This is a genomic window from Stutzerimonas chloritidismutans AW-1, assembly GCF_000495915.1.
GTDB lineage: Bacteria > Pseudomonadota > Gammaproteobacteria > Pseudomonadales > Pseudomonadaceae > Stutzerimonas > Stutzerimonas chloritidismutans.
On sequence record NZ_AOFQ01000027.1, the window covers coordinates 1 to 53,835 of the forward strand.

Below are 53,835 nucleotides of genomic sequence, written 5' to 3' on the forward strand. Positions count from 1 at the left end.
CCGAGCCACTGGACATGCGCGCCGGCACTGAAACAGCCCTGGCGCGGGTTGTTCAGGTGTTCGGTGCGGCGCAGCCGCACACGGCTTACCTGTTCACCAACAAGCGCGCTAACCGGATGAAAGTGCTGGTGCACGACGGCTTCGGTGTCTGGCTCGCGGCCCGCCGCCTTAACGAGGGCGGCTTCGTTTGGCCCGGTCGCGAGCAGGGCACGCAGCGCGAGCTGAACCCCGAGCAGTTGCAAGCGCTGGTGGTCGGCCTGCCTTGGAAACGGCTGGGGCAGGACGCCGCGATCAGCCTGCTGTAACACCCGCATCGGCTATCAACCATCGCTGCGCGGCAATTCACCGAACGCCTTATCGTCAGGTAAGGACGGGGCCGTCACAATCGGCCACATGCCCTCGACGACCTTCGACCATCTGACCCCCGAGCAACTGCGCGAACTGGCCGCGCAGTTGGCCGAGCGTGTCGTCCACCTTGATCAGCAGGTATCCGGTCTCAGCCAGCAGGTTCACTTCCACAAGACCCGCAACGAGCAGTTGGCCCACGAGATCGCGATCCTCAAGCGTCACAAGTTCGCCAAGCGAAGTGAGCAACTGAGCCCCGATCAGATCAGCCTGCTTGATGAACTGCTCGACACCGATATCGCCGCTATCGAGGCAGAACTGAAAGCCGTAAATCCCCCAGCGGCCCAGGGCGAACCCCGCCAGCAGCCCAAGCGTGCGCCGCTACCGGCCCAGTTTCCGCGCACCCTGATCCATCACGAGCCGGACAACACCCAGTGTGCCTGCGGCTGCCAGCTCAAGCGGATCGGCGAGGACGTCAGCGAAAAGCTCGACTACACGCCGGGCACCTTCACGGTGGAACGGCACATCCGTGGCAAGTGGGTCTGCGACCAGTGTGAGACGCTGATCCAGGCACCGGTGCCAGCTCAGGTGATCGACAAGGGCATCCCCACTGCCGGCCTGCTGGCTCATGTCATGGTGGCCAAATACGCCGACCATCTGCCGCTGTACCGGCAAGAGAAGATCTTTGGCCGTGCGGGTCTACCTATCGCGCGCTCGACATTGGCACAGTGGGTCGGACAAACCGGCGTGCAGCTCCAGCCGCTGGTCGACGCCTTGCGCGAAGCGGTACTGGCGCAAGGTGTGATTCACGCCGACGAAACCCCGGTGCAGATGCTGGCCCCAGGCGAGAAGAAAACCCATCGGGCTTACGTTTGGGCTTACTGCACCACGCCCTTCGCCGACCTGAAGGCGGTGGTCTACGACTTCAGCCCGAGCCGCGCTGGCGAACACGCACGTAACTTCCTCGGCTCCTGGGGCGGCAAGCTGGTCTGTGATGATTTTGCGGGCTACAAGGCCAGCTTCGAGCAAGGCATCACCGAAATCGGCTGCATGGCCCACGCCCGGCGCAAGTTCTTCGACCTGCACGTAGCTAACAAAAGCCAGTTGGCCGAGCAGGCGCTGCACTCGATCGCCGGCCTCTATGAAATCGAACGGCAGGCGCGTGACTTGAGTGCTGAGGATCGGTGGCGGATACGGCAGGAAAAGTCCTCGCCGATCCTCAACGCGCTGCATAAATGGATGCTGGCCCAGCGCGACCTGGTGCCTGATGGATCAGCGACCGCCAAGGCACTCGACTACAGCCTTAAACGCTGGAAAGCGCTGACGCGCTACCTGGATGACGGCGCCGTGCCCATCGACAACAATCGGGTCGAGAACCAGATCCGGCCTTGGGCGCTTGGACGCTCGAACTGGCTGTTTGCCGGCTCGCTACGCAGCGGCAAACGGGCGGCGGCGATCATGAGCCTGATCCAGTCGGCGCGCCTTAACGGTCACGACCCGTATGCCTATCTGAGAGATGTGCTGATGCGCCTGCCGACGCAACGGGCGAGCGAGATCGGCCAACTGCTCCCACATCAGTGGATGCCTGCCTGAGGCAAGCAAATAACGACAGCGGTGTATCACCCCAAACAGCCTACCCGTAATAGTCTCGCACTGATTTTTATGCGTGCAGCGTGTGATACAGAGCAGGCGTGCAGCATGTGATACAGCCTACCCGTGCACCGTGTGATACAGCTTGGGAAGGTGACTTGGCTAGACGCTTACCCCCATGTGCGACTTCTTGAGGGACCTCGGGAACGCGCAATCCCTTCAGGGTCTCGGCAACGGCCCAGATACGCTCGCAATTGGCCAGACGAGTCGCATGCCAGTCAGGCATACGGCGCAGCTGAATTCGACCGATGACGGCCTGCATTTCCATCATCCGCCAGTTGGTACCGAAACTCTCATGCAGCCAACGAAAGCCCGGCGCATGCTCGCGCTCATAGACAGCCTCCCAGCTCTTGCCGTGATCCTTGATCGACCACATCTTCGACCACAACTCCCGGTCATTCGTGGTGACCATCCCACCCTCACCGCCGGTAGTCATGATCTTGTCCTGACAGAACGACCAGGCTCCTACGTGACCAATCGAGCCAACCGAGCGCTCTTTGTAGCGCGCGCCATGGGCCTGGGCACAGTCCTCGATGACCTTGAGGTCATGCTCGTTTGCCAGCGCCATGATTGGGTCCATGTCACATGGCCAACCGGCTAGATGAACGCAGATCACTGCCTTGGTACGCGGGGTCAATACAGCGCGGATGGTTTCAGCTGTTATGTTTTGCGAGTCACGGTCTACTTCAGCAAATACCGGGACAGCCCCGGCATTGACGATACTCGACACCGAAGCCAGGAATGTGCGCGGCGTGACAACCACTTCATCACCTGCGCCAATGCCCAATGCCTGCAGCGCCACATCCAGCGCTACCGTGCCATTAGCCAGAGCAATGGCATGTTCGGTACCAGCCCATACCGCAAACTCTTTCTCAAATTCACGACATTCTTGCCCCGTCCAATAATTGACCTTGTTGGAAAGAATGACATCGCGAACGGCGTTGGCCTCTTCCTCGCTGAAGCTTGGCCAAGGGGAAAATGGGGTATTCAGCACGTCAATATCCCTTATAAAAAATTACATCATAAGGACGCTTATCGCCCTGCACTGCAAACCACATACGCCTCAAGTCACTTTGCTCTTCGGTATGTATATTTCCGCCTCGCCGCTAATTACTACCTTCCGACCAACAGTACACACCGTTTCAAACAGTACCTTGCGCTGTCCCCGATCTACAGACATAACAGTAACCGTCGCCGTGACCGTGTCATCGATGTAAACAGGCCGCTTGAACTTTAGACTTTGCGAAACATATACACAGCCAGGGCCTGGGAGCCGCATGCCGAACAACGCCGAAAAAAATCCCGCAGACATTAGCCCATGGGCTATACGCTTACCAAATCGGGATGACGCAGCATATTCGTTATTCACATGCACGGGATTGTGATCCCCGGACAAACCCGCATAGGCTTTTATATCGGCATCCGAGATCGTCTGGGAGTAACTGACCGTCATCCCAGGTTGGATATCCTCAAACGGGATTGAGCCCAATGCGCGATCATTCATCCTCCTAGCCTCCCAATCCCTTACGAGCCAGCGGTTTAGCAGGGTTTCCTACTACAACAGCGCCATCAGCCACATCCTTGGTCACCACCGCGCCCATGCCCACTACCGCGCCTTTCCCGATACGTAGCGGCTTCCCCGGCCGGCCCTGCTTGATAATCGCTCCCGTGCCAATATAGGCGTAATCCCCGGCGGCCGCGAAAACTGAGTGCAACACCTGACCTTTCCGGTACGGTGCTGCCCCTATGTCCTATTCCGAACTCAGCGTCGAAGAGCGCGCCATCATTCAACTCAGTCAAGCTCAAGGCTTCAGCCTGCGCGGCATTGCTCGCCTGATTGACAGGTCGCCCTCGACCATCAGCCGAGAGCTGAAGCGCAATCGAGGCAGTAGTGGTGCTTACTCGGCCCGCTGCGCCCAGCAACAGATGAATATTCGGCGCCAGGTTTGTCGCCCCAAGCGCAAGCTTGTGCCGGGCAGCGAGCGCTTCGAACTGGTGGCCCACATGCTGCGTAAGCGTTTGTCTCCCGAGCAGATTGCCGGCAAGCTGCGCAGCATGACCATACCCAACCTCAGAGATGCCTACGTCTGTCGTGAGACGATCTATAACGCGATCTATGCCTTGCCGGTCGGCGAGTTGCGCAAGGAGCTGATCGTCTGCCTGCGCCAAGGCAAGACGACGCGCCGGCCGCGCTCTGGTGGCGTGGATCGGCGCGGCCAGATCCCTGAGATGGTCAGCATTCATGTTCGCCCGCCAGAGATCGAAGACCGGCTGATGCCGGGGCATTGGGAGGGCGACCTGATCAAGGGTAAGGCCAACGCCTCGTCGGTAGGCACGTTGGTGGAGCGCACCAGTGGCTACCTGATGCTGATGAAGATGAACGACGCAACGGCGACCTCGGCGATGGAGGGCTTCAGTGCAGCGCTCAACAGCATGCCGCTGGCGATGCGCAAGAGCATGACCTACGACCAGGGCCGGGAGATGGCGCGGCATGCTGAAATCACCCAGCAGACAGGGGTCGCTATTTACTTCTGCGACCCGCACAGCCCCTGGCAGCGCGGTAGCAACGAAAACATCAACGGCCTGATCCGCCAGTACCTGCCCAAGGGGACTGACTTGTCGGTACACAGTCAAGAGCAATTGAATGCCATCGCCTTGGAGCTGAATATGCGCCCCCGTAAACGCTTCGATTTCAAGTGCCCGATCGAAGTCATGGGCGAGGTGATGCAGGAAGCCATGGCTATGCGGCATCATGCTCCAGCTTCAAATCAATAACCGTGTTGCACTCAGCTTCTGCAACCGCCCCCTATCAACACATTACCGTTACACTTAACGCCTGGCGCGAAGGTAACGTAGTTCCCAATAACACAGTCATGAGCAACATAACTGTAGATATTGGCATGAAACGATATTCCGATGTTTACGTTTGACGTTATGGTAGTAAATGGACAGAGAATCATACCTTGGCCAACTGCTACATCATTCATCACTACAACGTTAGCCGCAGCCACATCGAAGACCTCAATTCCGTCACCCAAGCAGCGATGCGTTAACTTCTCGCGCACTTGAGCATCAGCGATGGCGATTGTGACGAACTTGCGCTCCGCATCCAATTCGAGAAACTCCCCATAGCTCATCACCTGATGACCGTTCAGAGTTGAGACCGAAGCATTATCATCAACGAACACCAATCGGTGATCTCCAACGGACGCTCTCACAAGAGGCATTACTTCCCGACCAAAGCCACTTGCGCCAAAAACTGCGTAGATACTTTTATTCATTCTATGTGATCCACGGAACCTTCGAACTTACTCATGGTTGCTTCTCCCTGGGCGCTGATCCCTTCGCGAATGAAGACTTTCTTCACTGTCAGGAAAATGATTTTCAGATCCAGCCAGAAGGAACGGTTGTCCACGTACCAGATATCCAGCTTGAACTTTTCTTCCCAACTCAATGCGTTACGGCCGTTCACCTGCGCCCAACCGGTGACACCGGGCCGCAATTCATGGCGCCGAGACTGCTCAGCGCTGTAGAGAGGAAGATACTCCATCAACAGTGGGCGCGGACCGACCAGGCTCATGTCGCCTTTAAGCACATTCCACAGCTCCGGCAATTCATCAAGGCTACTAGCACGCAGAAAGCTACCAAACGGAGTCATACGCTCGGAGTCGGGCAGCGAATTGCCTTGGGCATCCACGGCATCGCGCATGGTGCGGAACTTGATCATCTCGAACGGCTGACCATCAAGGCCCGGCCGCACTTGGCGAAACAACACCGGCGAGCCGAGCTTGCGGCGAATTTTCCAGGCTACAACGGCAATAACTATGGATAGCAGCAACAAACCAAGAGCAGAAGCAACGATATCAAAAAGACGCTTGATCACTGCTTCACTCCTTCCAGCCAATCGACGAATCGATTAGCTAACTGCTCGCGATTGAACTCACGCTCCGCCAACTCACGAGCACGCACACCCATGGCCTTGAGTACAGCCCGGTCGTTAGCAGCCTGTTCTAGGGCATCAGCAAAGGCTTGCGGGTCTTCCGCCTCGACGGCGAAACCACACTGGTTGTCCCGTATCATCGCAGCCAACCAACCTGGATAATTGTTAAGTACCGGCAAACCAGCTGCGATATAGTCAAAAAACTTGTTAGGTGACGTCCCATAATAAAAGGCTGAAATATTTGCCAAGGTTTGCAAGCCTACATCAGCTCCAGCCATCAAGCCAGAAAGGCGAGCCTTGTTAACGGGATCATGAAAAACGATATTATCCAAGTTCTCTCGGATAGCCCGATCCTGTAGAGCAGGTTTTAGCTTACCCTGGCCAATAAGCATTAACTTTATATCTGACCGGTCACGCTTTTTCAGTTCAGCCGCAACATCTAAGAGCGCATCCAGTCCGTTGGCAACGCCATGAGTTCCAGCGAACACCGCGAGCAGATCATCGGATTTCACCTGCCACGGCCGCCAAGGTTCAACCTCTCCAGCGAAGATATCCAAATCACAGCCATTGGGTATCAATGCAATACGCTCACGCGGTACGCCGAGCCTAGCAATCCCATCGACAATACCTGGCGACAATCCCACCAGACGGTGAGCCGAGCGATAACTGACCCATTCCAGAACCGACATGGCTCCCAGTACCAATGGGTTACGAATCACCCCCATAGCTCTGGGAAGCTCCGGCCATAAATCGCGAACTTCAAAAACAAAAGGTTTCCCACGAAACCAGCGAGCAAAGATGCCTGGAATACCAGCCGTCAGGGGAGTGGTAGTAGCGAAAGCCAAGTCATAGCGTGCGGTCAGTGCTACGCCGATACTGCGCAGAGCGAACTTTACAAAAGTCATGGAGCGCTTAAAAAAGCCATCGCTGTTGGAATAAGCCAAGTCGTACTCAATGATATCGATACCGTCCACTTCGCCACGACGCATCCCGTTAACGAACGGCACGGCTATTCCAGTTTCTCCACCACCGTAACTGCCACAGACCATGGTCACCTGGTGGCCCCGCGCGACAAGGCGACGAGCCATTTCATAGGAGCGTATACCCGTTGATCCTTTCGGGGTCGAAAAGTGTTGGTGAAAATAAAGGACTTTCATGAGGCCCAACGATACTCCGTGATAAACGAGCCCGGCTGGTGTATCTCCACCTCCAGCACAGGCACTTGGCTTTTTTCCAGGTAATAGCGCGATTCCCAGCCACCAACCAGCTCAAACCGCACGATAGGTACCGAGGCATGCACTTGCATGACATGCTCGCCGTTACTCAAAGCATTACCCTCGATGAGCCACTGACCAGGCTCCAGACGCCAGCGCAGCACAGCCTTGTGTCGAAAGCCACCGACCTGATCGTTCACCACCAGTGAGTCATCATGCAGGCGAACGCCACGCCGATGACTCGCTCTGTGCCCATCCCGATAACCCGCGGCAAAACTGATGGCCCCTACCTGTTCACCGATAGGCTCCAGGTATGAGGTTTTCAGCCAGTCACCAAACAGGAAACGGCTCAGACGGGGCATTTGATCGCGATCATCGAACTGTACGGTGTTATGGCTGGCAGTGCCGGGGAAATAGCTCAACCACTGTGCTTCAGTGTTGTAGCTATAGGTACCTGCATCGCGGAGCAGATTACGTCCCCCAAGCCACAAATCCAGATGCAGTGCATCCGCCTGGCTAGGACGAAAGCGGAACCTTGGATATCGCAGCATTGCCATGACCGCCCCACGCCGCAGCACAGCAAAACCACCGTTGTCGAACTGGCAGCTGCCCGGCTGTTCCGCCAGCACTTGTGGTAACTCGACCCCAAGCCAACGCAAAGGAAGATTCCATACCCCTTCTGTCTCGTAGGCACGAGCATTCGCAAACAAAGCCATAGCGAGCTGTACTGAGGGACGGAAGTCACGGTAATCGGTATCGGTTAGCTGCAGAAGGCGTGCGCCATCATTGGCGCCAAGATTGGGACCGTCACCGTTCTCGGCATTGACCATCGCATACAGCCAACGGGCAGCCGCCAGAGATCGCGCGTACCAGCGTGGAGAAAAACGTGACGAGGCCTGACGCTGGCGCCATATCTCAACCATGCAAAATGTATCAAGCATGACGCGGTGATAATTCAACGAATACTGACTGAAACTGCCGTCTTCACCGACCAAGCGCGCAGCCCGATTCTCCAGCCATTTACGACCTAGCTGTTGCCAACGCTCGCCTTCTCGAACCCCATGTGTAGCCAACCAGTTGCCACCGATGAAGAGCGCCGCAGCCTCGGAGGTACCGTGATTATTGTCCTGGGCTATGGCGTACCGCAGAGTTGGTGCGATGCGTTGCAGATGCAGGCGTATAAGCTCCAGCAATGACGGTGTCGTGGAACCGCTTTGCTCCAGTAGCAACGCAGCCATTGCCAGATGCATCACACGAATTGAGGCTTCCTGTCCGCATTTCCAGTTAGGCCCCTTATAAGGGGCATTCTGTACACACCAATCGGCCAACCATGCGTTCAAACGATCAAACGATGCTGTATCACCTGCCCTTGCACGTTGAGCGAAGGCCAATACCCAATCGAATCTTGAGGCCTCCCAAAATGGTTTGATATCGCCTACAACCGGATCGAAGTCAGGAATCTGCCACCAATTAGCTTGTGGCTTAGCGATCCGGGCACCGCTCAATGGATTGATATGCCAGTTGGGAGCACTCGCAGCTATGGTGAAAGGCCAATAACCAAACAACAGCGCCGTTTGTTGCCACTGCTGTGAAACTGGTAAATCAAGAGGCTCTTGCTTGGCAGGCTGGAAGAATACCCCTTGGATAATTCCACCAGCCAGGCGCCGTACCGGGTTCAAACCCGCCCTGACGCCTAGACGATAGGACGCTACGCGTGCAAGATTGGGTATGCCCAACGCGAGAGCAGTCCGCGCCTTTCTTAAAGTCGTCATTCGAAGAAAACCTGGGCTTTAGCCCCGCAAGAATATGTCCACTGCGGGAATAGTTACTGGTCACGCAACAACTCGGCGACCTCAATAGTGGTACGCGCAACCTCAAAGATCTCATCCGCCGGGATCGCCGCCTTACCCTGCTCGATGCCCTTTAGGAAGGCAGCCGCACACGCACCCTGCCCTTTGTCCTGCTTCCACAGGTTGAGCTTGGAAAAGCCCGGCCAGCCATATGCCTTGAGCTTGCGGAAGTTATCCAGCTGAAGCACACGGCCGGCAACAAACACCTCGACGCGCTCTTTCGGGAAACTGGCGGCACCGTTAGCCAGATACAAAATGGTACCGAAGGAGCCATCCTCGAAGGCGAGAGTAATCGAAGCCTTGTCTTCGGTGATGGCTATGCCGGGAGCATCCCCCATTCGTCGCGCCTGTATCGAAACGATTTTACTGCCCGCCAGGAAACGCATCAGATCGATAAAGTGACAGGCCTCACCAATGATTCGCCCGCCCCCGACCGCGTTGTCCTGAGTCCAATGATCAGCCGGAATGGCGCCAGCATTCATGGTCATGATGAAAGATTTCGGTTCCTGCAGCGGCGCAAGCAACGCTTTCATCTTCTGTATCTGCGGCGAGAAACGGCGATTGAAACCAACCATCAGTTGCGGACCACCACCGTCAGCATGAGCTGCAGCGTAGGCCGCCTCCACCTCGCCCAGCCCGGCGAAGTCAATAGCCAACGGTTTTTCAACAAAGACGTTCTTGCCAGCCTGCAACGCCTGGGCGACGAAACGGGCATGGCTGTCATGGCGAGTGACGATGGCTACGGTATTGATGGCCGGGTCGGCGAGCATCGCGCCCGTATCGGTAGTAGCTTCGGCAAAACCCGCCTTCTGGCCGTGTATCACGCCGTTGATACCGCCGGCGGTAGCGATTGTATGGAATTGGGCACCGGCTGCTTTGAAGGCCGGAATCAGCATTCGTGAGGCATAGTTACCCGCACCGATAAAGCCCATCACGGGTCGTTGTGCATCGAAGGTGGGAGCCGCCGTTAGTGCCACTTTTCGAACGGAGCGTTCGGCTACATCAGAGGTGTACTGAAGAAGAATACCGAGGCCGGCCTTATCTTCAGTCAAGGTCTGGTAGGCTTGCGGCGCGTCCTCAAAAGCGAAGCGATGAGTGATCAGCGGTTTCACATCAAGCTGACCGCTAGCCAACATATCCAGCACCGCTTCAAAGTTCCGTTGTTCAGTCCAACGGACGAAACCCAGCGGATAATCCTGTCCCTTATCCTCATAGTTCGGATCATAGCGACCAGGACCATAGGAACAGGAAACCTGGAAGGTCAGCTCCTTCTCATAGAAGTCGGCCCGATTCAACTCTAATCCAGTGACGCCTACTAAGATAATCCGCCCACGCTTACGGCTCATCCGTGCGGCCTGAGTTACCGGGTCGCTGGTCTTGGTTGAAGCGGTGATTATCACCCCATCAACACCTTGACCGCGGCTGAAAGCCATGCCGGCAGTCACTGGGTCCTCACCTTTGCCGGGATTGCATGTATCGGCGCCGAACTGGCGAGCCAGTTCAAGTTTGGATTCGTCGAAATCAATGGCCAATACGCGGCAACCGTGAGCACGCAACAGCTGCACGGTTAGCAGACCAATCAGGCCCACACCGGTAACAACGAAAGCCTCGCCCAGAGTCGGCTGGGCCAAACGGATGCCCTGCAAGCCGATACTGGCTACTACGACAAAAGACGCAGACTCGTCGTCTACCTCATCAGGAATACGTGCACAAAGGTTCTTCGGAACCTTTACCACATCAGCATGGGGACCGTTGGACACAACGCGATCACCAGCCTTGAAGCCCACGACACCCGCGCCAACCTCGGACACGACTCCAACACTGCAGTATCCCAGCGGTAAAGGCTGAGCCAGTTTGGACTGTACTGCCTCTAAGGTTGTCATCAGGCCATCGGTGGCAACCTTTTCCAGAACCATCTTCACCTTATCTGGCTGCTGGCGAGCCTTTTCCAGCATTGATGCCTTCCCGAATCCGACCAACATACGCTCGGTACCTGCGGAGATTAGTGAGATACGGGTATTAATTATCAGGCTTTCACGGGACATCTGTGGTGCTGGCGCCTCAGTCACCGTAGTAGCGCCTTTCGCCATATCTTGAAGAACTTGTTTCATATGCTATCCACTCGATACGCTCGCATCAACGATGCCGACTTAAAGAAAATATACTTCATATAGAAAATAAAAAGCATAAAGAAAACAAAGAAGTAAATCATAGCCAGCCCCTTTAACACCCCCGCAGACTCAACCCTATGGAATACTAAAGTCAAGGATGACAATGCAATAGGAAAAATGAAATATTTCAAAACAGACCTCAAACGTCTATACATCTTTGAAAAAGCCGCAAATGAAAACCCTATGAAAAAATAGAATAAGAACCCTGCCCTGCCGAAATTCAGAAACAGCTCACCCATAAAAGAGAACCCTACTCCACCACCAATTTGGTAAAGCTCTGGAAAATAAATTCTAGCAAACCACTCAGAAAGCGTTTCCCCACGGTCAATTAAAGAACCTGGCAATAAGAAAAGAGGAGCCTTCAAAAAAGATGCACCAAGAGCAGTTGCAGCAAGATCTTGATCTATCAAAATCGCCATATTTTTAAACTGACTTGCAAACTCCCCACCAGAAATATCAAACCGCTCCAATACGGATGAAAGCTCAAATTCGGAGAAGCTTGAAAAGGACAAAAAGTGACGAAAATACCCATACATCAAACCAAATAAAAACAAAGACACTAACAATAAAACTATTTTACCGTTAGTAATCTTACCGAATTCAGCCGCAATAAATATCCAAACAAAAAGAGGCACCATCATTGGCATACGCTTTCCTATAAAAATAAAAAAAAGCGAAACAAAAACAATAAAAATAATTGAAAATTTAAATTTATCCGTGAGAAAAAAAACGACAATTGATAGCGCAGAAAAAGCAGAGAACGAAACTATAGCAAGCTCACTAAATAAGGTTTCACTCTCTATTCTACCTGCGTAACTTAATTGAAAATATCCAATCAAGCCACCCGCATCTTTTGACAAAAAAATTAGCAGAATTAAAAAAGATAAGAAGGTAAAAAAATGAACGCTTTGAAATCTCAAACGGGGGACAGAAAAGCCTCCCACCTTTTCAATGCAAAGACTTGGCCAGAACAAGGTATAGAAAAATAAAACTCCTGAAAAAAACAAAGCAGCAGTTACTAATCCAAACCCAAAACCCAAAACTTCAGTCTCTGAAAAAACTTTTCCCGACAAAATCCCGGAAGCGGGTGTAAAAATAAAATACATACAATGAAAAACAAGAAAAAGAAAAGGGAAAGTGAAAAAGTTATTATTTTTACGAGTTTCAATCCAGCACAAGATCAAGATCAAGATCAATGCAAAAAAGCAATATAGAAGGATCATAGAAAACCTTTCAGAGCAACCCAAACTTGATTAACCGAGATACTAGACATACATATAGGATTACCACAACCTTGAATATAACCATACCCATAGCAAGGTCTACATTGGATATCATGGGTAACTGGAGTAAATTTTTTTGCAAAAGGGCCTGTGAGTGCTGGATCAGTTGGACCATATATGCCCAGCACTGGAGTTTGCACCGCTGCTGCCATATGAGAAACACCATTGCAATTTGCAACAACACAGCTTGAATAATTTAAAAATAGTAAGGTCTCCAAAATGGAAAGCTGTCCCGTAATATCAAAAAACCCTTCCGCATCGCCAACAATCTCTTTTATCTTCAAACCCAATTTTTCTTCGCCAGGGCCGCCAACAACCGCAACCTGAAAATTATTCTTAAGCAATATATTTGCCAATTGAGCGTAATTTTCGATTGGCCAGCGTTTATGCTTTTCGATGACTCCTGAGCCTGGAGCAAGGCACACCAACGGCCTATCTTTGACACCAAGCTTAGAAAGCAGCGCTGCTTGACTTTTTACACTGACCTGGAAAACCGGCAATTGTAATGGTGTCAATAAACATAACGGCAACGACCAAAAACTCAGAGCTTGCTCAAGCACACTTACGTTCTTCTCAACTTTATGAATCCCCTCAAGGAAAGCAACATTAGAATGATTCAAAAAAGCAAGCGGACCGCCCAGCCCAACTCTATTCTTTGCGCCTGAAGCCCAAGCAAGCATATTATAACGGAACTTATTACTCGAAAATGTTGGAACTACATGTGTCGGCTTTAACTTACGAATACTACAAATTAACTTAAAATTACCCAAAAGCCCTTTTCTTGAAAAATCCTGGTAACAAACAAACTCTATGTGAACGTTGTGCGGAGCAAGCAGACAACTAATAACCTGCGCTTCAGAACGAGACTTAACAGTCATTGAAAGATGAAAGCCAGAGCCATGCGCAGCCATCAGCATAGGCAATGTCATCACAACATCACCTATGCCATGTGTATTCACAACATGCAACCGCTTAGGCTTCATAACGATGAATTCCTTTGACATACTGAAACAGCGCTGATACTGAAACAACGAAAATATTTATCCACAGCACCCCAAGCAGGAAGCCATGTAATGTATCTGAGGTATAACCAAAGCTAAACAACACAAAAAAAACCAAATACATTATGGCTTTCACCATAGAAGAGAGCGCGACCAAGCCATTAAACCTACTATCCATTTGCCACTTTGCATTCATCATCGAAAATAAAATCTCGACCGCACCCAAAACAATAAATATAAGCATAGAGCTATATTCGAAAGAAATCTTCGGATAGAGAAGACCTAATATGACCTCACCCCCAAAAGCCCCACAAAAAACAAAACAAACAAGAAATATATAAAGAAGAAACTCAGCTTTTTTATAGCCTCTAGGATTACTTAGAGCCCTTGGCTGCAGACTTCTTACAACTATATCAAAAAACTGAAAAACAACCTGATAGAATAACGCATAATAAATTGCCAAGACAACAACTTCAGTGTCTATCAATAACAGCCCTGCAAAAAAAACCAACCCTCCTCGAGTCACCAGCAAACTCAAATTATTAATGAAATACGGTACTGAAGAGACCAGTATTTCTGTCACTACGCTTTTAGATACACTATCAAACCCAGCAAAACCTGAAATCAGCTTCAAATGCCTGCACAGAAAAAAAGGAGCAACAGCTCCCACAAAAAACACGATAGCGTATGCATTAATAATTGCTGCAACCGAGAAGTCAAAACTTGAAGCCAAATAGACAACTAGAAACGCCGCCACATAAGTAGTAGCCTCAATAACTTTACGCAGATGAAAAAATTCATAAGCAGACAACAAAGCCAGATATGGCGTAAAAAAAGTTCGCGCAAGTACCAATACGAAAAACAAAAGCAATGCCGACTGCTTTAACTCATTCAGGCCTGGATAAAAGCCGGCAACAAAGATCGAAACAAACATAAAAAAAACAGAAACTATCAAAAACACAACCTTTGAGTTAAGAACTAATGTTTTCCTTTCTAACTCAAACCCCTCAACACCAATGCCTGCTACAAACCTTCTCAGCAAATATTGGCCAGCACCGAAATCAGAAAGCGTAAAGAACATTGAGACACTAATCAAAATAGACCACGTCGCGAAATCCTCTGTCTTCATCGAGTTTGCAAGATACGTAGTTAACGCAAATGCAAAAAACGCCTTAATGACAAAGGCGCCATTACTGATAAGAATAGACCTGAGCATCATTAAATGTCGGAAAATCTATTTTCTACACAATCACACATGTAATGCCCAATTATTAAATGACATTCCTGAATATGAGCTGTTGTGGTGCTTTCAACAATAATTGGATAATCCACTTTCAATGCAATCCTTCCACCATCCCTCCCCAGCAATGCAATAGTTACGGCACCTTTTGACTTGGCCTCCTGCAATGCAAGCAACACGTTCTCACTGTTACCGGAAGTGCTGATACCCACAACAACATCCTTTTCTGTCACCAAGGCTTTTACCTGCCTGGAAAAAACTGTCTCATACTCATAATCATTGCTATGAGCCGTGAGGAGTGATGTGTCGGTAGTCAATGCTATTGAGGCGATGGGTTCACGGTTGCGTGTATAGCGCACCATCAACTCTGCTGCGTAATGTTGCGCATCGGCAGCACTGCCACCGTTCCCCAACCAATAGATAACCCCACCGTTTTTTGCTGCAGCGGCAAGCTCAGCTGTTGCCGCATCAATAACTGAAGACAGCGCAGGTAATGATGCCAGTGCTGCAGAATGCCCAGCCAGCGCCCCTTCGAAACTTAACTTCATATTCAATCCTATTTGGTAGAATTATCTTCTTTATGGAAATGTTAAGTTAGAACCATTAAAATCTTGGTAGGTTGCTCTGCCTACTAGATTCATACCGTCCACGCGCCTCGCGTATCGACGACTTTATGGCTGCTCAGGTTGCTCGCCGGAATTGCCTTGAATTCCTTGTGATCCACCAATAGAACGATAATATCTGCCTCGGTTAGCGCCTCCTCCACACTCGCAAGCTTGAGGGCCCCTTCCAACTTAGCTGGTAATTCTTCGATATTAGGCTCCACTGCCGCTACCAACCCAGGATGCGCTGCTGAAATTTGCTGACTAATGGCAACTGCCGGGCTTTCTCGCAAGTCATCAATATCTGGCTTGAATGCCAAACCAAAACAGGCAATGGTGACTTCTCTTGCAGTCTTTTCCGGATTAATTTGTAGAAATTCGGCAACAGCCTGTTTGACTTTACCTAATACCCATTGGGGTTTACCATCGTTAACTTCGCGAGCGGTTCGGATCAGACGGGCTTGTTCAGGAGTTTTGCTGACAATAAACCAGGGGTCTACAGCAATACAGTGCCCCCCTACGCCAGGACCGGGCTGAAGGATATTGACGCGCGGATGGCGATTGGCTAAACGAATCAATTCCCAGACATTGATATCTAGCTTGTCACAGATAATCGACAGTTCATTTGCGAAAGCAATATTGACGTCCCGAAAGCTGTTTTCCGTCAACTTACACATTTCAGCTGTGCGCGCATTGGTCATGACGCACTCGCCTTCCACAAAGGTTTTATAGAGTGCTGCCGCCTTGGCTGAGCACTTCGTAGTCATGCCACCGATCACCCGGTCGTTTTGTACAAGCTCACGCAGGACGTGGCCGGGTAGAACACGCTCGGGGCAATGTGCAACGCGGACATCAGACTCTTCACCGTGGGTCTGTGGAAAGGTCAGATCCGGTCGTGCCTCTGCCATCCATGCGGCCATCTGCTCGGTGGCGCCAACCGGAGAGGTGGATTCCAGAATAACCAGATCTCCCCTCTTCAATACCGGAGCGATGGCCTTACTGGCGGATTCGATATAACCAAGGTCCGGTTCATGATCGCCTTTGAACGGTGTGGGTACGGCAATCAGAAAGGCATCCGCAGGCTCGGGAACCGTAACGGCTTTCAGGTACCCCTCGGTCACGGCCGCGTGGACGATCATATCCAGATCTGGTTCGACGATATGAATTTCACCGCGGTTGATGGTATCCACCGCCTTCTTGTTTACATCGACACCAATGACCTTTTTCTTTCGAGAAGCAAAAACTGCCGCGGTAGGCAGTCCGATATAACCGAGACCGATGACCGAAATTGTTTCAAATGACATGATTATTCCACTTAGAGCAAATCAGGCAGAAATACAAAACCATCAGGTTTGTCAGGAAAGAAAGTCAGTGAGCGTCGAGCAGATACGCTGGCAGGCTTTGCCATCGCCGTACGGATTATGCGCAAAGCTCATCGACTGGTATGCGTTGTTGTCAGTCAATAGGATATCCAACTCCTCAACTATCTTTGCCACATCGGTACCGACCAGCTTGACCGTACCTGCCGATACAGCCTCCGGGCGTTCGGTGGTATCGCGCATGACCAGCACCGGTTTACCCAGCGACGGGGCCTCCTCTTGGATGCCGCCTGAATCGGTCAAGATGATATGTGCCTGGCTCATCAGGTATACGAAAGGCAAGTAATCGAGTGGCTCGATCAGGTGAATGTTATCAACCCCTGCCAGCAGGCGATTGACGGGCTCCTGCACCTGGGGATTGAGGTGCACCGGATAGACGATATTCACGTCGGGATACTGTTTGGCCGTCTCCAGCAGGGCCTGGCATATCCGCTCGAAGCCTCCGCCAAAACTTTCACGGCGGTGGCCGGTAACCAGGATCAGCTTGCGGTCCCGATTGAGGAATGCAGTAGGTGCGGCCGCTTGCTGACCCAGCGCCACATCCGTATCAAGACGCTCGATCACTTCCAGCAATGCATCGATGACCGTATTGCCGGTGACATGAATTGACTTGGGGTCGACCCCTTCACGCAAGAGATTGGCCTTCGAATTCTCGGTAGGTGCGAAATGCAGCGTCGCCAAGGCACCCGTCAGCTTTCTATTGGCCTCTTCCGGCCAAGGTGAATAGAGATTGCCCGTACGCAGCCCCGCTTCCACATGCGCGACCGGAATTTGCTGGTAGTAAGCAGCGAGACTCGCGGCAAATGTGGTGGCGGTATCGCCGTGGACCAGAACGACGTCCGGTTTGCAGTTCGCCAGCACCTCTTTCATTCCCGTCAGAATGGCGGTCGTTACCGCTGTGAGATCCTGCCCTGGCTTCATCACACTCAAGTCGAAGTCTGGCTTCAGTTCAAACAGGTCAAGCACTTGGTCCAGCATCTGCCTGTGCTGGCCGGTAACGCATACCTTGGAGTCAAAGCGTTCGTCAGCTGCCAGGGAAAGCGCCAAAGGGGCCATCTTGATGGCCTCGGGCCGCGTTCCAAATACGCAGAGGGTCTTGATTGTCATTTCTGCTCCAAATAAAACGAGCTAACGCTCTACAACTTCAATTCGAAAGGTGTGGGCGCATGCTGCCTTAGCACTTCGGCCAACACATCTTTTGCTTCTTTCTCGCCATGCACCACCCGTATATCCCTTGGCCACTCTCGCATCCCTGTTACGAACTCTACCAATCCCTTCTGATCTGCATGCGCCGAGTAGCCACCGATGCTGGTCACCTTCGCCCGGATATCGAAACGCTCGCCGTCCAAATCGACATAGCCCCCTTTGGGGCCGTGCTGCTGAATGAGGTGACCGGGCGTGCCCTGGGCTTGGTAACCAACGAATAGAACATCGTGCCTGGGGTCGTGCAGCATGGCTTTGAGGTAATTGACAATACGCCCGCCGGAACACATGCCACTGCCTGCAATGACAATGGCAGGGCGCGCGGTCTGGGTGAGGTGGTTGACTACGGCAATATGGTCGGCGTGGCTATCGATCATGATCAGGTTGTCGAAGGCCAGCGGGTTGCGGCCGGCTTCGACGCGCTCGCGCGCCTCCTGATTCCAGTAGGGCTGCAGGCTTCGGTAGGCCTCGGTGAAGCGTGTGGCTAAGGGGGAATCGAGGATGATTGGGAGTTGCGGCCAGTTTGTTTCAAGGCCGTATTCGGAGCTGTCGCTATTGCCCCTCACCCTAGCCCTCTCCCCGGAGGAGAGAGGGGACTGGATATTCGCGGCGCTAACACTGCTGGCCGTCGCCTTAGCGTTTTCGGCTGGGGGGATGGGGGGCTGGCTGTGCGGGTTGCTCCCACTATTTGAAAACTCGCTACCATCCTCTTCAGCGTTGAGAAGTGGCTTATCTGTATGGGCCTGCAGTTTGCTGTGAATAATCTCTTCCAGCTCGTATAGCAGTTCCTGGGTGCGGCCGATGCTGAAGGCGGGGATCAGGACGGTGCCTTGATCCTGCAGGGCGTGCTCGATGACGGCTTCCAGACGCTGACGGCGGCTGGCGCGGTCTTCATGCAAGCGGTCGCCATACGTGCTTTCAAGCACGAGGATATCGGCTCGCTCGGGTGATTCGGGCGACATTAGTAGAGGCGCATGCGCTGCCCCAAGGTCCCCGGAGAAAACTATGCGCGTGCTTTCGCCATTGGCGGGGTACGTCAGGGCAATTTCCACATAGGCTGAGCCGAGAATATGACCAGCTCGCTGGAGCCGTACACGGGCGATGAGCTCTTCGGTTTCCAGCAGCGTTGACCATCGCTGGTACGGCAACGGCCGTAACCGCTGCTCGACCAGCTTGAGGTAGCGCTCGACGGTTTTTTGATCACGGCTGAAGCCTAGCTTGAAGGCATCCTCAAGAACGATAGGCAGTAGTTTGGCCGAAGGCTCGCTGCAGTAAATCGGGCCTTTGTATCCGGCGGCAAGCAGATAGGGAATTCGCCCCACGTGGTCGATATGCACATGGGTGACGACAAGCGCCTGGACGGTCCTGAGCGAGAACTCGATATCCAGCCGTCCTGTAGCAGCACGCCCATCGCTCGAAGTCTCCTTACCCTGAAACAGGCCGCAATCGATCAGCAAGCTATGGCTGGCATCCATGTGTAGCTGATGACAGGAACCGGTTACGCCATCCTTAGCGCCGTGGTGTTCGATATCTGGATAGCGCACGGTTATTCCTTTAACGATGTCAACCAACGCACTCGCGACATGCCAGTCACGAGCCACTTAAAAAAATAAGCGGGAATACTACCGTCTTTCGGGGCCGTTGAGGTCTCAACGGCACGCCGACGGATGGATGGTCAGATCGCGGCGACCGGACGGCGAAGGTTGCGCACCAGCGCGACGAACACTCCGAGCATGCCGCCCAATACGAGCGCGAGGGCCACGATCAAAGCCTTCTTGGGCTTGATGGGCTGACGAGGCTCAACCGCACGTTGATCGATGGCAACCAGCTTGAGCGAACCAGCATCGAACTGCAGGGAGCGCAGCCTCGCTGCTTCCTCGCGCCAACCGGCCAGATCTTTCAGGAACAGGTCTTCGTTCTCTCGGCTTTTTAAGACCTCGATCTGGCGGTTGTGTTCAAGCAGCTTCAGCTCCCTGGCAATCTGTGCAATGCGCGGCTCGGTGAAGTCGTCGGAGCGACGAGCCAAGAGCGCCTTACGCTCGGCTTCCAACGCTTCGCTGCCCATAAAATACAAAGGTATCTGCTGGTTATTGACCTCGGTACGGATCACGCTGCCTTGGCCGGTGATCTCAGGCGCTCCAAGGGACGAAGGTGTGGTGGGCTTGCTTATGCCAAGCGAAGTCGCGATTCGAATCGCTTCGTTAAGCTGATTGATGCGGTTATCGCGACGCGTCCGGAGCTGCTGGCGCAGGGCTGCCAATTCATCATTCAACTCTGCACGCTTAAGCACATCAGCCTCGGTCAGTTTGGCGATCTTGATTTCCTTGCTGGCCTCATAGCTGGCACGAGCAGCAGCAATCTTCTTGTCAAGCTGACTAAGCCGGTTGCCGATAAGAGTATCCAGATCAGCCGCTATCTCCTTTTGGACGTTAGTCAGGGAGAAATTCACAAAGCTGTTGACGATCTCAACCCCATCCAGCGCTTCAGGATAGGTGAGCTGGAGGCCGACATACGGAGACGTCCCCTCAGGCTTCTTTGGATCTGGTTGCAGCAACTTGAAGGCCTCATCGTTGAAGGCTTCAAAAGTCTGCTCAAGCGTTCGCCCAGGCTGGGCCAGATCAGCGAAAAGCTGCGGATGCTGACGGAAGAAAGCTAGTCGATTCTCGTACGAGTCTAGCGTTGCCCCGACCTGAGCCAGCGCTTGTTTCGGAGACAGCTTGTAAATACCAAGATGATTCAACTCATCGAGATCTTTGATAGCGGCCGGTCGTAGCACGCTTTGAACGGTGTAATAACGAGGTGCCAGCAAAGCGTAGAGCAACCCGAAAAGCGCGCACACCCCAGCTATGCCGCCAATTAGAAGCTTTTGCTTCCATAAAGAGCGAAAGAGTTGGATGAGGTCGACTTCATCAGGCGTTGCCGAAGCAAGGACTTGCGGAGGAGTGAATCGCCCCAGGTTTTCTAGACACTCTCCAGCCTCTGGATATAGCGCTTTTCAAACTCTACCGGCGACAGCTGGTTGTTGAAACCGTGCCGGCGTTTTGGGTTGTAGAACATCTCGATGTAATCGAAAACATCAGCGCGAGCATCCTGCCTGGTGCTGTAGATCTTTCGCTTGATCCGCTCCCGCTTCAGCAGCTGGAAAAAGCTTTCCGCTACCGCATTGTCATGGCAGTTGCCCCGTCGACTCATGCTGCCAAGCAAGTTGTTGGCTTTCAGGAAGCTCTGCCAGTCGCCGCTACTGAACTGACTCCCCTGATCTGAGTGAATCATCACCTCCTGCTTTGGCTTGCGTCGCCAAACCGCCATCAGCAAGGCATCAATAGCCAAGTCGCTGGTCATCTGCGGTTTCATTGACCAACCGATTACCTGCCGCGAAAACAGGTCTAGCACCACCGCCAAATACAACCAGCCCTCATAGGTGCGGATGTAGGTTATGTCCGTGACCCAGACCTTGTTGGGCTCGGTGACATTGAATCGACGCTCAAGATGATTCGGCGAGGCCGCTGGAGGCTTGCCACCGTAGCGTCCCGGACGTCGCCGATACCCCGTCTGCGAGCGCAGTCCTTCCGAACGCATGAGTCGAGCAACGCGATGCCTACCGCACTGTTCTCCAAGTTCACGCAGGTCGTCATGAATTTTGCGGTAGCCGTACACACCGCCGCTCTCTAGCCATGAGTGCTTGATCAAACCAAGCAAACGTTGATCATCCTTGGCCCGCGCCGACTTCGGTTCAGCCAGCCAGGCGTAGTAACCGCTGGGATGTACTTTCAGAGTCAGGCACAGACGGCGAACCGAATAGTCTGCCGATAGCTGATTGATGAAGGCGTACTTCAGCCGCACTCCTTGGCAAAGTACGCGGCGGCCTTTTTTAGGATGTCTCGCTCTTCGGTCACGCGCTTGAGTTCAGCACGCAGACGACGTAGCTCAGCTTGCTGATCGTCCTCTTGCGCTCGCTGCTCTTGGGGCTTGCTGTAGCGCTTCACCCAGGCATACAGGCTGTGTGTCGACATGCCCAGACGAGCAGCTACCTCAGCCACCGGCAGACCTCGCTCGGTCACCTGTTTGACTGCTTCGATTTTGAATTCTTCGGGATAACGCGGGTTGCTCATGGCACCTCCTAATGGGCCGTATTATGAGGCCTGGAGGTGTCTACGAAACTAGGGGCGATTCAGAGTTACTGCGTTCACTTGAGGTCCGTCTCGCTGAATACGGCGACGCAGAGCGTGCGCCAGGGGCTATACCGCAAGCACACGAAAAAGTTCCGTCATGCTGCGGGCCGCCATTTTGCCAGCTAGTTCACAAAAAACAAGTGACGCGCATCAACTTAATTTGGCGATTGTGAGCGCCTATAACGTCGTGCTAGATGCCCGCCGACCTTCAGTTACGCTGCCAAGCAAAGCGTTCAGCGCCGTGCCTGGCTCTCGCAGAGGAAAGTAACGCGGCAACTTATGACGCCGATGGGGTTTGCAGCTCGCGGCCGCGATTTGCAAGGCTGCGTACCAAAGCGGCGAATACGCCAAGCATGCCGCCAAGCACAAAGCCCAACGCCAGAATCAACGCCTTCCTGGGTTTGATTGGCTTGGACGAATCCAGCGCTGGTTGATCCAGACGAACAAGCCGCAACCGATCCGTATCGAGCTTGATTCCCTTCAAGCGGGCGGCCTCTTCGCGCAACTCAGCGAGATTGCTCAGGTAGAGGTCTTCACCCTCTCGCTCTCTGAGAATTTCCACTTCGCGATTGTTTTCTAGCATTGCGAGCTCTGATTGGATCTCGGCGATTCGAGGCTCAATGAAGTCATCCGACTTGCGACTCGCGAGGGCATCACGCTCCGCGGATAGTGCTTCTGTTCCCATGAAATACAGCGGGGTTTCCCGACTGTTTACCTCCGTCCGAATAACTTGCGCGCCGCCTCTGGCCAAGTCGGACATTGCAGACGGGCTTGTTGGCTTACGAATACTCAACGACTCGGCTATGGATATCGCCTCAGTCAACTCCTGAATTCGGTTGTTCCGTCGAGTTTTGAGTTCCTCACGCAGAGCAGCGAGCTCGTCCTGAAGCTGGGCCCGCTTCAGCGCGTTCTCTTCGAGCAGGGACGCGATCTTCGCCTCCTTGGACGCTTCGTAGTTTGCACGCTGCGCCTCAATGTTCATCTCAAGGCTGGCCAGACGATTGTTGACCAGGCTTTCCACATCCTCAGCGATTTCGCGGCGCTCCAGCTCCAATACATAAGCGACAAAGCCATTGACTACCGAAGCACCGGCGACACCCTCGGGGTAAGTAAGCCTCAGCCCCACGAACGCGCTGCGGTTCTCCGTACGCTTCGGGTCAGGGAACAGCATCTCAAACGCTTCCTCATTGAACTCAGCGAATGCCTGCTCTGATTGCTCGCCCCGCTCGGTGAGATTCGGAAACAGCTCCTGATTGTTCATGAAGAATTCCAGGCGGTTGTCATAAGACGACAATCCGCCAGCCACGCGATTTATGGCCTCTTCCGGAGTGAGCTTGTAGATGCCCGTTTCATTGAGCTGGTCCAGATTGCTCTGCGGCACTGGACGAAGATAAGTTCGAACTTGAAAGTATGGCGTCGCCAGGAAGGCATACAGGGCCGCCAGCACTGTGGTGAGAAGCGTGACGCCGATGATTAGAATCTTCTGGCGCCAAAGCGCGCGGAACAGCTCGACCAGGTCGATCTCATCGTTGGGCGAAGTAGGTTGCTGCACGGTCATCCGAAATCCTTGTTATGTGTGCTCTTCACTGCGGAGCAAGCGAACCGGATTTTGTACGTACAAACCGCAAAAAGTTCAGCCGAATGATGGCTTTTAACAACTATTTAGGCTGATGCCTCGCTGCTACAGGGAGAGCTAGCCTAGCCGCTTATCAGTCCTCCTCATTCACCCGATCCCGCAACTCCTTCCCTGGCTTGAAATGCGGGACGAATTTTCCGTCAAGGCTGACGGATTGGCCGGTTTTGGGATTGCGGCCTACGCGGGGGGCGCGGTAGTGCAGGGAAAAGCTACCAAAGCCGCGGATCTCGATCCGGTCGCCAGTGGCCAGAGCCTGAGCCATTTGCTCAAGCATGGTCTTGATGGCCAGCTCGACATCCTTCGACGAAAGCAGCCCCTGCTGGGTGACGATTCGCTCGATCAACTCCGACTTGGTCATGGTTTTCCCTTCGTTTTCAAGCGGCTAGATCATTCGGGTTGCGATCGTTTGTAGCATGTTGTTCAGAGTTTGAACAGCCCGAGCGGGATTGACGAGCAAGGAGTGCTTCGTTTATCGGAGCACGACACGGAATGCAAAGGGACGGATGAGTAACCAGTCCTTGGCGTGATCGATGGAAGCAAGAGCCGAGGTGGATCTTTCTTTGGGCAATAAAAAAGGCGGGCTAATAAGCCCGCCTTTCGTTTAACCAACTACCGATCAATCCTCGCGATAGCGACGCAGCTTGAGCTGCTTGCCGCCGACGCGGGTGTCCTTGAGTTTGCCGAGCAAGCGCTCGAGACCGTCTTCCGGAAGCTCGACCAGGCTGAAGCTGTCGCGCACCTGGATGCGACCGATGGCTTCGCGAGCCAGGCCGCCTTCGTTGAGGATGGCGCCGAGCAGGTTACGGGCAGCGATGCCGTCACGCGCTCCAAGCGGCGTACGGCAGCGGGCGCGACCTTCGGCCAGCGGGACCGGAGCGCGACGCTCGCGATCACCACTACGCTCAGGACGATCCGAACGCTCGGTGCGCTCACGCGGGCTGCTGGTCGGAACCAGAGGCTGCTCTCTTTCCACCTCGGCCAGGGTCAGAGCCTGACCATTGGTGGCCTTGCGCAACAGCGCAGCGGCCAGAGCACGTGGGCTGCAACCGATGTCGGCGACCAGCTTGTCGAGCAACTCACCATGGGTGGCTTCAGCATCGGCTACCAGCGGCGCGAGGCTGTTGGTGAGCTTCTTAATGCGCGCATCCAGCACCTGCTGAGCATTGGGCAGGCGAGCCTCGGCTACCTTCTGATTGGTCACGCGTTCGATGACCTGCAGCATGCGGCGCTCACGCGGGGTAACCAGCAGCAGAGCACGACCTTCGCGACCAGCACGGCCGGTACGGCCGATACGGTGTACGTAGGATTCCGGATCGTAGGGCATGTCCACGTTGAATACGTGGGTGATGCGCGCCACGTCGAGACCACGGGCGGCGACGTCGGTGGCGACGACGATGTCCAGGCGGCCATCCTTGAGCGATTCGATAACGCGCTCACGCTGGTTCTGGGCGATGTCGCCGTTCAGCGCGGCAGCCTTGTAGCCCTTGGCTTCCAGCGCGGCGGCCAGATCCAGGGTGGCTTGCTTGGTGCGAACGAAGGCGATCAGGGCGTCGAAATCCTCGACTTCCAGCAGGCGCAGCACAGCTTGGATCTTCTGATCGGCATGGACCATCAGGTGTGCCTGCTCGATACGAGCGACGGTCTGGGTCTTGGCAGCGATCTTGATGTGCTGCGGCTCACGCAGATGCTTTTCGGCAATCGCGCGAATGGAGTGCGGCAGCGTAGCGGAGAACAGAACAGTCTGACGGCTCTCTGGCATCGCTTCGAAGATCACTTCGAGGTCGTCCATGAAGCCCAGCTTGAGCATTTCATCGGCTTCGTCGAGGACCAGGAAGCGGATGGTCGACAGCAGGCCACTGTTGCGGCTCAGGTGATCGACCAGACGGCCTGGGGTCGCGACGATGACCTGCGCGCCCTGGCGAATGGCCTTGAGCTGCGGGCCCATCGGAGCGCCACCGTAGACCGCAACAACGGTCAGGCCAGGCATCTGCTTGGAGTAGGTTTCGAATGCAGTGGCGACCTGCAGGGCCAGTTCGCGAGTCGGCGCGAGGATCAGTGCCTGCACTTCCTTACGAGCGGGATCGATCTTCGACAGGATCGGCAGCGCAAAGGCCGCGGTCTTGCCGGTACCGGTCTGCGCCTGGCCGATCATGTCGTGACCGCCAAGGATCACCGGGATCGCCTGAGATTGAATAGGGGATGGTTCTTCGTAGCCGACTGCGCTGATGGCAGCCAGAACAGCGGAGTGAATACCGAGTGCGGCAAAGCCGCCGATTTCCTGGGTCATGGGTCTTGTCTCTGATGCTCCGCAAGACCCATTGTTCCGAAGCTGCGCATGCCGTGCAAAACCCGAAGGTCACCCTGGCAGCCTGGTCGGCGGGGTTGCGAAAACGTATGAATGATGAATCGTCAAGGATAGCCCGCTCGAAGCGGACAGCAGCCGAAGCAGTGCTTCGTGTGTTGCAGTACCTGAACGCAGGCTGGGTTTCAGCCGGCGCGTACTATACCGGATTAACGTGAAGCTGTGCGGGTATTTTGCGCGGGCGGTTGGGCTACCGGGCGCACCGTTGGCCAGCAAGCCCCGCCGCGTGGCTCGCCTGCACCGAGCCAGGTGCACAGCAGCGGCACCGTGGCAGGTCTCGCCCTCGCGGCGGGCATCACTTTCAGGCAGCCTCGCTAGTGGCGGCGCTGACGCGGAAGCGGCCGACCAATTGGTGCAGCTTGCCAGCCGTATGACGAACACGTTCGGCGCTGTCCTGCAGCACGCCGAGGGTCTGCCCCATCTCATTGGAGGCCTGGTCGACGCCACGGATGGTCTGGCCGTAATGCAGGCTGCGCTCGTTCAGCCCCTTGATGATGTCGAACATGCGCTCGACGGTGTGATGCAGATGCACATTCTCCGAGGATGCCTCCTCGGTCAGGCGCAGGCTGCTGTCGACATTCTGGACGCCACCCTCCATGAACGACACCGCCTGGCGCGTTTCCGCCTGCAGGCTCTCGACCTTGTGCCGAATGTCCTCAGCCGCCTTGGCCGTACGTTGCGCCAGTGAGCGGACCTCACCCGCCACCACGGCGAAGCCGCGACCATGGTCCCCCGCCCTGGCCGCCTCGATTGCTGCGTTCAGCGCCAGCAGATTGGTCTGCGTGGTGATGTCGCTAATCAGCCCGACGATCTCATCGATCTCGCCCATGCGGCTGTCGAGCAGCTGAACGCTCTGAGCCGAGCGCTGCACCACATCACGGATCGATTCGGTACCGTTACGCACGGTGTCGAAACGCTCGCGGGCACGCTGCATCACCTCGTCCATGGCGCCCTTCATTTCCTCGGCGGTCATCGATGCCTGCTGAATTTCGCCAAGTTGCTCCTCCACCAGCAGCAACAATTGATGGATCGATTCGGCCACATCGCTGGTGGTCTGCCCCGCTTCGCTGCTGCGTTCGAGCATCAGCTCGTTGTCCTGACGAACGTTTTTCGAGACCTGAATCACCTGGCCGACCACGCCGTCCAGGCTGTCGATGAAGCTGTTGATCCAACGCCCCATGTCGCCACTCTCATCGCGCTGCATGGTGCTGCCGTCGACCCTTTGGCGCAGATTGCCCTCGCCCTCGGCCAGCGTACGAATCACCTCGGTCATCTCCTGCATGCGCGCAGCCAGCCGTCGCGGCCCGAAGGACGCGAACGCCCAGGCCCCCAGCAGGAGCAGCAAACCGTTGACCAGGTGCAGCGCGGTGGTGGGCAGACCGCTGAACTCCTGCAGCAGACTGCCGATGGCGAACAGCGTGGTCACCGTGAGCAGATACGTCTTCATCAGCCCGACGCTCAGCGAACGGCGACGATAGACCTCCTCCAGATCCGCCTCGCACATCATCCCCCATCGGTCTGGCGAGCCTTGCAGCTGAAAGGTAACGCCCTTGCCAATGACCGGAATATGGCGGTAGTCCGAGTAGCCGGGATAGGTGACGAACAGGTTGGCACCCTTGGCGATCGTCTCCCGCACACCAGGATGCAACTGGCCGGTGGCCGGATCGGTAAAACGCAATTCCAGCTCGGTATGCTGCTGCACGCGCACCGTTCCCCAGCGCGTGTGCACACCGCTTTTCAGGTTCTCGCCGTGGCTGAAGGTGGCATCTTCGAAGCGCGAGCGTGACAGCGCCGTGCCGGTCTGAACACTGCTGTCGAAGCGCGACTCCACCATGAACAGGTAGTTGTCACCCGATTCCGGGTAGACGTGGCCCGCCTCGCGCTGGATGAGGTCACCGATCACATCATTGGGCACCCGCGCGCAGATGCAGCCGAGACACTTACCGCCAACATGCACCGGCTGGTAGAACATCAGGGTGACCGCATCATGGAAGCGCGACGTACTCGCGCCCAGGCGCTGGGTCAGCGGATCACGGTAGGGCCCGTGCAGGAACGGCTCGCTCAGCCCGCGCGCCACCGCTCTGCCATCGAGATCCTGTTGCCCGACATGAACCGCGCAGGTGGATGCCAGCACGCGGCCTTGTGGGTCGATGACGAACAGCTCGGAAATATCCGGCAGCTGTGCCCGTTTCCCCTCCAGCACATCGCTAGCGACGTGGCCAACGGCTTCGCCCAGATTGGCGGCGAGGTCCGCCAGATGACCCCAGTGACTGGCGACCCAGTTCTGCAGGATGCGCACCCGTGACTGCGCAACGCCCTCGAAGACCTGCTCCACCACGGGATACACGCCACGATTCAACCAGCACGACCAGCGCATCGACAGCTTGCCGGTTGGCCCCGACCACGGAAGCCAATGGCGCTCGCTAGCGGACAGATGCATCAGATTGCTTTGAAGATGAGGCACGGGCGATTCCTTACTGCCGACAAAATATGCTGGCGTTTTGCAATTAGCAGACCAGCCATGCCGTCACGTTTGCTCATCAGCGCGGCAAGACACAGCGCTCCAGCATTGATTAACTGCTGGCTTCGTGGGACCCAGATATTGAGTGGGACGAGTGAGGCCCCGCGATAGAGCCGCGCGTCGCGCTTTTCCGTGCGGGACGGCGCCGGCCAGTACGCACCGATATGGAACAGCCACAAACCTTCACTACCGTCGACGCACCCGTTCGGTGCAGAGTTAGCTCGCGGGCCGCAGTGCCGCAATCAACGAATCCAGCGAATAGCCCAAGCGCGGTGCCAACACTTCGGCCCGCTGGCGCAGCCCGGTCATGTCCAGCTGCTGATCGAGATCCGCTGGCACCAGCAGCACCACGTTGCCCTCCTTCACGGGGCACTCCCAGTAATGCCGATGATAGAGGCCACGCAGCAGCGCCGCGCCCAACGGGCGATCGTCATCGGTGCCCCACTGATTGATGATCAGCCAGCCGCCCGGATTGAGTTTTTCCTGACAGCGCTTGAGGAACGACCAGGCCAGATGCGCGGCATCCGGGCCTGCATCGTTGTACAGGTCGACGAAGATCAGATCGGAACTCTCGGCGGTATCCAGCAACTCGGTGGCATCGCCGATGCGGATATACAGTCGCGAGTCGTTCTGCAAGCCGAGGTACTGCATTGCAAGCTCCGGCACCGCCGGCCGCAGCTCGATGACCTCGACGTCCTCCAGCGGCAGGAACTGCAGACAGGCCTGCGTCAGGTTGCCGGCACCAAGCCCTAGAAACAGTGCGGTTTCCGGTTCTGCATGACACAGCCCACCGAGCAGCATCGCGCGGGTGTAATCGTATTCAAGCCAGGCAGGATCGGCGGTGAATACGCAGCTCTGTTCGACCGCCGCGCCAAACTCGAGAAAACGGTAGTCGCCCACCTCGAGTACGCGAATCAGCCCGAAAGCGTCATGCACTTCGGCGAGCAGACGTTCCTCTTTGTCCATCAATGTGCTCCGCAGCTATCCGATCACCAGCGTGTCGGCGAACGCATCTTACGCAGCCCCATAGGCCATCGCTATCTCCGGGGCCCGGGCGCTTCAGGTAAAATCGCCGCACTTTTATCAGTTGGAACGATCATGAACGACGCCTGGAGCCCCGATAGCTGGAGAAGCAAGCCGATCCAGCAGCAGCCCGAATACCCGGATGCCGAACACCTCTCGCGCGTTGAACGCACCCTGGCCGGCTTGCCACCGTTGGTCTTCGCCGGCGAAGCACGGGAGCTGAGACGGCAGTTCGCCGAGGTGACCCAGGGCCGCGCGTTCCTGTTGCAGGGCGGCGATTGCGCCGAGAGTTTCGCCGAATTCTCGGCCACCAAGATTCGCGACACCTTCAAGGTGCTGCTGCAGATGGCGATCGTCATGACCTTCGCGGCCGGCTGCCCGGTGGTAAAGGTCGGGCGTATGGCCGGCCAGTTCGCCAAGCCCCGCTCGGCCGGTGACGAAACCGTCGATGGCATGACGCTGCCGGCTTACCGGGGCGATATCGTCAATGGCATCGACTTCAACGCGCAAAGCCGCGTGCCGGACCCGGAGCGTCTGCTGCAGGCCTACCATCAGTCCACCTCCAGCCTGAACCTGCTGCGTGCATTCGCCCAGGGCGGTTTCGCCGACCTGCACCAGGTGCACCAGTGGAACCTGGATTTCATCGCCAACTCGCTGTTGGCCGAGAAGTACCACCAGCTCGGCGCACGCATCGACGAAACGCTGAAATTCATGCGCGCATGCGGACTGGACGGCGCGCCACAGTTGCGCGAGACCAGCTTTTTCACGGCTCACGAGGCACTGTTGCTGAACTACGAGCAGGCTTTCGTCCGCCAGGACAGCCTCAGCGGCGGCTGGTACGACTGCTCCGCGCACATGCTGTGGATCGGTGACCGCACCCGTCAGCTCGACGGCGCGCATGTCGAATTCCTGCGCGGAGTGGGCAATCCCATCGGCGTGAAGGTCGGCCCGAGCATGGACAGCGAGGAGCTGATCCGCCTGATCGACATCCTCAACCCGCAGAACGACCCCGGTCGCCTGAACCTGATCGTGCGCATGGGCGCCGACAAGGTCGAAGCCGGTCTGCCGCGACTGGTGCGTGCGGTGCAGAACGAAGGTCGCCATGTGCTCTGGAGTTCCGACCCGATGCATGGCAACACCATCAAGGCGTCCAGCGGTTACAAGACGCGGGACTTCGAAAAGGTGCTCGCCGAAGTGCGTCAGTTCTTCGATGTGCATCGTGCCGAGGGCAGCTACCCCGGCGGGATTCATATCGAGATGACCGGCCAGAACGTCACCGAATGCATCGGCGGTTCGCGGCCGATCACCGAAGCCAGCCTCAGCGATCGCTATCACACCCAGTGCGACCCGCGGTTAAACGCCGATCAGTCGCTGGAAATGGCGTTCATGATCGCGGAAACCCTGAAGCAACTGCGGCCCAACTGATGGCGAGGTAGAAGCCGCAGGCTGCCGGTCACGGTGCGCGACACTTGTCGCGCACCGATCGGCAAGTGAAAGGGATCGGGTAGGAGGCGGCCTCACGGCCGCCGTCCTCCCACACCACCGTGCGTACGGTTCCGTACACGGCGGTTCAGGCCATGCGGTTAAGCCGATTGATCGTATCCAGTATCGAGACCAGTCCAAGTCTGTCCCATAGCTTCTTCGGCAGCGCCTGATTCATATGCGGCGCTCCTGAGTTCCACCACGGGCCTCGGCCATTGAAGGCCGACTTGCAGGCACGCTCCTCGCTCAATCCCAGGCGCATCAGGTTGCGCGCCCTCGTAGAGGGCTGCTTCCATTGCCGCCAGATGACACAGCGAAGTTTGTGCCTGACCCAGCCATCCAGCTCTTCCAGTGGACGCTTGCTCTGGCTGAGCTTGAAGTAGCCTGCCCAGCCTCGCAGCACCGGGTTTACCCGCTCGATGACATTCGCCATCTTGTGGCCCCGCACCCCTCGCAGCAGTTCCCTGAGACGGTCGCGCACACGGCGCAGGCTCATGGTTGCCACTCGCAGTCTAGGCAGCGAGTGCCAACTCATCCCATACCCCAGGTAGTCGCATTTCCACGACCCAGCCACGCGACTCTTGTCCCGATTCAGTCTCAGTTTCAGACGGTGATTCAGGAACCGCTCGACACTGGCCAGCACTCGTTCGCCAGCACGCGGACTACGGACATAAATGTTCGCGTCATCGGCATAGCGCACGAAGCGATGGCCTCGCCGCTCCAACTCACGGTCGAGTTCATCGAGCAGGATGTTCGACAGCAGCGGCGAAAGCGGGCCGCCTTGCGGCGCCCCCTCCTGCCGATGGCTGACAACCCCGTCCGACATGACGCCCGCTTCGAGGTAACGGCGGATGAGTCTGAGCACCTGTTTGTCTTCGACATGGCGCTCAACACAGAACATCAGGATGTCGTGGTTGACCCGATCAAAGAACTTCTCCAGATCGAGTTCCACGCAACACCTATGACCCGCCGCCACATGGGTGCGGGCCATCTCGACAGCCTGGTGAGCGCTTCTGCCCGGACGGAAGCCGTAGCTATAGTCCGAGAACAGCGGATCGAAGATCGGCGTGAGCTGTTGCAGCAGGGCTTGCTGGATCAGGCGATCCACGACACTGGGAATGCCCAGTTGCCGCATACCGCCCTGCGGTTTGGGAATTTCGACCGCCCGCACTGCCTGGGGATGGTATTCACCTGCCAGCAGCCTGACCTTCAGGATGGGCCAATACTGTTTCACGTAGCCTGCCAAGTCGGCGACCGTCATGCCATCGGCACCCGGCGCCCCCTTGTTGCTGACCACGCGCTGATACGCACGCTTGAGATTCGCCGGTGCAAGCACCCGCTCCATCAGCGTGTCCGGCTCCGCGTTCATCCACGTCACCGACGCCGCCGATACCTCTGCGCTGTCAGGCGTCATCCTCGGCCTCTGGCCGGGACTCGGGGTGACAGTCTTCTCTTGGAGAAATTTCTGCATTTCGGTTATCGACGAGACGCTGACGCCTACTGGCGGCATGACCTGTTCGGCCCTTGATGGCGTGGTTGACCGCCACTTACTACGGCCTCGGCTGACTTCTGCACGCCCATCCCGTCGCCTCTCGACAATCGGTAGCACAATGGCAAGCGTACAGATCTCCCAGGGTAATTCGCGCGACCTTCCTGCTTATGCCTGTCGGATCTACGTCGCAGCGTTCCGTGCAAGTATCGGGCTTTGGCGATTATGGCCACCTCACCCCGCTGCGCCGCCTCATCCGCTTCCTGTTCGTCAGGCCAGCATTTTGCCTCGGGCTTCCTTCAGATTCGCAGTCGCCCGCGACACCCTTGCCTTCAGCTAACACTTCCCCTTGCCGGGTGTGTAGAGGACTTTCACCTCCAAGTCGCCAGGCTCACCACCACAGTGAACCCGACAGCGCCAGTCACGGCGCTACGCGCCATGCCTGGCGCACCATAAAAAACCCGGCGCCAGGCCGGGTTTCTTTTTCGAGCAGTCTGCGTGGCCTATCAGGCCTTGACGCGGGACTTGTACTCGCCGGTGCGGGTGTCGATTTCGATCGAGTCGCCGATTTCGCAGAACGCGGAAACCTGCAGCTCGGCACCGTTCTTCAGGCGAGCGGTCTTCATGACCTTGCCGGAAGTATCGCCACGCACGGACGGCTCGGTGTAAACGATTTCGCGAACGATGGTGGTCGGCAGTTCGACGGAAATCACCTTGTCGTTGTAGAAAACGGCTTCGCAGACGTCGGTCATGCCGTCTTCGATGAAGGTCATCACACCTTCCAGGTCGTCTTTTTCGATTTCGTACTGGTTGAACTCGTCGTCCATGAACACGTACAGCGGGTCGGCGAAGTAGGAATAAGTCACTTCCTTGCGCTCGAGGATGACCGGCTCCAGCTTGTCGTCAGCCTTGTAAACGGTCTCGGTAGCCGAACCGTTGAGCAGGTTCTTCAACTTCATCTTAACCACGGCACTGTTACGGCCGGACTTGTTGAACTCGGCTTTCTGGATGACCCAGGGTGCGCCGTTGATGATGGCCACCTGGCCGGCACGGAACTCTTGTGCGGTTTTCATACGAAATATCCGAAGGGGAATTAGAGACAAAAAACAGGCCGCGTATCATAGGGTCTGTTCCCGCCTGGTCGCAAGCCACGTTGCTGCGCCAAATGGCGCCATACGGAGCGGCGTACAACAAGGCGCGGAGGTCAGGCCACGGCCTTTCCCCACCATAATTGAAGGTGCGGTCGCACGCTAAGCGTGAACAGCACCGAGCCAATCGGTGTAGAAAAACACCAGCTTTCCGGCCAGATCGCCATTGGCCACCTGCTCGTGGGTCCAGGCTTCGGCATGTTGCAGCAAGGTCGGGTATTCGCGGACCAGAGCGGTCCAGGCTTCGCCAGCCCCCTGCCCGGCGTTCCAGGCACGCCAGAATTCGCGTAGCGCTGCGTTGGCCGTGGGCGACAGCTCATGCGCGTACAGATCGAGAAAGGCATGGAGTTTGTCCCAGTGGGCATCGTCTTCCTGAGGATAGATGTGCCACACCAGCGGTCTGCCGGCCCACTGGGCGCGGATAAAGGACTCCTCCCCGCGCACTGCGTTGAAATCGCAGCTCCACAGAAGCAGGTCGTATTCGTCCTGAGTCATGAACGGCACGATGCACAGCTGCAGACTGCCGCGCCGATGCTGATTGCCCGTCTGCAGGCTCGGCACGCCAAGCCAGGCGGCAACATCGCCAAGTACTCGCCCTTCCGGGACCAGCAACTGGTTGCTGCGCGAATCGGCCGCGAGGGCGTCTAGCCAACCCGCGACCGCAGTGTTTTCGTAGGCGAACAAGGACAACAGGCGCGCGCCGGGCTGTCGCGCTATGCCGAGCGAGGCAAGAAAAGCGGTCTGTTGCGCCATATCGCTCTGAAATTCCGCACGGCGCAACATCAGATCAGCTTCACGGATCAGACCGCCGGTCCGGGCTTCGAAGCCCGGGAAGAAGAAGTACTTCTGCAAGCCGTTGGCCTGCAGTGAGGGCAGCGCATGGCAGCCGACGATCCAGTCCTCGGCACTCAGATACTCGAGGTTCAGCCAAAGGATGCGACGACCGCTGGCAGCCATGGCATTGATGTAGGGCTGCGGCAGATTGCAGGCGAACGCCTCGATGACCACATCGGCGGGCTCGGTAGCTGACCATTGGCCGGACCAGCGCCGGACCTCCACGCCCTCATGCAGCTGCTGTTCCGCCTCGGCATTGGCCGCCGGGCAAAGCCGAGCGAAGGTATCCAGGTCATCCACCCACAGCCGCACGTGCTGACCGTGTTCCGACGCCAGCTGCCGGGCCAGGCGCCAGGTGACGCCGATGTCACCGAAGTTATCCACGACTGCGCAGAAGATGTCCCACTTCGCTTTTACAGACAAAACCGTGCTCCTCGAGCCGATACCGGCACTTCGTGCCTCTGGAAACGCTGCGCAGGATACAAGGTTGGCGCCAGCAACCGGTTGCCATGCCACAACACAGGAACGGCAGACGCGCGTATACGCCCGAGCCTGCAAAGGCGTCAGCGGATTCAGATAAAAAGAAAGGAAAAACGAGAAGATCGTTATGGAGGTGAACCCTACCAGCCACACCCCGGCACACAATGTCACCGCTGCGGCTGCTCCCTTCCGGGCCTGACCGGGTTCACGGCTGATCGTTGCGAGGGGACCGGCAGGGCCCACCATAACGAAACCCGCCTGGCGGCGAGCGGCGCCATTGTACCGGCTTATCAGCAACTTACAACCACAGACTGCTGCCACGCTTACGGCAGGCCAATTGCATCCTCTTCCATGAAGCGCCAGCAACCCGACTATCAATGGATTGAACCGGCGAGCGGTATGCGCATTGCGTCGAAAGCCTCTAGCCAAAGACCAACGTCTGTCCGAGGATGGGCAGGCTCAAGCGCTATCGAACGCTTGTCATGAAACCATGCTGTGCAGCGATTTCGCTGTGCGGCTGATGGCAACAGCACACGAGGTAATCATGAGCAAGGCTCCAATCGCCGTCATCGGAACCGGGATCGCGGGGCTCTCCGCTGCGCGCGCCCTCCACGATGCCGGGCAAGTAGTACATCTGTTCGACAAGAGCCGCGGCAGCGGCGGCCGCATGGCCAGCAAACGCAGCGATGCGGGCTCGCTCGACCTGGGCGCGCAATACTTCACCGCCCGGGATCGCCGCTTTGGCGGAACCGTCCGCCAGTGGCAGAGCGAAGGCTGGGTCGATCAATGGTCGCCCAGCATGTACCAGTCCCATGACGGTCAACTGAAACCATCTGCCGACGAGCAGGTGCGCTGGGTCGGCACACCGACGATGAGTTCGATCACCCGCGGGTTGCTGGGCGACATGCCGGTCAACTTCAGTTGCCGCATCACCGAAGTGTTTCGCGGCGAGCAGTTCTGGACGCTGGTCGATGCCACAGGCGTAAGCCACGGACCATTCAGCCAGGTGGTGATTGCCGTGCCGGCGCCGCAGGCGGCTGCGCTGCTCTCCAGCGCGCCCAAGCTCGCCGCCGTCGCCGCCAGCGTAGCCATGGAACCCACCTGGGCGGTCGCGCTGGGCTTCGCGACTCCGTTGAACACCATGCTGGAAGGCTGCTTCGTTCGCGACGATGCGCTGGACTGGATTGCTCGCAACCGCAGTAAGCCCGGCCGCAACGGCGAGCTGGATACCTGGGTTTTGCACGGCACCAGCAGCTGGAGCCGGCAGCACCTCGACCTGCCCAAGGAGGCGGTGATCGAGCGCTTGCATGGCGCATTCGCCGAGCTCATCGATTGTGTGGTGCCGGCCCCGGAGTTCACCCTGGCCCATCGCTGGCTGTATGCCCGCCCGGCCCAGGCCCACGAATGGAATGCCCTGGCCGACGCCGGGTTGGGTCTTTACGCCTGCGGCGACTGGTGCCTGTCCGGCCGAGTGGAAGGCGCATGGCTCAGCGGCCAGGAAGCGGCGCGCCGGCTGCTTGAGAATCTGTAGAGCGGCTGCCAGCGGCTGATCTGACTCAGGTCAGCCGTACGCGCAAGGCCAGCTGCTATGATCGCGCGCTTTCTGCACTGGCCCCCTTCAGCGGAGTTCCGATGAATCCCTCCACCCTGATCGGCATCGTCGCGAGCATCGGACTGCTCGCCGTCGTCATGCTCTTCGCCGCCAAAGAACCCGCGCTTTTCATCGACCTGCCAAGCCTCGGCATCGTACTGGTCGGCACCCTGGCGGCGACCTTTATCAGCTATCCGTTGCGCGAAGTCACCCGAGTGTTCGGGCTGATCTGGACCGTGATGCGCAACGAGCGCCTGTACACGCGGCAGGATCTCGATGAGCTGGTGCAGATCTCGCGACTGTGGATCAGCGGTGACCTACCTGCGGTGGAAAAAGCGGTCGAGCAGGTCAGCAATCCCTTTCTGCGCACCGGCGTGCAGCTGGTGATCGACAACACCCCGGAAGAAGACATCCTGGAACTTCTGCAATGGCGCATCGCACGACTGCGCGCCCGGGAGAATGCCGAGGCACAGCTGTTCCGGGCGATGTCCAACTATGCGCCGGCGTTCGGCATGATCGGCACGCTGGTCGGGCTGATCAACCTGATGTTCATGCTCGGTAGCGGCAATATGGACCTGATCGGCCGCAGCCTCGCGGTCGCGCTGATGACGACCTTCTACGGCGTGCTGCTGGCCAACCTGATCCTCAAACCAGTGGCCGTGAAGCTCGAACGGCGTACCGAGCAACGCGTGGCGCTGATGAATCTGGTGATGCAGGGCATCTCCATGATGTGCAATCGCCGCAGCCCGGCCTACATGCGCGAAACGCTCAAGTCGTTCATCGCCCACCACGACGACGAAATTCGCGACGGCAGCCCCGCCGCACCGCGCAGCGCGCCGCAGGACGAACGCACGTGAACGGCCAGGCATCGCCGGGCAGCCGCTTCTCCCGCTGGCATATCGAGCCGCAGCGAGAGGAAGAGCAGGAAGCCTGGCTGATCACCTACCTGGACATGCTCACCCTGCTGCTGGTGATGCTGGTGATCATGCTGGCGCTGGCCGGCAAGGGCGAAGGCCAGCAGAGCGAGCCCTCGATGGTAGAAGCCACGCAGCAGTCGGCTGGCGATCAGCTGGTAGCACTGCAGCCAAGCGCTTCACCCATACCATCGATCGTGCCGCTACCGGCGCCGGCGGCTGATACGCAGCAGGACGACACGAGCGAAGCGAAGCCCGATCTGGCGCTGGGCGACGACATCGAGGTCATCGTCAACGATGGCAGCATCAGCTTTCGAATCAGCAGCGAAATTCTGTTCGGCTCAGGGCGGGCGGAGCTGGAAGACGCCGGGCTGGATGTGATCGACCGATTGGTCCCAACCCTCGCCGCAGGCGGTCATCGGATCATCGTCGAGGGCCATACCGACAATCTGCCCATCCAGACCGAGCGCTTCCCGTCCAACTGGGAGCTTTCCGCCAGCCGCGCCAGCAGCGTGGTGCGCTACCTGCAGCTGGCCGGCATCGAATCGACGCGGCTGAGCGCAACCGGCTACGCCGACACGCGACCGCTCGCCGACAACGGCGACGAACAGGGTCGCGCCAGCAACCGCCGCGTCGAGCTGATCATGCAGACCGAGGCGGACAAGCCCTGACGCTTCAGCCCAGCGCGGTATCGAGGAACATCATCACCGCGAAGCCCACCATGAGGCCCAGCGTGGCGGGCGTCTGATGGCCGTTGCGGTGGGTTTCCGGGATCACCTCGTGGGATACCACGAAGATCATTGCCCCCGCGGCCAGGCCGAGGCTGATGGGATAGGCGATGGCGAAGCCGCTGGACATGCCGATACCCACCAGCGCGCCGATCGGCTCCATCAGCCCGGATGCCGCGGCGACCAGCACCGAACCCAGCGCCGACAACCCGGTGGTGCGCAACGCCAGCGCGACGGCCAGGCCCTCGGGAATGTCCTGAATGGAGATCGCCGTGGTCAGCGGCAGGCCGACGCTCAGGTCGCCATTGGCGAAGCTCACACCGATGGCCATGCCTTCTGGGATGTTGTGCAGCGCAATGGCGAGCACAAACAGCCAGACCCTGTTCAGGCGTTCGCACTCGGGACCACAGGGGCCAGTGCTTTCATGCTCGTGCGGCGTGAAGTAATCCAGACCGAGCATGAGCAACACGCCAAGCCCCAGGCCGACCACCACCGTCAGCGCCGCAGCCGGGCCGTTGCCGAACAATTCACGCCCCGCTTCCAGCCCCGGAAGGATCAGAGAGAAAGCGCTCGCAGCGAGCATCATGCCGGCGGCAAAGCCAAGCATGCTGTCCTGGGTGCGGGTAGAAATGTCACGCAGGCCGATCGCCAGAAACGCGCCGACCGCCGTCGCTACGAAACCGGCGCTGCCGCCCAACAGCGCGTAGCGAACGTTGCCCGCCTCGCTGCTCTGCAAAGCGTTGGCGGTACCCGCCACTAGCAGTAACAGCACCGCCACTGCAGTTGCCGCAAGACCGAAGGTGATCCAGGGGTTGGCTTGCGCCTGTGCGAGCCAGGCAGCGCGCAGAGTGGCCGCCGGGCTTTGAACGGTGGACGCCATGATTTCAGAATCCTCGATGCGGGCGGCCAGTGTACTCCGCCACGCCCTGCTCCAGAGCCTATGGTCACGATAGCCGCAGACCATCGCCGACCTGCGCGCAACGCCCGCGTTGTACCCCCATGGGTATGACCGTAAGCTTGGCGGGTTCGATGGCCCGGAGGGGCCGCATTAAGGAGTGGTCCGTCGTGCCCGCTGCAAAAACCATTCGTCGCGCGCTTTTGCTGATCATCCCGGTCCTGCTGCTGGCCGGCTGGATGATCTGGCGCCAGCTTCAAGGGCCGGAACTGCCCGGTTATCGCCTGGAAACACGCCCACTGGTGCAACGCGTGGTCGCCAGTGGCGAGATGGACAGCCAGTCGCTGGCGCAGGTCGGCAGCGAAATCACCGGAGTTGTCGCCTTGCGCCATGTGCGCGAGGGCGATGCGGTAAAGGCTGGCGATCTGTTGCTGGAGCTGCGCGACGACGAGCAGCGCGCCCGCCTGCGCGAGGCGGAAGCGGCCCTGCAGCAGCTGATCGATTCCAGCCGCCCCCAGGCACAGGCCACCCTGCGCGAGGCACAGAACAACCTCGAACAGGCCGATCGCGAACTCCAGCGCCGGGAGACACTGTTCGAACGCAAGCTCCTGGCCTCCGAGGCGCTTGAGCAGGCTCGCCGCGCAACGCTGACTGCCCGTGTGGTCCGAGATCGCGCCCGCCTCGCCGCCGCGGCCGTGGGCGAAGGCGGCAGCGAGGAACAGGTCCTGCGTCAGCGCCTGGAAGCGGCGCGCGCGAACCTGGCGAAAGCCCGCATCCACGCCCAGGTCGACGGCATCGTGCAGACGCGCGAAGTCGAACCCGGCGACCTGGTACAGCCCGGCCGCACCCTGCTAACGATCGCCCGCTCCGGCAGTAGCGAAATCCTGCTGCCTCTGGACGAAAAGAATCTGGCCCCGATCGAACTGGGCCAGGCCGCCAGGATCATCGCCGATGCCTACCCGGATCGAGTGCTGCCGGCACGCGTCAGCTTCATCGCGCCGGGCGTCGATACCGCCCGTGGGACCATCGATGTCCATCTCGACCTGCTGGAGCCAGCCGACTTCCTGCGTCAGGGCATGACCGTCTCGGTGAACATCGAGACCGGCCGACGCGAGCAAGCCCTGGTATTGCCCAACGATGCGCTGCGCGCCCGCGACGGAACACGTGCCCAGGTATTGCGCGTCAATGATGGCGTGGTCGAGCGGGTCAGCGTGCGTCTGGGAATGCTCGGCACCGCGCTGAGCGAAGTCAGTGAAGGGCTGGCGGCAGGTGATCTGGTGTTGATCGGCGACGCCGAGGAAGGCCAGCGCGTACGCGTGCATGAGCAAGCGATTCCAACCGGCATTCAGGACTGACTGCATTCGCCTGGCCGACTCGCTGTGGACCGAATGGAAGATCGCCCTACGCTTCTTGCTGGACAACCGCATGCAGACGTTGCTGATCATGTTCGGTATCGCCGTCGGCTCGGCGGTGATCGTGTTCATCACGGCGCTGATCACCGGCCTGCAGGCCAATGTGGTCGAGCGCACCCTGGGCACCCAGGCCCATATCCGCATCCTGCCGCCGGACGAGGTCAACCGCATTCTGCCCGCCGCTGACCACAGCTGGCCGCTGGTGCTGGAGAGCCCGCGGGCCCAGCGCCTGCGCTCGATCATCAACTGGCAGGACGTACGCGACGTGCTCGACCAGGACGCACAGATCCTCGCGGTGTCGCCGGTGATCAGCGGCCCGGCCATCGCCCGACGCGGCGTGGCCCGCGCCTCGGTGGCGCTGCTCGGCATCGACCCGCCGCGCTATCAGCGCATCATCCCGCTGGCAGACGACCTGATCGCCGGGCAGTTCACCGTGGGCGCCGGCCACGCGGTTATCGGCAAGGAACTGGCACGCGACCTCGGCCTGGGCATCGGGGACAAGCTGCGTTTGGACGCCGGCGAAGGCCGCGAGGCAGTCGTCGATATCGCCGGTATCTTCGAGCTGGGCGTACGCGAGCTGGATGCGCGCTACGTGTACCTGGACCTGAAACAGGCGCAGACACTGCTCGACCTGCCCGGCGGCGTCACGGTGATCGATACCACGGTCGCCGAGATCTTCGAGGCCGATCAGGTCGCCGAGCGCCTCGCGCGCCTCACCGGGCTGCGCGCCGAAAGCTGGATGGAAACCAATGGGCAACTGCTCAACGCGCTCGCCTCGCAGAGCATGACCACGGAGATGATCCGTGTATTCGTCGGTATCTCCGTGGCCTTTGGCATCGCCAGCGTGCTCGCCGTGAGCGTCGTCCAGCGCACCCGCGAGATCGGCATCCTGCGCGCCATGGGCAGCCCGCGCGGGCAGATCCTGCGCGTGTTCCTGCTGCAGGGGGGGCTGCTCGGGCTGCTCGGTTCGGCCTGCGGCGGAGGCGTCGGCTGGGGCCTGGTGCAGGTTTTCAATCTATTTGGCCCGCGGCTGTTCACCATTCCGGTCGATCCGACACTGGTGCCGCTGGCCATGCTGGTAGCGACAATCACCGGCGTGCTGGCGGCGGCGATGCCGGCGCGGCGTGCGGCGCGCTACGACCCTGCGGTGGCGATTCGATATGTCTGAAACCCTGCCAGCCAGCCCGGTCAATGAGGTCCTGCGCCTGGAACAGGTACGCAAGGCCTTCAACATAGGCACACCGCTGGAAACAGAGGTGTTGCACGGTATCGACCTGCGCCTGAACCGCGGTGAGCTGGCCGCGCTGATCGGCCCGTCCGGCTCAGGTAAGAGCACGCTGCTGAACCTGATCGGCCTGCTCGATACGCCCAGCTCCGGCGAACTGTACGTGCTCGGCCAGGCGACACGCGACAGCGACGACGAAGCGCGCACGCACCTGCGCAACCAGGCAATCGGTTTCGTGTTCCAGTTTCACCACCTGATTTCGGCATTCAGCGTGCTGGAGAACGTGCTGATGCCGCTGATGATTCGCCACGGCAAGCCGTCACACGCGGATATCGACCTGGCTCGCGGCCTGCTCGACGAAGTCGGACTGGCGCAGTTCGCCGACAAGAAGCCGACGCAGATCTCCGGCGGCCAGCAGCAACGAGTTGCCATCGCCCGGGCGCTGGTGACCCGCCCGCCTCTGTTGCTGGCCGACGAGCCGACCGGCAACCTCGATACCCGCACCGCGCAAAGCGTGTTCGAGCTATTTCATCGCATCAATGCCCAGTTCGGCTGCGCAATACTGGTGGTGACCCATGATCCACGCCTTGCGGCCGATTGCGGGCGGACCATACAGCTGGTCGATGGCCATATCGTCAGTGACGCTGCCAATCCGCCCAGTCGCTGACCCGACAGCCGCTGCGCCCCTTCCATAGCGGGTCGCGGCGAATGTCCCGCCAGCAGCTAATAACTATTAAGTCTAAGCATATAACCTAAATCAGGGCTAACATCACTCCACATATATACCCCCACCGGTATCAATCTTGGAGAGGAGCGCGCCCATGAATGCCAATATCGAACCCTTCTTCGATCCCGCGACTTTCACCTACAGCTACGTGGTCAGCGATCCGCAGACACGCCAATGCGCGGTGATCGATTCGGTGCTGGACTACGATCCGGCATCCGGCCGTACCTCCCATGCTACCGCCCAGCGTCTGGTCGACTATGTATGCGAGCAGGACCTCAAGGTGCAGTGGCTGCTGGAAACCCACGTGCACGCCGACCATCTGAGCGCCGCGCCGTACCTCAGGCAGCAACTAGGTGGTCAGCTGGCGATCGGTGATCGCATCACCGTGGTGCAGGACACCTTCGGCAAGCTGTTCAACGCCGGTACCGGCTTTGCGACCGATGGCCGCCAGTTCGACCACCTGTTCCACGATGGCGATACCTTTCAGGTCGGCAACATCCAGGCGCGCGCCATCCATACCCCGGGCCACACCCCGGCCTGCATGACCTATGTCATCGGTGATGCGGCGTTCGTCGGCGACACGCTGTTCATGCCCGATTACGGCACTGCCCGTTGTGATTTCCCGGGCGGCGACGCGCGCACGCTGTACCAGTCGATCCAGAAGCTGTTCGCCCTGCCGGGCGACACACGGGTATTCATGTGCCACGACTACAAGGCGCCCGGCCGTGAAGAGTTCCTCTATGAAACGACCATCGCCGCCGAACGCGAACACAACGTGCACGTGCACGCCGGCATCAGCGAGGACCAGTTCGTCTCCATGCGCACGGCACGGGATGCCACGCTGGGCATGCCTACGCTGATCCTGCCCTCTGTGCAGATCAACATGCGCGGCGGCGAGCTGCCCGAGCCGGAAAGCAATGGCACGCGCTACCTGAAGATTCCCCTGGACGTGCTGTAGCCCCAAGCGTGGAGGACGTCGACATGCAAACAATAAAACGACTGACCCCTTTCATCTCCGTCGCTGCCCAGTTGCAACCGGCGGACATGGCGCTGCTGGCCGGCAGCGGATTTCGCTGCGTCATCAACAACCGCCCGGACAACGAGGACGAAGGCCAGCCGTCCAGCGAGGCCATGCGCACCGCCGCCGAGGCGTCCGGCCTTGAGTACCATCATCTACCGGTCGTATCCGGGCAGATCACTGATGCCGACGTCGCGGCCTTCCGAGCGCTACTGGCGCGGATCAAGGGGCCAGCACTGGCATTCTGTCGCACCGGGACACGCTCGGCCTCGCTCTGGGCACTGGCCCAGGCACATCACCTCGATCCGCAGGTGTTGCTGCAGACAGCCCAGCAAGCCAGTTACGACCTCAGCGGCCTGCTGCCACGCATGCAGGGTTACTGGCAGTCGACAACCGATCTGCCGCTGCCGGGCGCTTCGAAATTCGCCGTCACGCCGCGCTACGACGTCCTGGTGATTGGCGGCGGCGCGGCCGGCTGCGCCGTGACAGCCAGTTTGCTCAAGCGCGACCCCGAACTGCGCGTCGCAATCATCGAACCCCGTGAACAGCACTACTATCAGCCCGGCTGGACGCTGGTAGGCGCCGGCGTGTTCGACCGCGCCGCCACCGAGCGCGCGATGAGTCGCTGCATTCCGTCCAAGGCGCAATGGATCCGCGCGGCTGCCGAAGCCTTCGAGCCGGAGCACCAGCAAGTGGTGCTCGAAGACGGCAGTCGCATCGGCTATCGGGCGCTGGTGGTCTGCCCGGGCCTGAGCCTCGACTGGGACGCCATCGAAGGCGCCCGCGACAGCCTCGGCAAGTTCGGCGTGACCTCGAATTACGCCTTCGAACTGGCGCCCTACACCTGGCAACTGGTGCAGAACCTGCGCGGCGGCAAGGCGCTATTCACCCAGCCACCCATGCCGATCAAGTGCGCCGGCGCACCGCAGAAGGCGATGTACCTGTCCTGCGATCACTGGCGCCAGCAAGGCGTGCTGAAGGATATCGAGGTCGACTTCTGTTCGGCTGGCGCGGTCCTGTTCGGCGTCGCAGACTTCGTGCCCGCGCTGATGCAGTACGTCGAGCGCTACGGCGCGCGGCTGAACTTCAACCACAATCTGGTGGCTGTCGACGGACCGGCGCGCAAGGCCTGGTTCAAGGTGACCGACAGCGCCGGGCAAAGTACCACGGTGGAGCGTGAGTTCGATCTGCTGCACATGGTGCCACCGCAGCACGCACCGGACTTCATTCGCCACAGCGCCCTGGCCAACGCCGACGGCTGGTTCGAGGCCGAGCACGAGACGCTGCGACATCCGCGCTTCGGCAACGTTTTCAGCCTCGGCGATGTGTGTTCCGCGCCCAACGCCAAGACCGCAGCAGCGGTGCGCAAACAAGCACCGGTGGTCGCCGAAAACGTGCTGAGTGTGCTCAAGGGCAGCGGCCCGCGGGCGATCTACGATGGTTACGGCTCCTGCCCGCTGACCGTCGAGCACGGCAAGGTGATCCTCGCCGAGTTCGGCTATGGCGGAAAGCTGCTGCCGACGTTCCCGCTCGACCCGAAAGTGCCGCGCCGCCTGGCCTGGAAGCTGAAGACCCAATGGATGCCGTCGATCTACTTCGAGATGATGCTCAAGGGCCATGAATGGCTGGCCGAGCCGAAGCATCTGGACTTCGAACCGCGCCCGGCCGAGGCACCCGACGCTTGCGACTTCACTCAGGAGAAGAAGGGATGAAGCAGCGCTTGGCTCGCTACATGCCCATATTGGAGTGGGTCAGGCACTATGATCGCGCGGCCGCGGCCAAGGACAGCCTGGCCGCGCTGATCGTAACGCTGATGCTGATCCCGCAGAGCCTCGCCTACGCCATGCTCGCCGGCCTGCCGCCAGTGACCGGCCTGTACGCCAGCATGCTGCCGCTGATCGCCTATACCCTGTTCGGCACCAGTCGCACCCTGGCAGTCGGCCCGGTGGCAGTGGTATCGCTGATGACTGCGGCCGCCTTGGGACCGTTGTTCGCCCCGGGTAGCGCGGAATATGCGGGCGCGGCCATGCTGCTGGCGCTGCTCTCCGGCGCGGTGCTGCTGCTCATGGCCATGCTGCGCCTGGGCTTTCTGGCGAATTTCCTCAGCCATCCGGTGATTTCCGGCTTCATCAGCGCTTCGGGCATCCTCATCGCTCTCGGCCAGCTCAAGCACATCCTCGGCATCTCAACCGGAGGTGAAAACGCCGTGGAGCTGGTTTGGGGCCTGCTCGGAGCATTGTCGCAAATGCATCTGCCGACATTCATCGTCGGCACGACGAGCCTGCTATTTCTCTACCTGGTGCGCAGCCGCCTCTCCACTTGGCTGCAGCGTTTGGGTATGAGTCCGCATATCGCCGGCACGCTGAGCAAGATCGGGCCGGTCGCTGCCTTGCTGCTGGCGATAGCGGCGGTCAGCGTCTTTCAGCTCGCCGATGCCGGCGTGCGGGTAGTCGGTGCGGTGCCTGGCGGCCTACCCAGCATGAGGCTGCCGACGCTGGATATGACGCTAGCACTGCAACTGCTGCCTGCGGCGGTGCTGATCAGCCTGGTCGGCTTCGTCGAGTCGGTTTCCGTGGCGCAGACCCTGGCGGCCAAGCGCCGCGAACGCATCGAGCCTAACCAGGAACTGGTCGCGCTTGGCGGCGCCAATGTCGCCGCGGCCGTCAGTGGTGGCTTTCCGGTAACCGGCGGCTTCGCCCGCTCGGTGGTCAACTTCGATGCTGGCGCACAGACGCCGCTGGCTGGTGCGCTGACCGCAGTGGGCATCGGCCTCACCGTGCTGCTGTTCACGCCACTGGTCCGCAATCTGCCACACGCGGTACTGGCCGCGACGATCATTGTCGCTGTGCTCAGCCTGGTGGACCTCTCCGCCCTGCGCCGCACCTGGCGCTACTCCCGACAGGACGCAGCGGCCATGGCTGCCACCATGCTCGGTGTGCTGCTGATCGGCGTGGTAAGCGGCATCCTGCTCGGTGTCGGCCTATCGCTGTTGCTGTTTCTCTGGCGCACCAGCCAGCCGCATATTGCCGTGGTCGGCCAGCTGCCGGGTAGCGAACATTTTCGCAACATCGAGCGCTTCGCCGTAATACAGAGCCCGAGGGTGCTCTCGGTGCGCGTCGACGAGAGCCTGTATTTCCCCAATGCGCGCTTCCTCGAAGACCGCGTCGCCGAGCTGATCGGGCGCTACCCGCAGGCCGAGCACCTGGTGCTGATGTGCCCAGGCGTGAACCTGATCGACGCCAGCGCCCTGGAGAGTCTTGAGGCCATCACGGCCCGCCTGCACACCGCAGGCATCCAGCTCCATCTTTCCGAGGTCAAGGGGCCGGTCATGGACCGATTACAGAACACTGATTTCCTCGCTCATTTGGGCGGTCAGGTTTTCATCAGCCAGTACGAAGCGCTGCTCGCACTGGACCCGGACACCACCCACCATGCCCGTGAACGGCAGCGTGAATGTTTTGGCAACATCAAGGAGAACGCAGGATGAAGAACGCACATGACCTCGTCGAACTGGCCCGGGCCCACATACAGGAAGTCGCAGTCGCGGATGCCGACGCCGCGATCCAGGCAGCGGACGTGCTGATCGACGTGCGCGAGGCGGATGAGTTTCGTGAGGGCCATATCGCCGGCGCCCTCAACATTCCGCGGGGGCTGCTGGAGTTCAAGCTCAGCGGCACACCGGAACTCGCCGCGCGCGACATGAACATCGTGCTCTATTGCAAGACCAGCGGTCGCGCCGCACTGTCCGCAGCAGCGCTGCAGGACATGGGCTACCTGCATGTCCAGTCGATCGCCGGCGGGGTTGACTTCGACGCCTGGGTCGGCGCGAACAAGCCCGTTGTGAAGCCGAGCCTGCCCAGTTTCGAATAGCCGGATCGCAGCGCGCAGACAAAAAAAGGCCGACATCGATGTCGGCCTTTTTGCTGTGGAGCTTCGCAGACTCTCAGGACTTGGAATCGCACGCCTTGCAAGTCTTGATACCGAGCAGCGTATAGGCTGGGCAGAAACGGAAGATGCCAGTCGCCAGCGGCAACAGACCGATCCAGCCCCAGGCACCGATCACGCCGCCCAGGCTCAGACCGATAAGCACCAAGCCGACAACGATGCGCAGTGCCCGATCAATGGTTCCAACGTTGACTTTCATAAAGACCTCCCGGTCAGCAAGCGCGCCGGCGTTCCAGCGCGGAGAACAACAGCATTCCGCCAAGCATGGCGAGAACGAAAAGCACGACCTGCCAGTGCCCGCCGAGCAGCATGGCGATGGCCGGGCCCGGACAGATGCCAGCGATTCCCCAGCCCACACCGAACAGCAGACTGCCACCGATCAGCCTGCCATCCAGCTCGCGCTTGGTTGGCAGCTGCATCGGCGCATCGAGCAAAGAGCGCTCGTGTTTCCTCGCCCAGGTGAAAGGCACCAGCGCCGTAGCGATGGCACCGACCATCACCAGCGCCAACGAGGGATCCCAGGCGCCCGCCAGATCAAGGAAACCGATGACCTTGGCCGGGTTGGCCATTCCGGAAAGCAGCAGCCCCAGCCCGAATAGCAGACCAGCAGCAAATGAAGTCAACTTGCGCATGCTCAGCCTCCCAACAGATGACGTAGTACATAGACCGTGGCGAAGCCGGCGACCATGAATGCCACGGTCGCCACGATGGAGCGCGGTGACAGTCGCGAGATCCCGCAGACCCCATGCCCACTGGTGCAACCGGAGCCGTAGCGAGTACCGACGCCGACCAACATCCCGGCCACCAGCAAACCGATCCAGCCGGACTGAAACTCCATCGCTGGCAGGGTGCCAAACAGCATCCAAAGGAGCGGCGCGAGCAGGATGCCGAGCAGAAACAACAGTTTTTCGCTTCGCCCCTCGCCCCCCGTTTCCAGCAGGCTGGCAAGCAGCCCGCTGATCCCGGCGATTCGGCCATTGAGCAGGACGAACAAGCTGGCCGCGGCACCGATGAGGACACCACCAGCCAATGCCGCCCAGGGTGTGAAGTTGATCCAGTCGATGGTCATTGCTTGCCCCCTTCGCAGAACAGCTGATAAAGCGTCGTGATCACCGCCAATGCTTCAGCGCTGCTGATCCGGTAGTAGACCTGCTTACCTTCGCGGCGCGTTGCAACAAGCCCCTCCCGGCGCAATACGGCGAGCTGCTGCGACAGCGTCGGCTGCTGAATGCCCAGCAGCTGTTCCAGCTCGGAGACATTGCGCTCGCCCAGCGACAACTGGCAAAGCAGCAACAGGCGGTCAGGGTTGGCCAAAGCCTTCAGCAAAGCCCCCGCGGACGCCGCATTGGCGCGCAGTTGCTCGATATCCAGATCGGCAGTCATAGGTCAGCGATCAAACATTTAAGATGATGACAATATATTTTTTTATATATTGTTTGGCAAGCCCTGACCGAAAGAAGTTGGCCGCCAGCGGCGGCATCGCTAGCATGCCCCTACCCGTATATGAGCCGCGACCCTAATCGGAATCTTCGCAGGCTCTCCATCCAGTCATGTCGAGGTAGCCGCATGAATGACCAGACCCTCCCCGTGAAATCCGCAGAGATGCAGGCCCAGCAGCAGGCCATGCTGAAACGTTTAGCGAGAGTCGAGGGGCAGGTGCGCGGCATCCAGGCAATGATCAAGCGAGGCGAAGATTGCGAAGCCATCGCTCAACAGTTTTCCGCTGCTCGTAGCGCGCTGGACAAAGCCTACCGGCTGATGCTGACCTGCCTGATCGAAGAGGCGCTGCACGACCAGACGCAAGATACAGGCGAGACCCTGGAACGGGTGCGCAGCATCTTCACCAAATACACCTGAGGGGACGCCCACCACCTTGAGCCTCCTCCGGCAGCCCGCCGCGCGATGCAGTAGGCTGGCCTGAGGTAGCGGACGGCGCCAGCGCATGGCAAGCCACGCAGGCGCTGGGCATAAAGATCAGCAAGAGCTGAGATCTGAAAGGGATCGACTGAAACGAAAAAAGCGACCCTGAGGTCGCTTTTTTCTTTCTTCGATCACCTTGAAAAGGTCACCGAAGAGAATTTGGAGCGGGAAACGAGACTCGAACTCGCGACCCCGACCTTGGCAAGGTCGTGCTCTACCAACTGAGCTATTCCCGCATTATCTACAGCAAAAATGGCGTCCCCTAGGGGACTCGAACCCCTGTTACCGCCGTGAAAGGGCGGTGTCCTAGGCCACTAGACGAAGGGGACGTTGCCCGGAAACCACAAGCTTCATTCCGGCCTGCAGCGCTCTGTTTGGTGCTTCACGCTGCAAGTGGCGCGCATTCTATGGAGGCCCTCGGGAGTCGTCAAGCATAGTTTTTAAAAAAATTTGAAGGCCATACCTGGGCAGCACGTAGAGCTATCGGCCACATCATCAAGCCACTACACTCAAGCGAAAAACCAGCGGCTCGAGAGGTGCAGTCAAGTGTCTCCATTAATGATCACTGCGTTGATCCTGGTCGGTGTGTTCCTGCTGGTCGGCATCGTCTACACCATTCAGATCGTCGAAAAAGGCAATCTGGAAAAGGCCCGTAAACGGGCTGACCTCACTGACCGCTGCCGCCGCTGCGCGGAGCTGTCCGACGGACTCCCGGGACAGATGATGACACCCGCGCTGAAGCTATTGCTGACCCGCCTCGAACTTGCGCTGAGCGAACGCCTGCGGCCGGTGGACAAGGGCAATGACAAACTGAGCGCGCGAATGCAGACGCTGCAGGCCGAGCTGGCCAAGGGCGAAGCGATCGAGATGCGCAATGCTCCGCGGCAGATCGTGACGGAAGCACAGGCCAAGGAAAGCCGCTTCATGCTCGAAGATCTCCACGCCCAGATCGTTCGCGCCACCAAGGACGGCCTGATCGATCAGGCCGAAGCCAAACGCTGGGTGCAGGACATCCAACGCATGCTGGCTATCCTGCACATCGAGTTCTTCACCGGCTTGGGCAAACTTGCGCTGCAACAGAACCAGCCGCAACGCGCACGCCTGGCCTTCGAACGAGGCATTCAGCATATTCGCCGCCAGCCTGCACCGGCGCCTTATCAGAGCCAGCTCAAACAGCTGGAAGCCCTCCTCGCACATGCCGACGCTTTGGTGTTGAAGAACAAGGTGCCCAAGACAGACGAGCCCAACGAGCTCGCCGAAGGCATGAAGGCGTTCGATGACGAAGATCTCTGGAAGAAAAACAACGTCTATTGATAGCTCATCAGCCCTGATCTGCTACGGAGAAATCCCATGACCTTGACCGTGTATGGCGTTCCCCTCTCACCGTTCGTGCGCAAGGTGCGCCTGTGCCTCAGGCAAAAGGGGCTCGATTATCAGCTAGAGACGGTCATGCCCTTCACGCCTCCGCAATGGTACCTGGCCATCAATCCACTGGGACGCATCCCGGCGCTCAAGGACGGCGACTGCACCCTCGCTGACTCCAGCGTGATCTGCCAGTACCTCGAGGAGGCCTATCCCGATACGCCTGCCCTTTACGCTAGCAACGCGCAGGAACGCGGGCGGGTCCGCTGGCTGGAAAAGTACGCAGACTACGAGTTGGCACCTCTGGCCACCTTTACCGTTTTCCGCAACCGCATCCTTAAGCCGACCGCCGGTCAAGCCTGCAATGAAGAGGCAGTGCAGGCCGCGCTGAAGCAGAAGCTACCGCCGCATTTCGATTACCTTGAGCAGCAACTCGCCCAGCGGGAGTTCCTCGTCGGCAACCAACTGTCGATGGCGGACATCGCCGTCGCCTGCCAACTGATCAACATGGCGCACGGTGGCGAACAGCTCGACGCGCAGCGCTGGCCCGACCTCGCAGCACATCATGCACGCATGCTGGCATTGCCATCGGTCGCGGGCATCCTGCCGGACGAGCAGCGCATGAACGCCAAGCTCAAGGAAATGGGCAAGGCCGCTACCGCCTGAGTTCCGATCACGCCCGCTGTGAAGTCACGCAGCAGGCCGCCTTGACGACCTCAGCAAATACGTTCAGCCTCGCGCTTCGAGCAGACGCTTACCCACCCACTGCCGAGCGTACTGGTAGGCGCAGCGACCGTTGCGGTTGCCGCGCCCGGTTGCCCAACGAATCGCATCCTTCTCAAGGGCTTCGCTCCACGCCCAATCGAGGCTGGCCCGCCGCGCCAACGAATCGATCCAATGGCGTACCACACTGAGGTAGTGCTGCTGGGTGAAGGGGTAGAACGACAGCCACAAACCGAAGCGGTCGGACAACGCGATCTTGTCTTCCACCGCTTCGTTCGGGTGCAGTTCGCCGTCGACCATCTGCCAGTTCTCGTTGTCACTCTGACGCTCCGGGACCAGGTGCCGGCGATTAGACGTGGCGTACAACAGCACGTTCTCCGGCGCACGCTCCAGCGATCCATCCAGCACACTCTTGAGCACGCGATAGTCGCCCTCTCCCGCCTCGAACGAGAGGTCGTCACAGAACAGGACGAATGCCTGTCGTAACCCGGCCAACAGTTCGACAACGCGTGGCAGGTCCGCCAGATGGTCACGCTCGATTTCGATCAGACGCAGCCCATCCGCGGCGTATTCGGCCAGCAACGCGCGAATCAACGACGACTTGCCGGTGCCACGGGCGCCCCACAACAGCACGTGGTTGGCCGGCAATCCATCGACGAACTGGCGCGTGTTGGCGGACAGCAGATCGCGCTGGCGATCAATGCCGATCAGATCAGCCAGACTCAGATCCAAGCTGACTTCCAGCGGTGCCAGAAAGCCGCTGCGAGCATCACGCTGCCAGCGCGCCGCAAAGGTACGATCCCAATCGATGACCGCTGGCTGGGCAGGTAGCAGCGGCTCGATACGCGCCAGCAGTCCCTCGGCACGCTGCAGGAAGGCTTTCAACTCGACATCCATGATGACTCCAGAGACGAAAAGGCCCGGCTGAACCGGACCCGACAACAGGCAATCAGGCAGGCGAAACGCAACCTCACTTAAGCAGCAGTCAAAGCAATGTCTCGATTTCCGCGGCCATTGCCTCCGGCGTGGTGCGAGAGGAAAAACGCCTCACCGCCCTACCCTGGTCAGAGATGAGAAACTTGGTGAAATTCCACTTGATCGCCTTGCTACCCAACAGCCCAGGTGCGCGCTTTTTCAATTCAATGAAGAGCGGATGAGCATCCCCACCGTTCACCTCGACTTTGGCAAACAGGGGAAAGGAAACGCCGAAACGGCGTTCGCAGAATGCTGCGATTTCCTGCTCGCCGTCTGGCTCCTGCTTGCCGAACTGGTTACAGGGAAATCCGAGCACCATCAATCCGCGCTCGCCGTAACGCTGCCACAACGCTTCCAACCCCTTGTATTGCGGGGTAAAACCACACTGACTGGCCGTATTGACCACCAGCAACACCTTGGCATCGAAATCCGCGAGCCTCTTCTGCTCGCCCTCGATGGTGACGCAGGGAATGTCCAGCAATGGGTCGTGCATGCGAGGCTCCTTGCAACCGACGATGCTCAGGCTTCGCGCGGCTTCAGGTTGAGAGAGGCGGAATTGATGCAGTAGCGCAACCCGGTCGGCTGCGGGCCATCGGGAAAAACATGACCGAGGTGAGCATCGCAGCGTGCGCACCTGACCTCGATCCGGTGCATACCGTGACTGAAATCATCCAGGCTGGCGATAGCGGTATCACTGACCGGCTGGAAATAGCTGGGCCAGCCGCAGCCGGAATCGAACTTAGCATCCGCATCGAACAGTGGCGTGTCGCAGCAGGCGCAATGGTAGATGCCAGGTGTCTTCGTGTCGTTGTACTTACCCGTGAAGGGACGCTCGGTGGCGCCCAGCCGGCAGATCTGGAACTGCTCATCGGAGAGTTCCTCGCGCCAGACGTCGAGCGGTTTTTCCAGCTTGTCCATCGATACACTCCTCAGCTCAAAAAAGGTTCTTCGCGGAGTCTGGGGGAAGAGCGAGTTGACAGTCAGGGAAGCAGGTAAATTGGCAGTCGCCAAACACACCCTTCACCTGTCCCTGCTGTCGCCGTGCATCCTATTGATCTTGCTGCTTTCTGGCCAGGCTACGACGCCGTTGCCTGTCGCCCATCTACCGATAACACCCTCCTCATTGAGCTTGAACCTCAAGCCGGCTCTCTTCCTAAGTGCGGGCGTTGTGGCCAGTTCAGCCCGTTGATTCACGATCGCCGGATTCGTCTGGTGCGTGATCGTGATCTGTTCGATCAGCGCGTCCTGCTTCAACTACCAGTGCGCCGAGTCGATTGCCTGAGTTGTGGGCGGGTGACCGAGCGGATCGACTGGTTGGAGCCAGCATCTCGGCTGACCCAGCGGTTACGGATATGGCTCCCAAACTTGCTGCGGC

50 protein-coding genes, 2 tRNA genes, 1 other RNA gene and 1 pseudogene are annotated in these 53,835 nt (G+C 58.4%); 18 read left to right on the top strand and 36 right to left on the bottom strand.

Annotated elements, in window-relative coordinates; translation table 11 throughout:
- Both tnpB and tnpC read left to right on the top strand, forming a co-directional pair.
- Nucleotides 1-305: IS66 family insertion sequence element accessory protein TnpB (tnpB, locus tag F753_RS33905; RefSeq protein WP_023444973.1), on the top strand; the 305-nt coding region annotated here is incomplete at its 5' end.
- Between the two features lie 88 nt (nucleotides 306-393).
- Entirely contained in the window at nucleotides 394-1,938 is a 1,545-nt protein-coding gene (gene tnpC / locus F753_RS33910; protein ID WP_023444193.1) for an IS66 family transposase, read from the top strand.
- A gap of 67 nt (nucleotides 1,939-2,005) precedes the next feature.
- On the opposite strand, the gene F753_RS33915 is transcribed toward tnpC, so the two are convergent.
- From F753_RS33915 to F753_RS49835, 3 genes and pseudogenes are all read right to left on the bottom strand, one after another.
- Entirely contained in the window at nucleotides 2,006-2,989 is a 984-nt protein-coding gene (locus tag F753_RS33915; protein ID WP_023444974.1) for a DegT/DnrJ/EryC1/StrS family aminotransferase, read from the bottom strand.
- Between the two features lie 69 nt (nucleotides 2,990-3,058).
- Nucleotides 3,059-3,499 carry a MaoC family dehydratase gene (locus tag F753_RS33920; protein ID WP_023444975.1) on the bottom strand — a complete coding sequence of 147 codons (441 nt, stop codon included), beginning with the start codon at nucleotides 3,497-3,499 and terminating at the stop codon, nucleotides 3,059-3,061.
- A gap of 4 nt (nucleotides 3,500-3,503) precedes the next feature.
- Nucleotides 3,504-3,683 (bottom strand): annotated as a pseudogene (locus F753_RS49835) (acetyltransferase); the annotation flags it as partial.
- A gap of 58 nt (nucleotides 3,684-3,741) precedes the next feature.
- Between F753_RS49835 and F753_RS33930 the strand changes: the two are divergent.
- Nucleotides 3,742-4,770: an IS30 family transposase gene (locus F753_RS33930; protein WP_019818564.1), complete on the top strand. Its 1,029-nt coding sequence runs from the start codon at nucleotides 3,742-3,744 to the stop codon at nucleotides 4,768-4,770.
- 11 nt (nucleotides 4,771-4,781) lie between these two features.
- Here the strand turns inward: F753_RS33930 and F753_RS33935 are convergent, their stop codons facing one another.
- The 19 genes from F753_RS33935 to F753_RS34020 form a co-directional block, all read right to left on the bottom strand.
- A complete protein-coding gene (locus F753_RS33935; protein ID WP_023444977.1) occupies nucleotides 4,782-5,276 on the bottom strand; it encodes a PglD-related sugar-binding protein in 495 nt (164 codons plus the stop codon).
- Complete coding sequence (locus F753_RS33940; RefSeq protein WP_023444978.1) at nucleotides 5,273-5,878, bottom strand: sugar transferase; 606 nt, start codon at nucleotides 5,876-5,878, stop codon at nucleotides 5,273-5,275. Before F753_RS33940 ends, F753_RS33935 begins: the two co-directional genes overlap by 4 nt.
- Nucleotides 5,875-7,092 carry a glycosyltransferase family 4 protein gene (locus tag F753_RS33945; RefSeq protein ID WP_031297537.1) on the bottom strand — a complete coding sequence of 406 codons (1,218 nt, stop codon included), beginning with the start codon at nucleotides 7,090-7,092 and terminating at the stop codon, nucleotides 5,875-5,877. Before F753_RS33945 ends, F753_RS33940 begins: the two co-directional genes overlap by 4 nt.
- Complete coding sequence (locus tag F753_RS0124830; protein WP_031297539.1) at nucleotides 7,089-8,921, bottom strand: heparinase II/III family protein; 1,833 nt, start codon at nucleotides 8,919-8,921, stop codon at nucleotides 7,089-7,091. The genes F753_RS33945 and F753_RS0124830 overlap by 4 nt, the downstream gene beginning before the upstream one ends.
- Nucleotides 8,922-8,974: 53 nt before the next feature.
- The gene (locus F753_RS33950) at nucleotides 8,975-11,110 is read right to left on the bottom strand and encodes a bi-domain-containing oxidoreductase (protein ID WP_023444981.1); all 2,136 of its coding nucleotides are present in this window, start codon (nucleotides 11,108-11,110) and stop codon (nucleotides 8,975-8,977) included.
- Nucleotides 11,107-12,348, bottom strand: a complete 1,242-nt coding sequence (locus tag F753_RS49545) for an oligosaccharide repeat unit polymerase (RefSeq protein ID WP_245218635.1) — start codon at nucleotides 12,346-12,348, stop codon at nucleotides 11,107-11,109. Before F753_RS49545 ends, F753_RS33950 begins: the two co-directional genes overlap by 4 nt.
- 41 nt (nucleotides 12,349-12,389) lie before the next feature.
- Nucleotides 12,390-13,436: a glycosyltransferase family 9 protein gene (locus F753_RS49055; RefSeq protein ID WP_167332062.1), complete on the bottom strand. Its 1,047-nt coding sequence runs from the start codon at nucleotides 13,434-13,436 to the stop codon at nucleotides 12,390-12,392.
- Nucleotides 13,426-14,535 (bottom strand): hypothetical protein, encoded by a 1,110-nt coding sequence (locus F753_RS33965; protein ID WP_156924033.1) that lies wholly within the window; start codon nucleotides 14,533-14,535, stop codon nucleotides 13,426-13,428. The genes F753_RS49055 and F753_RS33965 overlap by 11 nt, the downstream gene beginning before the upstream one ends.
- A 137-nt stretch (nucleotides 14,536-14,672) precedes the next feature.
- Nucleotides 14,673-15,242, bottom strand: coding sequence for a D-sedoheptulose-7-phosphate isomerase (locus F753_RS49060; RefSeq protein ID WP_084799375.1), 570 nt, complete (start codon nucleotides 15,240-15,242; stop codon nucleotides 14,673-14,675).
- Between the two features lie 89 nt (nucleotides 15,243-15,331).
- Complete coding sequence (gene wecC, locus F753_RS33970; RefSeq protein WP_023444985.1) at nucleotides 15,332-16,600, bottom strand: UDP-N-acetyl-D-mannosamine dehydrogenase; 1,269 nt, start codon at nucleotides 16,598-16,600, stop codon at nucleotides 15,332-15,334.
- A gap of 51 nt (nucleotides 16,601-16,651) precedes the next feature.
- Nucleotides 16,652-17,782: a non-hydrolyzing UDP-N-acetylglucosamine 2-epimerase gene (gene wecB, locus F753_RS33975; RefSeq protein WP_023444986.1), complete on the bottom strand. Its 1,131-nt coding sequence runs from the start codon at nucleotides 17,780-17,782 to the stop codon at nucleotides 16,652-16,654.
- A gap of 29 nt (nucleotides 17,783-17,811) precedes the next feature.
- Entirely contained in the window at nucleotides 17,812-19,422 is a 1,611-nt protein-coding gene (locus F753_RS33980; protein WP_031297541.1) for an MBL fold metallo-hydrolase, read from the bottom strand.
- Nucleotides 19,423-19,553: 131 nt separating this feature from the next.
- Nucleotides 19,554-20,834: a Wzz/FepE/Etk N-terminal domain-containing protein gene (locus tag F753_RS33985; protein WP_031297543.1), complete on the bottom strand. Its 1,281-nt coding sequence runs from the start codon at nucleotides 20,832-20,834 to the stop codon at nucleotides 19,554-19,556.
- Nucleotides 20,835-20,839: 5 nt separating this feature from the next.
- Nucleotides 20,840-21,990 (bottom strand): IS3 family transposase gene (locus F753_RS33990; protein ID WP_085989417.1). Its coding sequence is split into 2 segments (ribosomal slippage): nucleotides 20,840-21,747 and nucleotides 21,747-21,990, totalling 1,152 coding nucleotides; the frame shifts between segments, so codons are not numbered across the junction.
- A 337-nt stretch (nucleotides 21,991-22,327) separates the two neighbouring features.
- Nucleotides 22,328-23,608, bottom strand: a complete 1,281-nt coding sequence (locus F753_RS34000) for an LPS O-antigen chain length determinant protein WzzB (RefSeq protein WP_023444989.1) — start codon at nucleotides 23,606-23,608, stop codon at nucleotides 22,328-22,330.
- A 151-nt stretch (nucleotides 23,609-23,759) separates the two neighbouring features.
- The gene (ihfB, locus tag F753_RS34005) at nucleotides 23,760-24,044 is read right to left on the bottom strand and encodes an integration host factor subunit beta (protein ID WP_015276650.1); all 285 of its coding nucleotides are present in this window, start codon (nucleotides 24,042-24,044) and stop codon (nucleotides 23,760-23,762) included.
- Between the two features lie 258 nt (nucleotides 24,045-24,302).
- Nucleotides 24,303-25,973 (bottom strand): DEAD/DEAH box helicase, encoded by a 1,671-nt coding sequence (locus tag F753_RS34010; protein ID WP_015276649.1) that lies wholly within the window; start codon nucleotides 25,971-25,973, stop codon nucleotides 24,303-24,305.
- 376 nt (nucleotides 25,974-26,349) lie between these two features.
- Nucleotides 26,350-28,512 carry a methyl-accepting chemotaxis protein gene (locus F753_RS34015; protein ID WP_156924034.1) on the bottom strand — a complete coding sequence of 721 codons (2,163 nt, stop codon included), beginning with the start codon at nucleotides 28,510-28,512 and terminating at the stop codon, nucleotides 26,350-26,352.
- A 273-nt stretch (nucleotides 28,513-28,785) separates the two neighbouring features.
- Nucleotides 28,786-29,535 carry a spermidine synthase gene (locus F753_RS34020; protein WP_023444991.1) on the bottom strand — a complete coding sequence of 250 codons (750 nt, stop codon included), beginning with the start codon at nucleotides 29,533-29,535 and terminating at the stop codon, nucleotides 28,786-28,788.
- A gap of 132 nt (nucleotides 29,536-29,667) precedes the next feature.
- Here F753_RS34020 and F753_RS34025 point away from each other — a divergent pair, with 132 nt between their 5' ends.
- Nucleotides 29,668-31,017, top strand: a complete 1,350-nt coding sequence (locus tag F753_RS34025) for a class II 3-deoxy-7-phosphoheptulonate synthase (RefSeq protein WP_023444992.1) — start codon at nucleotides 29,668-29,670, stop codon at nucleotides 31,015-31,017.
- A 145-nt stretch (nucleotides 31,018-31,162) separates the two neighbouring features.
- On the opposite strand, the gene ltrA is transcribed toward F753_RS34025, so the two are convergent.
- The 4 genes from ltrA to ffs form a co-directional block, all read right to left on the bottom strand.
- Entirely contained in the window at nucleotides 31,163-32,584 is a 1,422-nt protein-coding gene (gene ltrA, locus F753_RS34030) for a group II intron reverse transcriptase/maturase (protein WP_017517123.1), read from the bottom strand.
- A gap of 485 nt (nucleotides 32,585-33,069) precedes the next feature.
- On the bottom strand, nucleotides 33,070-33,636 hold the full coding sequence (gene efp, locus F753_RS34035) for an elongation factor P (protein WP_003280508.1): 567 nt from the start codon (nucleotides 33,634-33,636) through the stop codon (nucleotides 33,070-33,072).
- A gap of 177 nt (nucleotides 33,637-33,813) precedes the next feature.
- Entirely contained in the window at nucleotides 33,814-34,968 is a 1,155-nt protein-coding gene (gene earP, locus F753_RS34040) for an elongation factor P maturation arginine rhamnosyltransferase EarP (RefSeq protein WP_023444993.1), read from the bottom strand.
- Nucleotides 34,969-35,163: 195 nt separating this feature from the next.
- An RNA gene (ffs, locus tag F753_RS49065) (signal recognition particle sRNA small type) lies at nucleotides 35,164-35,260 on the bottom strand.
- Nucleotides 35,261-35,569: 309 nt separating this feature from the next.
- Here ffs and F753_RS34045 point away from each other — a divergent pair.
- The 3 genes from F753_RS34045 (at nucleotide 35,570) to F753_RS34055 (ending at nucleotide 38,201) form a co-directional block, all read left to right on the top strand.
- Complete coding sequence (locus tag F753_RS34045) at nucleotides 35,570-36,556, top strand: NAD(P)/FAD-dependent oxidoreductase (RefSeq protein WP_031297547.1); 987 nt, start codon at nucleotides 35,570-35,572, stop codon at nucleotides 36,554-36,556.
- 101 nt (nucleotides 36,557-36,657) lie between these two features.
- On the top strand, nucleotides 36,658-37,473 hold the full coding sequence (locus tag F753_RS34050) for a motility protein A (RefSeq protein WP_003299513.1): 816 nt from the start codon (nucleotides 36,658-36,660) through the stop codon (nucleotides 37,471-37,473).
- On the top strand, nucleotides 37,470-38,201 hold the full coding sequence (locus F753_RS34055) for an OmpA/MotB family protein (protein ID WP_023444995.1): 732 nt from the start codon (nucleotides 37,470-37,472) through the stop codon (nucleotides 38,199-38,201). The genes F753_RS34050 and F753_RS34055 overlap by 4 nt, the downstream gene beginning before the upstream one ends.
- A 4-nt stretch (nucleotides 38,202-38,205) precedes the next feature.
- On the opposite strand, the gene F753_RS34060 is transcribed toward F753_RS34055, so the two are convergent.
- On the bottom strand, nucleotides 38,206-39,138 hold the full coding sequence (locus tag F753_RS34060) for a ZIP family metal transporter (RefSeq protein WP_003299516.1): 933 nt from the start codon (nucleotides 39,136-39,138) through the stop codon (nucleotides 38,206-38,208).
- A 185-nt stretch (nucleotides 39,139-39,323) separates the two neighbouring features.
- On the opposite strand from F753_RS34060, the gene F753_RS34065 reads away from it, so the two are divergent.
- The 7 genes from F753_RS34065 (at nucleotide 39,324) to F753_RS34095 (ending at nucleotide 47,405) form a co-directional block, all read left to right on the top strand.
- On the top strand, nucleotides 39,324-40,508 hold the full coding sequence (locus tag F753_RS34065) for an efflux RND transporter periplasmic adaptor subunit (RefSeq protein ID WP_023444996.1): 1,185 nt from the start codon (nucleotides 39,324-39,326) through the stop codon (nucleotides 40,506-40,508).
- A 4-nt stretch (nucleotides 40,509-40,512) separates the two neighbouring features.
- Nucleotides 40,513-41,733: an ABC transporter permease gene (locus F753_RS34070; RefSeq protein ID WP_031297548.1), complete on the top strand. Its 1,221-nt coding sequence runs from the start codon at nucleotides 40,513-40,515 to the stop codon at nucleotides 41,731-41,733.
- Nucleotides 41,726-42,457, top strand: coding sequence for an ABC transporter ATP-binding protein (locus F753_RS34075; protein ID WP_014820810.1), 732 nt, complete (start codon nucleotides 41,726-41,728; stop codon nucleotides 42,455-42,457). The genes F753_RS34070 and F753_RS34075 overlap by 8 nt, the downstream gene beginning before the upstream one ends.
- 154 nt (nucleotides 42,458-42,611) lie before the next feature.
- Nucleotides 42,612-43,475: an MBL fold metallo-hydrolase gene (locus F753_RS34080; RefSeq protein ID WP_023444998.1), complete on the top strand. Its 864-nt coding sequence runs from the start codon at nucleotides 42,612-42,614 to the stop codon at nucleotides 43,473-43,475.
- Nucleotides 43,476-43,498: 23 nt separating this feature from the next.
- Nucleotides 43,499-45,247 (top strand): bifunctional protein tyrosine phosphatase family protein/NAD(P)/FAD-dependent oxidoreductase, encoded by a 1,749-nt coding sequence (locus F753_RS34085; RefSeq protein WP_023444999.1) that lies wholly within the window; start codon nucleotides 43,499-43,501, stop codon nucleotides 45,245-45,247.
- Nucleotides 45,244-47,022, top strand: a complete 1,779-nt coding sequence (locus F753_RS34090; protein WP_023445000.1) for a SulP family inorganic anion transporter — start codon at nucleotides 45,244-45,246, stop codon at nucleotides 47,020-47,022. The genes F753_RS34085 and F753_RS34090 overlap by 4 nt, the downstream gene beginning before the upstream one ends.
- Nucleotides 47,019-47,405: a rhodanese-like domain-containing protein gene (locus F753_RS34095; protein WP_023445001.1), complete on the top strand. Its 387-nt coding sequence runs from the start codon at nucleotides 47,019-47,021 to the stop codon at nucleotides 47,403-47,405. Before F753_RS34090 ends, F753_RS34095 begins: the two co-directional genes overlap by 4 nt.
- A gap of 73 nt (nucleotides 47,406-47,478) precedes the next feature.
- On the opposite strand, the gene F753_RS34100 is transcribed toward F753_RS34095, so the two are convergent.
- From F753_RS34100 to F753_RS34115, 4 genes are read right to left on the bottom strand one after another with little or no spacing between them, the layout of a single operon-like run.
- Nucleotides 47,479-47,679, bottom strand: coding sequence for a YgaP family membrane protein (locus tag F753_RS34100; RefSeq protein WP_003299529.1), 201 nt, complete (start codon nucleotides 47,677-47,679; stop codon nucleotides 47,479-47,481).
- Nucleotides 47,680-47,692: 13 nt separating this feature from the next.
- Nucleotides 47,693-48,112, bottom strand: a complete 420-nt coding sequence (locus F753_RS34105) for a YeeE/YedE family protein (RefSeq protein WP_014820815.1) — start codon at nucleotides 48,110-48,112, stop codon at nucleotides 47,693-47,695.
- 2 nt (nucleotides 48,113-48,114) lie between these two features.
- Nucleotides 48,115-48,549: a YeeE/YedE family protein gene (locus F753_RS34110; RefSeq protein WP_014820816.1), complete on the bottom strand. Its 435-nt coding sequence runs from the start codon at nucleotides 48,547-48,549 to the stop codon at nucleotides 48,115-48,117.
- Nucleotides 48,546-48,863, bottom strand: coding sequence for an ArsR/SmtB family transcription factor (locus F753_RS34115; RefSeq protein WP_003299535.1), 318 nt, complete (start codon nucleotides 48,861-48,863; stop codon nucleotides 48,546-48,548). Before F753_RS34115 ends, F753_RS34110 begins: the two co-directional genes overlap by 4 nt.
- A gap of 183 nt (nucleotides 48,864-49,046) precedes the next feature.
- On the opposite strand from F753_RS34115, the gene F753_RS34120 reads away from it, so the two are divergent.
- Nucleotides 49,047-49,337: a metal-sensing transcriptional repressor gene (locus F753_RS34120; RefSeq protein ID WP_023445002.1), complete on the top strand. Its 291-nt coding sequence runs from the start codon at nucleotides 49,047-49,049 to the stop codon at nucleotides 49,335-49,337.
- Nucleotides 49,338-49,560: 223 nt separating this feature from the next.
- Here F753_RS34120 and F753_RS34125 read toward each other — a convergent pair.
- Nucleotides 49,561-49,636, bottom strand: a tRNA-Gly gene (locus F753_RS34125).
- A 17-nt stretch (nucleotides 49,637-49,653) separates the two neighbouring features.
- Nucleotides 49,654-49,729, bottom strand: a tRNA-Glu gene (locus tag F753_RS34130).
- Between the two features lie 217 nt (nucleotides 49,730-49,946).
- On the opposite strand from F753_RS34130, the gene F753_RS34135 reads away from it, so the two are divergent.
- Together F753_RS34135 and F753_RS34140 are read left to right on the top strand one after the other, a co-directional pair.
- The gene (locus F753_RS34135; protein WP_245218637.1) at nucleotides 49,947-50,714 is read left to right on the top strand and encodes a hypothetical protein; all 768 of its coding nucleotides are present in this window, start codon (nucleotides 49,947-49,949) and stop codon (nucleotides 50,712-50,714) included.
- A gap of 36 nt (nucleotides 50,715-50,750) precedes the next feature.
- Nucleotides 50,751-51,428, top strand: coding sequence for a glutathione S-transferase family protein (locus F753_RS34140; protein ID WP_023445004.1), 678 nt, complete (start codon nucleotides 50,751-50,753; stop codon nucleotides 51,426-51,428).
- Between the two features lie 63 nt (nucleotides 51,429-51,491).
- Here F753_RS34140 and F753_RS34145 read toward each other — a convergent pair whose 3' ends face one another.
- The 3 genes from F753_RS34145 to msrB form a co-directional block, all read right to left on the bottom strand.
- Nucleotides 51,492-52,382 (bottom strand): ATP-binding protein, encoded by an 891-nt coding sequence (locus F753_RS34145; RefSeq protein ID WP_023445005.1) that lies wholly within the window; start codon nucleotides 52,380-52,382, stop codon nucleotides 51,492-51,494.
- Between the two features lie 88 nt (nucleotides 52,383-52,470).
- Nucleotides 52,471-52,953, bottom strand: coding sequence for a glutathione peroxidase (locus F753_RS34150; protein ID WP_023445006.1), 483 nt, complete (start codon nucleotides 52,951-52,953; stop codon nucleotides 52,471-52,473).
- A 26-nt stretch (nucleotides 52,954-52,979) separates the two neighbouring features.
- Nucleotides 52,980-53,378 (bottom strand): peptide-methionine (R)-S-oxide reductase MsrB, encoded by a 399-nt coding sequence (gene msrB / locus F753_RS34155; RefSeq protein ID WP_003299543.1) that lies wholly within the window; start codon nucleotides 53,376-53,378, stop codon nucleotides 52,980-52,982.
- 123 nt (nucleotides 53,379-53,501) lie between these two features.
- Between msrB and F753_RS50180 the strand changes: the two genes are divergently transcribed.
- The coding region (locus F753_RS50180) for a transposase family protein (RefSeq protein WP_167332063.1) at nucleotides 53,502-53,835 on the top strand (334 nt) is incomplete at its 3' end.

Coding starts and splice junctions, on each gene's coding strand:
- tnpC (WP_023444193.1), top strand. CDS start 394: ATGCCCTCGACGACCTTCGACCATCTGACCCCCGAGCAACTGCGCGAA.
- F753_RS33920 (WP_023444975.1), bottom strand. CDS start 3,499: ATGAATGATCGCGCATTGGGCTCAATCCCGTTTGAGGATATCCAACCT.
- F753_RS33930 (WP_019818564.1), top strand. CDS start 3,742: ATGTCCTATTCCGAACTCAGCGTCGAAGAGCGCGCCATCATTCAACTC.
- F753_RS33935 (WP_023444977.1), bottom strand. CDS start 5,276: ATGAATAAAAGTATCTACGCAGTTTTTGGCGCAAGTGGCTTTGGTCGG.
- F753_RS33945 (WP_031297537.1), bottom strand. CDS start 7,092: ATGAAAGTCCTTTATTTTCACCAACACTTTTCGACCCCGAAAGGATCA.
- F753_RS0124830 (WP_031297539.1), bottom strand. CDS start 8,921: ATGACGACTTTAAGAAAGGCGCGGACTGCTCTCGCGTTGGGCATACCC.
- F753_RS33950 (WP_023444981.1), bottom strand. CDS start 11,110: ATGAAACAAGTTCTTCAAGATATGGCGAAAGGCGCTACTACGGTGACT.
- F753_RS49055 (WP_167332062.1), bottom strand. CDS start 13,436: ATGAAGCCTAAGCGGTTGCATGTTGTGAATACACATGGCATAGGTGAT.
- F753_RS33965 (WP_156924033.1), bottom strand. CDS start 14,535: ATGTTCTTTACGCTTTCTGATTTCGGTGCTGGCCAATATTTGCTGAGA.
- F753_RS49060 (WP_084799375.1), bottom strand. CDS start 15,242: ATGAAGTTAAGTTTCGAAGGGGCGCTGGCTGGGCATTCTGCAGCACTG.
- wecC (WP_023444985.1), bottom strand. CDS start 16,600: ATGTCATTTGAAACAATTTCGGTCATCGGTCTCGGTTATATCGGACTG.
- wecB (WP_023444986.1), bottom strand. CDS start 17,782: ATGACAATCAAGACCCTCTGCGTATTTGGAACGCGGCCCGAGGCCATC.
- F753_RS34000 (WP_023444989.1), bottom strand. CDS start 23,608: ATGACCGTGCAGCAACCTACTTCGCCCAACGATGAGATCGACCTGGTC.
- ihfB (WP_015276650.1), bottom strand. CDS start 24,044: ATGACCAAGTCGGAGTTGATCGAGCGAATCGTCACCCAGCAGGGGCTG.
- F753_RS34010 (WP_015276649.1), bottom strand. CDS start 25,973: ATGACCCAGGAAATCGGCGGCTTTGCCGCACTCGGTATTCACTCCGCT.
- F753_RS34020 (WP_023444991.1), bottom strand. CDS start 29,535: ATGGACAAAGAGGAACGTCTGCTCGCCGAAGTGCATGACGCTTTCGGG.
- F753_RS34025 (WP_023444992.1), top strand. CDS start 29,668: ATGAACGACGCCTGGAGCCCCGATAGCTGGAGAAGCAAGCCGATCCAG.
- ltrA (WP_017517123.1), bottom strand. CDS start 32,584: ATGCCGCCAGTAGGCGTCAGCGTCTCGTCGATAACCGAAATGCAGAAA.
- efp (WP_003280508.1), bottom strand. CDS start 33,636: ATGAAAACCGCACAAGAGTTCCGTGCCGGCCAGGTGGCCATCATCAAC.
- F753_RS34045 (WP_031297547.1), top strand. CDS start 35,570: ATGAGCAAGGCTCCAATCGCCGTCATCGGAACCGGGATCGCGGGGCTC.
- F753_RS34050 (WP_003299513.1), top strand. CDS start 36,658: ATGAATCCCTCCACCCTGATCGGCATCGTCGCGAGCATCGGACTGCTC.
- F753_RS34060 (WP_003299516.1), bottom strand. CDS start 39,138: ATGGCGTCCACCGTTCAAAGCCCGGCGGCCACTCTGCGCGCTGCCTGG.
- F753_RS34075 (WP_014820810.1), top strand. CDS start 41,726: ATGTCTGAAACCCTGCCAGCCAGCCCGGTCAATGAGGTCCTGCGCCTG.
- F753_RS34080 (WP_023444998.1), top strand. CDS start 42,612: ATGAATGCCAATATCGAACCCTTCTTCGATCCCGCGACTTTCACCTAC.
- F753_RS34085 (WP_023444999.1), top strand. CDS start 43,499: ATGCAAACAATAAAACGACTGACCCCTTTCATCTCCGTCGCTGCCCAG.
- F753_RS34090 (WP_023445000.1), top strand. CDS start 45,244: ATGAAGCAGCGCTTGGCTCGCTACATGCCCATATTGGAGTGGGTCAGG.
- F753_RS34095 (WP_023445001.1), top strand. CDS start 47,019: ATGAAGAACGCACATGACCTCGTCGAACTGGCCCGGGCCCACATACAG.
- F753_RS34100 (WP_003299529.1), bottom strand. CDS start 47,679: ATGAAAGTCAACGTTGGAACCATTGATCGGGCACTGCGCATCGTTGTC.
- F753_RS34105 (WP_014820815.1), bottom strand. CDS start 48,112: ATGCGCAAGTTGACTTCATTTGCTGCTGGTCTGCTATTCGGGCTGGGG.
- F753_RS34110 (WP_014820816.1), bottom strand. CDS start 48,549: ATGACCATCGACTGGATCAACTTCACACCCTGGGCGGCATTGGCTGGT.
- F753_RS34115 (WP_003299535.1), bottom strand. CDS start 48,863: ATGACTGCCGATCTGGATATCGAGCAACTGCGCGCCAATGCGGCGTCC.
- F753_RS34120 (WP_023445002.1), top strand. CDS start 49,047: ATGAATGACCAGACCCTCCCCGTGAAATCCGCAGAGATGCAGGCCCAG.
- F753_RS34140 (WP_023445004.1), top strand. CDS start 50,751: ATGACCTTGACCGTGTATGGCGTTCCCCTCTCACCGTTCGTGCGCAAG.
- F753_RS34145 (WP_023445005.1), bottom strand. CDS start 52,382: ATGGATGTCGAGTTGAAAGCCTTCCTGCAGCGTGCCGAGGGACTGCTG.
- F753_RS34150 (WP_023445006.1), bottom strand. CDS start 52,953: ATGCACGACCCATTGCTGGACATTCCCTGCGTCACCATCGAGGGCGAG.
- msrB (WP_003299543.1), bottom strand. CDS start 53,378: ATGGACAAGCTGGAAAAACCGCTCGACGTCTGGCGCGAGGAACTCTCC.